General features: G+C 69.0%; 57 protein-coding genes (1 of these 57 only partly in view). 23 read left to right on the top strand and 34 right to left on the bottom strand.

The window, feature by feature from the left end:
* The 8 genes from J2Y70_RS09480 to J2Y70_RS09440 all read left to right on the top strand — a co-directional run.
* Positions 1-412, top strand: partial view of an ABC transporter ATP-binding protein gene (locus tag J2Y70_RS09480; protein ID WP_263397113.1) — the 3' portion only. It extends 311 nt beyond the left edge of the window; 412 of the gene's 723 nt are visible here — the last part of the coding sequence; its start codon lies beyond the left edge, outside the window; it ends in the stop codon at positions 410-412.
* An 81-nt stretch (positions 413-493) separates the two neighbouring features.
* Complete coding sequence (locus J2Y70_RS09475) at positions 494-1,792, top strand: ABC transporter permease (RefSeq protein WP_309916413.1); 1,299 nt, start codon at positions 494-496, stop codon at positions 1,790-1,792.
* A gap of 64 nt (positions 1,793-1,856) precedes the next feature.
* Entirely contained in the window at positions 1,857-3,086 is a 1,230-nt protein-coding gene (locus J2Y70_RS09470; protein ID WP_309916409.1) for an FtsX-like permease family protein, read from the top strand.
* Between the two features lie 49 nt (positions 3,087-3,135).
* A complete protein-coding gene (locus J2Y70_RS09465; RefSeq protein WP_309916406.1) occupies positions 3,136-4,437 on the top strand; it encodes an ABC transporter permease in 1,302 nt (433 codons plus the stop codon).
* Between the two features lie 37 nt (positions 4,438-4,474).
* Positions 4,475-5,701 (top strand): ABC transporter permease, encoded by a 1,227-nt coding sequence (locus J2Y70_RS09460; protein WP_309916403.1) that lies wholly within the window; start codon positions 4,475-4,477, stop codon positions 5,699-5,701.
* Between the two features lie 15 nt (positions 5,702-5,716).
* A complete protein-coding gene (locus J2Y70_RS09455) occupies positions 5,717-6,889 on the top strand; it encodes an ABC transporter permease (protein ID WP_309916401.1) in 1,173 nt (390 codons plus the stop codon).
* Between the two features lie 156 nt (positions 6,890-7,045).
* Positions 7,046-8,383: a sigma-54-dependent transcriptional regulator gene (locus J2Y70_RS09450; RefSeq protein ID WP_369011084.1), complete on the top strand. Its 1,338-nt coding sequence runs from the start codon at positions 7,046-7,048 to the stop codon at positions 8,381-8,383.
* Positions 8,380-9,732: a HAMP domain-containing sensor histidine kinase gene (locus tag J2Y70_RS09440; protein ID WP_309916398.1), complete on the top strand. Its 1,353-nt coding sequence runs from the start codon at positions 8,380-8,382 to the stop codon at positions 9,730-9,732. Before J2Y70_RS09450 ends, J2Y70_RS09440 begins: the two co-directional genes overlap by 4 nt.
* A gap of 363 nt (positions 9,733-10,095) precedes the next feature.
* On the opposite strand, the gene J2Y70_RS09435 is transcribed toward J2Y70_RS09440, so the two are convergent.
* Positions 10,096-11,055: a right-handed parallel beta-helix repeat-containing protein gene (locus J2Y70_RS09435; protein WP_309916396.1), complete on the bottom strand. Its 960-nt coding sequence runs from the start codon at positions 11,053-11,055 to the stop codon at positions 10,096-10,098.
* Positions 11,056-11,164: 109 nt separating this feature from the next.
* Complete coding sequence (glmU, locus tag J2Y70_RS09430; protein WP_309916393.1) at positions 11,165-12,529, bottom strand: bifunctional UDP-N-acetylglucosamine diphosphorylase/glucosamine-1-phosphate N-acetyltransferase GlmU; 1,365 nt, start codon at positions 12,527-12,529, stop codon at positions 11,165-11,167.
* A 142-nt stretch (positions 12,530-12,671) separates the two neighbouring features.
* On the opposite strand from glmU, the gene J2Y70_RS09425 reads away from it, so the two are divergent.
* Positions 12,672-13,055 (top strand): GtrA family protein, encoded by a 384-nt coding sequence (locus J2Y70_RS09425; RefSeq protein ID WP_309916390.1) that lies wholly within the window; start codon positions 12,672-12,674, stop codon positions 13,053-13,055.
* A gap of 191 nt (positions 13,056-13,246) precedes the next feature.
* Here the strand turns inward: J2Y70_RS09425 and J2Y70_RS09420 are convergent, their stop codons facing one another.
* From J2Y70_RS09420 to J2Y70_RS09370, 11 genes are all read right to left on the bottom strand, one after another.
* Positions 13,247-13,819: a chorismate mutase gene (locus J2Y70_RS09420; RefSeq protein WP_309916387.1), complete on the bottom strand. Its 573-nt coding sequence runs from the start codon at positions 13,817-13,819 to the stop codon at positions 13,247-13,249.
* A 499-nt stretch (positions 13,820-14,318) separates the two neighbouring features.
* On the bottom strand, positions 14,319-14,741 hold the full coding sequence (locus J2Y70_RS09415; RefSeq protein ID WP_179568760.1) for a F0F1 ATP synthase subunit epsilon: 423 nt from the start codon (positions 14,739-14,741) through the stop codon (positions 14,319-14,321).
* A gap of 147 nt (positions 14,742-14,888) precedes the next feature.
* Positions 14,889-16,307 carry a F0F1 ATP synthase subunit beta gene (gene atpD / locus J2Y70_RS09410; protein ID WP_263397102.1) on the bottom strand — a complete coding sequence of 473 codons (1,419 nt, stop codon included), beginning with the start codon at positions 16,305-16,307 and terminating at the stop codon, positions 14,889-14,891.
* Between the two features lie 113 nt (positions 16,308-16,420).
* Positions 16,421-16,804 (bottom strand): hypothetical protein, encoded by a 384-nt coding sequence (locus J2Y70_RS09405; RefSeq protein WP_309916382.1) that lies wholly within the window; start codon positions 16,802-16,804, stop codon positions 16,421-16,423.
* A 93-nt stretch (positions 16,805-16,897) separates the two neighbouring features.
* Positions 16,898-17,761, bottom strand: a complete 864-nt coding sequence (atpG, locus tag J2Y70_RS09400; RefSeq protein ID WP_309916379.1) for a F0F1 ATP synthase subunit gamma — start codon at positions 17,759-17,761, stop codon at positions 16,898-16,900.
* Positions 17,762-17,872: 111 nt separating this feature from the next.
* Positions 17,873-19,420: a F0F1 ATP synthase subunit alpha gene (gene atpA, locus J2Y70_RS09395; protein ID WP_309916373.1), complete on the bottom strand. Its 1,548-nt coding sequence runs from the start codon at positions 19,418-19,420 to the stop codon at positions 17,873-17,875.
* A 147-nt stretch (positions 19,421-19,567) separates the two neighbouring features.
* Entirely contained in the window at positions 19,568-20,095 is a 528-nt protein-coding gene (locus J2Y70_RS09390; RefSeq protein ID WP_179568768.1) for a F0F1 ATP synthase subunit delta, read from the bottom strand.
* A gap of 1 nt (position 20,096) precedes the next feature.
* The gene (locus J2Y70_RS09385) at positions 20,097-20,567 is read right to left on the bottom strand and encodes a F0F1 ATP synthase subunit B (protein WP_263397099.1); all 471 of its coding nucleotides are present in this window, start codon (positions 20,565-20,567) and stop codon (positions 20,097-20,099) included.
* A 115-nt stretch (positions 20,568-20,682) separates the two neighbouring features.
* Positions 20,683-20,982 carry a F0F1 ATP synthase subunit C gene (gene atpE, locus J2Y70_RS09380; protein ID WP_046978353.1) on the bottom strand — a complete coding sequence of 100 codons (300 nt, stop codon included), beginning with the start codon at positions 20,980-20,982 and terminating at the stop codon, positions 20,683-20,685.
* 76 nt (positions 20,983-21,058) lie between these two features.
* Positions 21,059-21,853, bottom strand: coding sequence for a F0F1 ATP synthase subunit A (gene atpB / locus J2Y70_RS09375; RefSeq protein WP_263397098.1), 795 nt, complete (start codon positions 21,851-21,853; stop codon positions 21,059-21,061).
* A gap of 27 nt (positions 21,854-21,880) precedes the next feature.
* Positions 21,881-22,246 (bottom strand): ATP synthase subunit I, encoded by a 366-nt coding sequence (locus J2Y70_RS09370; protein WP_179568774.1) that lies wholly within the window; start codon positions 22,244-22,246, stop codon positions 21,881-21,883.
* 444 nt (positions 22,247-22,690) lie between these two features.
* Here J2Y70_RS09370 and J2Y70_RS09365 point away from each other — a divergent pair, with 444 nt between their 5' ends.
* Positions 22,691-23,503 carry a hypothetical protein gene (locus J2Y70_RS09365; protein WP_309916366.1) on the top strand — a complete coding sequence of 271 codons (813 nt, stop codon included), beginning with the start codon at positions 22,691-22,693 and terminating at the stop codon, positions 23,501-23,503.
* A gap of 91 nt (positions 23,504-23,594) precedes the next feature.
* Here J2Y70_RS09365 and J2Y70_RS09360 read toward each other — a convergent pair whose 3' ends face one another.
* From J2Y70_RS09360 to aceF, 3 genes are all read right to left on the bottom strand, one after another.
* Positions 23,595-24,293, bottom strand: a complete 699-nt coding sequence (locus tag J2Y70_RS09360; RefSeq protein ID WP_309916362.1) for a DUF6624 domain-containing protein — start codon at positions 24,291-24,293, stop codon at positions 23,595-23,597.
* A 120-nt stretch (positions 24,294-24,413) separates the two neighbouring features.
* Positions 24,414-26,219: a dihydrolipoyl dehydrogenase gene (lpdA, locus tag J2Y70_RS09355; RefSeq protein ID WP_309916359.1), complete on the bottom strand. Its 1,806-nt coding sequence runs from the start codon at positions 26,217-26,219 to the stop codon at positions 24,414-24,416.
* A gap of 132 nt (positions 26,220-26,351) precedes the next feature.
* The gene (aceF, locus tag J2Y70_RS09350; protein WP_309916357.1) at positions 26,352-28,121 is read right to left on the bottom strand and encodes a dihydrolipoyllysine-residue acetyltransferase; all 1,770 of its coding nucleotides are present in this window, start codon (positions 28,119-28,121) and stop codon (positions 26,352-26,354) included.
* Positions 28,122-28,365: 244 nt separating this feature from the next.
* On the opposite strand from aceF, the gene J2Y70_RS09345 reads away from it, so the two are divergent.
* Positions 28,366-29,124, top strand: a complete 759-nt coding sequence (locus tag J2Y70_RS09345; RefSeq protein ID WP_309916354.1) for a hypothetical protein — start codon at positions 28,366-28,368, stop codon at positions 29,122-29,124.
* 6 nt (positions 29,125-29,130) lie between these two features.
* Here J2Y70_RS09345 and J2Y70_RS09340 read toward each other — a convergent pair whose 3' ends face one another.
* The gene (locus J2Y70_RS09340) at positions 29,131-29,661 is read right to left on the bottom strand and encodes a DNA-deoxyinosine glycosylase (protein ID WP_309916351.1); all 531 of its coding nucleotides are present in this window, start codon (positions 29,659-29,661) and stop codon (positions 29,131-29,133) included.
* Between the two features lie 182 nt (positions 29,662-29,843).
* Between J2Y70_RS09340 and J2Y70_RS09335 the strand changes: the two genes are divergently transcribed.
* Entirely contained in the window at positions 29,844-30,479 is a 636-nt protein-coding gene (locus tag J2Y70_RS09335) for an OmpW family protein (RefSeq protein WP_263397091.1), read from the top strand.
* A 92-nt stretch (positions 30,480-30,571) separates the two neighbouring features.
* Here J2Y70_RS09335 and J2Y70_RS09330 read toward each other — a convergent pair whose 3' ends face one another.
* From J2Y70_RS09330 to J2Y70_RS09310, 5 genes are all read right to left on the bottom strand, one after another.
* A complete protein-coding gene (locus J2Y70_RS09330) occupies positions 30,572-31,135 on the bottom strand; it encodes a DUF1453 domain-containing protein (RefSeq protein WP_309916346.1) in 564 nt (187 codons plus the stop codon).
* 12 nt (positions 31,136-31,147) lie between these two features.
* Positions 31,148-31,951: a MetQ/NlpA family ABC transporter substrate-binding protein gene (locus J2Y70_RS09325; RefSeq protein ID WP_309916343.1), complete on the bottom strand. Its 804-nt coding sequence runs from the start codon at positions 31,949-31,951 to the stop codon at positions 31,148-31,150.
* 197 nt (positions 31,952-32,148) lie between these two features.
* Positions 32,149-32,844, bottom strand: a complete 696-nt coding sequence (locus J2Y70_RS09320) for a methionine ABC transporter permease (RefSeq protein ID WP_263397088.1) — start codon at positions 32,842-32,844, stop codon at positions 32,149-32,151.
* Positions 32,841-33,848 carry a methionine ABC transporter ATP-binding protein gene (locus tag J2Y70_RS09315; protein ID WP_309916339.1) on the bottom strand — a complete coding sequence of 336 codons (1,008 nt, stop codon included), beginning with the start codon at positions 33,846-33,848 and terminating at the stop codon, positions 32,841-32,843. The genes J2Y70_RS09320 and J2Y70_RS09315 overlap by 4 nt, the downstream gene beginning before the upstream one ends.
* Positions 33,849-33,959: 111 nt before the next feature.
* Positions 33,960-34,856 (bottom strand): DMT family transporter, encoded by an 897-nt coding sequence (locus J2Y70_RS09310; RefSeq protein ID WP_309916336.1) that lies wholly within the window; start codon positions 34,854-34,856, stop codon positions 33,960-33,962.
* 107 nt (positions 34,857-34,963) lie between these two features.
* Between J2Y70_RS09310 and J2Y70_RS09305 the strand changes: the two genes are divergently transcribed.
* Positions 34,964-35,446 carry a YajQ family cyclic di-GMP-binding protein gene (locus J2Y70_RS09305; RefSeq protein ID WP_309916333.1) on the top strand — a complete coding sequence of 161 codons (483 nt, stop codon included), beginning with the start codon at positions 34,964-34,966 and terminating at the stop codon, positions 35,444-35,446.
* Between the two features lie 70 nt (positions 35,447-35,516).
* On the top strand, positions 35,517-36,077 hold the full coding sequence (locus J2Y70_RS09300) for a DUF1415 domain-containing protein (protein ID WP_309916330.1): 561 nt from the start codon (positions 35,517-35,519) through the stop codon (positions 36,075-36,077).
* A 72-nt stretch (positions 36,078-36,149) separates the two neighbouring features.
* On the opposite strand, the gene J2Y70_RS09295 is transcribed toward J2Y70_RS09300, so the two are convergent.
* Together J2Y70_RS09295 and J2Y70_RS09290 are read right to left on the bottom strand one after the other, a co-directional pair.
* Complete coding sequence (locus J2Y70_RS09295) at positions 36,150-36,866, bottom strand: pseudouridine synthase (protein WP_309916326.1); 717 nt, start codon at positions 36,864-36,866, stop codon at positions 36,150-36,152.
* Positions 36,863-37,936, bottom strand: coding sequence for a class I SAM-dependent methyltransferase (locus J2Y70_RS09290; RefSeq protein ID WP_309916323.1), 1,074 nt, complete (start codon positions 37,934-37,936; stop codon positions 36,863-36,865). Before J2Y70_RS09290 ends, J2Y70_RS09295 begins: the two co-directional genes overlap by 4 nt.
* Before the next feature lie 142 nt (positions 37,937-38,078).
* Here J2Y70_RS09290 and J2Y70_RS09285 point away from each other — a divergent pair, with 142 nt between their 5' ends.
* Complete coding sequence (locus J2Y70_RS09285; RefSeq protein WP_309916320.1) at positions 38,079-38,342, top strand: hypothetical protein; 264 nt, start codon at positions 38,079-38,081, stop codon at positions 38,340-38,342.
* Positions 38,343-38,934: 592 nt separating this feature from the next.
* Here J2Y70_RS09285 and J2Y70_RS09280 read toward each other — a convergent pair.
* The 5 genes from J2Y70_RS09280 to J2Y70_RS09260 form a co-directional block, all read right to left on the bottom strand.
* Complete coding sequence (locus J2Y70_RS09280; RefSeq protein WP_309917047.1) at positions 38,935-40,266, bottom strand: sorbosone dehydrogenase family protein; 1,332 nt, start codon at positions 40,264-40,266, stop codon at positions 38,935-38,937.
* A gap of 75 nt (positions 40,267-40,341) precedes the next feature.
* On the bottom strand, positions 40,342-40,665 hold the full coding sequence (locus J2Y70_RS09275) for a DUF3247 family protein (RefSeq protein WP_263397079.1): 324 nt from the start codon (positions 40,663-40,665) through the stop codon (positions 40,342-40,344).
* A gap of 69 nt (positions 40,666-40,734) precedes the next feature.
* Positions 40,735-42,735 (bottom strand): ATP-binding protein, encoded by a 2,001-nt coding sequence (locus tag J2Y70_RS09270; protein WP_309916317.1) that lies wholly within the window; start codon positions 42,733-42,735, stop codon positions 40,735-40,737.
* A gap of 162 nt (positions 42,736-42,897) precedes the next feature.
* Entirely contained in the window at positions 42,898-43,146 is a 249-nt protein-coding gene (locus J2Y70_RS09265; protein WP_263397077.1) for a hypothetical protein, read from the bottom strand.
* Between the two features lie 10 nt (positions 43,147-43,156).
* Entirely contained in the window at positions 43,157-43,627 is a 471-nt protein-coding gene (locus J2Y70_RS09260) for a hypothetical protein (RefSeq protein WP_263397076.1), read from the bottom strand.
* Positions 43,628-43,828: 201 nt separating this feature from the next.
* Here J2Y70_RS09260 and J2Y70_RS09255 point away from each other — a divergent pair, with 201 nt between their 5' ends.
* Positions 43,829-44,398: a DUF3016 domain-containing protein gene (locus J2Y70_RS09255; protein WP_263397075.1), complete on the top strand. Its 570-nt coding sequence runs from the start codon at positions 43,829-43,831 to the stop codon at positions 44,396-44,398.
* 473 nt (positions 44,399-44,871) lie between these two features.
* On the opposite strand, the gene alr is transcribed toward J2Y70_RS09255, so the two are convergent.
* Together alr and J2Y70_RS09245 are read right to left on the bottom strand one after the other, a co-directional pair.
* On the bottom strand, positions 44,872-45,945 hold the full coding sequence (alr, locus tag J2Y70_RS09250) for an alanine racemase (protein ID WP_309916311.1): 1,074 nt from the start codon (positions 45,943-45,945) through the stop codon (positions 44,872-44,874).
* Positions 45,924-47,231, bottom strand: a complete 1,308-nt coding sequence (locus J2Y70_RS09245; RefSeq protein ID WP_263397073.1) for a D-amino acid dehydrogenase — start codon at positions 47,229-47,231, stop codon at positions 45,924-45,926. Before J2Y70_RS09245 ends, alr begins: the two co-directional genes overlap by 22 nt.
* Positions 47,232-47,378: 147 nt before the next feature.
* Between J2Y70_RS09245 and J2Y70_RS09240 the strand changes: the two genes are divergently transcribed.
* The gene (locus J2Y70_RS09240; protein ID WP_263111051.1) at positions 47,379-47,858 is read left to right on the top strand and encodes an Lrp/AsnC ligand binding domain-containing protein; all 480 of its coding nucleotides are present in this window, start codon (positions 47,379-47,381) and stop codon (positions 47,856-47,858) included.
* A 467-nt stretch (positions 47,859-48,325) separates the two neighbouring features.
* Here the strand turns inward: J2Y70_RS09240 and J2Y70_RS09235 are convergent, their stop codons facing one another.
* The gene (locus J2Y70_RS09235) at positions 48,326-48,703 is read right to left on the bottom strand and encodes a host attachment family protein (RefSeq protein ID WP_263397072.1); all 378 of its coding nucleotides are present in this window, start codon (positions 48,701-48,703) and stop codon (positions 48,326-48,328) included.
* 141 nt (positions 48,704-48,844) lie between these two features.
* The gene (locus J2Y70_RS09230; protein ID WP_309916304.1) at positions 48,845-49,264 is read right to left on the bottom strand and encodes a hypothetical protein; all 420 of its coding nucleotides are present in this window, start codon (positions 49,262-49,264) and stop codon (positions 48,845-48,847) included.
* A gap of 133 nt (positions 49,265-49,397) precedes the next feature.
* On the opposite strand from J2Y70_RS09230, the gene msrB reads away from it, so the two are divergent.
* The 4 genes from msrB (at position 49,398) to motB (ending at position 52,571) form a co-directional block, all read left to right on the top strand.
* On the top strand, positions 49,398-49,862 hold the full coding sequence (gene msrB, locus J2Y70_RS09225; RefSeq protein WP_263397070.1) for a peptide-methionine (R)-S-oxide reductase MsrB: 465 nt from the start codon (positions 49,398-49,400) through the stop codon (positions 49,860-49,862).
* A 43-nt stretch (positions 49,863-49,905) separates the two neighbouring features.
* A complete protein-coding gene (locus J2Y70_RS09220) occupies positions 49,906-50,316 on the top strand; it encodes an MliC family protein (RefSeq protein WP_309916301.1) in 411 nt (136 codons plus the stop codon).
* A 160-nt stretch (positions 50,317-50,476) separates the two neighbouring features.
* Positions 50,477-51,331, top strand: coding sequence for a flagellar motor stator protein MotA (motA, locus tag J2Y70_RS09215; RefSeq protein ID WP_263397068.1), 855 nt, complete (start codon positions 50,477-50,479; stop codon positions 51,329-51,331).
* A 10-nt stretch (positions 51,332-51,341) separates the two neighbouring features.
* Positions 51,342-52,571: a flagellar motor protein MotB gene (gene motB, locus J2Y70_RS09210; protein WP_309916298.1), complete on the top strand. Its 1,230-nt coding sequence runs from the start codon at positions 51,342-51,344 to the stop codon at positions 52,569-52,571.
* Positions 52,572-52,748: 177 nt separating this feature from the next.
* Here the strand turns inward: motB and J2Y70_RS09205 are convergent, their stop codons facing one another.
* Complete coding sequence (locus J2Y70_RS09205; protein ID WP_309916295.1) at positions 52,749-53,426, bottom strand: hypothetical protein; 678 nt, start codon at positions 53,424-53,426, stop codon at positions 52,749-52,751.
* A 513-nt stretch (positions 53,427-53,939) separates the two neighbouring features.
* Between J2Y70_RS09205 and J2Y70_RS09200 the strand changes: the two genes are divergently transcribed.
* Positions 53,940-54,488, top strand: a complete 549-nt coding sequence (locus J2Y70_RS09200) for a hypothetical protein (protein ID WP_309916292.1) — start codon at positions 53,940-53,942, stop codon at positions 54,486-54,488.
* 9 nt (positions 54,489-54,497) lie between these two features.
* A complete protein-coding gene (locus tag J2Y70_RS09195; RefSeq protein WP_263397062.1) occupies positions 54,498-54,782 on the top strand; it encodes a DUF4031 domain-containing protein in 285 nt (94 codons plus the stop codon).
* The last annotated feature ends 256 nt before the right edge of the window (positions 54,783-55,038 follow it).

Genomic DNA, 55,038 nt, shown 5'->3' with positions numbered 1-55,038 from the left:
CGATGTGCCGCTGCGCTACCGCGGCATGGCCGCGGCCGAACGCAAGCAGCGCATCGAGGACGCGCTGGGCCGGGTCGGGCTCGGCTCGCGGATGAAGCACTACCCGTCCGAACTGTCCGGCGGCCAGCAGCAGCGTGCGGCGATCGCGCGTGCGCTGGCCGGCAGCCCGCGCCTGCTGCTGGCCGACGAACCGACCGGCAACCTGGACTCGCAGATGGCGCGCGGGGTGATGGAACTGCTGGAAGAGATCAACGCGCAGGGCTCGACCATCGTCATGGTCACCCACGACCCGGAACTGGCCGCGCGCGCGCAGCGCAACGTGCACATCGTCGATGGCCAGGCCACCGACCTGCAGCGCGAACCGGTGCTGGCGCATGCGGCGATCGGCACCATCCCCAACGTCGCGCGCTGAGCGAACCTACCCGGCCCGGCGCTGCGCGCCATCGCCATCCCACCCATCGTCGCCACCCGCAGCGCCCGCCCGGAGCCACCCATGTTCGGCTACTACTTCCGCCTCGCCTTGCGCAGCTTCCGCCGCAACAAGATCCTCACCGCCCTGATGGTGCTGGCCATCGCGCTGGGCATCGGCGCCAGCATGACCACGCTGACCGTGTTCTACGTGCTCTCGGGCGACCCGATCCCGCACAAGAGCGACCGGCTTTTCTACGTACAGGTAGACGCGCTGCCGAAGGCCGGCTTCCAACCCGGCGAGGAACCTGATTTCCAGAACACGCGCTACGACTCCGAAGCGCTGTTGCGCGAGAAACGGGCCAAACGGCAGGCGCTGATGACCGGCGGATCGGTGGCGGTGGAACCGCACAAGAGCGGGCTGAAACCGTTCAAGTCGGAAGTGCGCTTCACCTCGGCGGACTTCTTCCCGATGTTCGACACGCCGTTCCTGTACGGCCGCGGCTGGACCGGGGTGGAAGACGAGCGCCACGAGCGCGTGGTGGTCATTACCAAGAAGCTCAACGAAAAGCTGTACGACGGCGCCGACAGCGTCGGCCGCGAGCTGCGCATGGACCAGAACACGTTCCGCATCGTCGGCGTGCTCGACACCTGGGAGGCCAATCCGCGCTTCTACGACATCAACAATACCTACGGCTCCGACGAGCAGGCCTACCTGCCGTTCTCGGTCGCGATGGACCTGAAGATGGACCGCAACGGCAGCATGAACTGCTTCGGCGACAGCGAGGGCGACAACACTTCGCTTAACGCGCCGTGCACCTGGGTGCAGTACTGGGTGGAACTGGAGAACCCGGCGCAGGCCGCCGACTACAAGGCCTACCTGGAAAACTACTCCAGCCAGCAGCGCGCCGCCGGCCGCTTCCAGCGCCCGAACAACGTGCGCCTGCGCAGCGTGATGGAGTGGCTGGACGTGGTGAAGGTGGTGCCCAGCGACGTGCGCCTGCAGCTGTGGCTGGCGATGGGCTTCCTGCTGGTGTGCCTGCTCAACACCGTCGGCCTGCTGCTGGCCAAGTTCCTGCGCCGCAGCGGCGAGATCGGCATCCGCCGCGCGCTCGGCGCCTCGCGCCGCGCGATCTTCGCCCAATGCCTGGTGGAGGCCGGCACCATCGGCCTGGCCGGCGGCATCGCCGGCCTGGGGCTTGCCCTGCTCGGCCTGTGGGCGGTGCGCCAGCAGCCGGCCGACTACGCCAAGCTCGCCCACCTGGATCCGAAGATGCTGGCGTTGACCTTCGCCATGGCCCTGGTCGCCAGCCTGCTGGCGGGCCTGCTGCCGTCGTGGCGCGCGATCCAGGTCGCGCCGGCGCTGCAGCTCAAATCGTCCTGACCCTCACGCCCGCCGCTCGGCGGCGGGCCGACCGCCAACGAAGGTCCCTCACAAGGTTATCGCCATGGACATCCGCCCCATCCTTTCCACCTTGCGCCGGCACAAGACCGCCGCCGCGCTGATCGTGTTCGAGATCGCACTGGCCTGCGCGATCGTGTGCAATGCGCTGTTCCTGATCGGCAACCGCATCGAGACCCTGCAGCGGCCCAGCGGCATCGCCGAGTCGGAACTGGTGACGGTCGCGCTGGGCGGCATCGGCCAGCAGGTCAATGCCGCCGCGCGCACCCGCGAGGACCTGGCCGCGCTGCGCGCGGTGCCGGGCGTGCGCAGCGCGACCGTACTCAACCAGGTGCCGTTCGTGCGCTATTCCTGGAACACCAGCCTGTCGCTGACCCCGGACCAGGAGCGGCCCACGCTCAATGCGGCGCAGTACATGGCCGAGGAAAGCAGCCTGAAGACCCTGGGCCTGCGCCTGGCCGCCGGGCGCGACTTCGCCCCCGACGAGTACGTCGACCTGGAAGCCGCGCAGAGCAACCGCACCGTGCGCGACAAGGGCACCGCGATCATCCTCAACCGCGCCACCGCGGAAAAGATGTTCCCCGGGCAGAACGCGCTGGGCAAGACGATCTACACCGGGCCCACGCCGCTGCGCGTGGTCGGCATCGTCGAGACGCTGGCGCGTCCGAACGCGGCCGCCAGCGGCCTGGGCGACATCGACTACGCGATGCTGCTGCCGCTGCGCCTGAGCTACACCGACGGCCTGTACGTGCTGCGGGTCGCCGATCCGGCGCGGCGCCAGGAAGTGCTGGCCGCAGCGGTCGCGGCGCTGATGAAGGTGGACAGCAGCCGGCTGGTGCTCAAGCAGGAGACCTATGCCGAGATCCGCGACAAGTACTTCCAGGGCGACCGCGCGATGGTGTGGCTGCTCGGCGCGGTGTGCATCGCGTTGCTGATCGTGACCGCGCTGGGCATCGTCGGCCTGGCCAGTTTCTGGGTGCAGCAGCGCACCAAGCAGATCGGCATTCGTCGCGCGCTCGGCGCCACCCGCGGGCAGATCCTGCGCTACTTCCAGACCGAAAACTTCCTGCTGGCCAGCACTGGCATCGTGCTCGGCATGCTGCTGGCATATGCGATCAACCAGTGGCTGATGGGCAAGTACGAACTGCCGCGGCTGCCGCTGTACTACCTGCCGTTCGGCGCGCTGACCCTGTGGCTGCTCGGCCAGATCGCGGTGTTCGCGCCGGCGCGCCGCGCCGCGGCGGTGCCTCCGGCTGTCGCCACGCGCAGCGCTTGACGTGTCCCCTTGGCCGGCGTCATGCCGGCCCTTTTTTTTAGGACTCCCGATGTTCGGCTACTACTGCAAACTGGCGCTGCACAGCTTTCGTCGCAACCGGTTGCTGACCGCGTTGATGGTGCTCGCCATCGCGGTCGGCATCGGCGCCTCGATGACCACGCTGACCGTGTTCCACGTGCTGGCCGCCGATCCGATCCCGGGCAAGAGCGCGCAGCTGTTCTACGTGGAGATGAACGTCTATCCGGACGACAAGTACGAACCGGCTGGCGAGGAGCCGCTGCAGCTGACCCGCCGCGACGCCGAGGCGCTGTTGCGCGACAAGCGCGGCGATCGCCAGGCGATGATGTCCGCCGGCGGCGTCACCGTGGTCCCGGTCAAGGCCGAGCAGACGCCGCTCGATGTCGAGGCGCGCTTCACCTCGGCCGACTTCTTCCCGATGTTCGCCGTGCCGATGCGCTACGGCCATCCCTGGAACGCCGAAGACGACACGCGCCGCGCGCGGGTGGCGGTGCTCTCGCGCAAGCTCAACGCGCGGCTATTCGGCGAGGTGGACAGCGTCGGGCGCGACCTGCAGCTCGGCGACAACGTCCTGCGCATCGTCGGCGTGACCGACGACTGGAGCATGAACCCGCGCTTCTACGACCTGACCAACACCGAATACGGCGACAGCGAGGACATCTTCATCCCGTTCTCGACCTCGCGCGACCTGAAGATGGGCATGAGCGGCACCATGGAGTGCTGGGGCAACAGCGGCGATGGCCGCGACAGCGAGAACGCGCCCTGCGCCTGGATCCAGTACTGGGTGGAACTCGCCGACGCCGGCAAGCGCGCCGCCTACCGCGATTACCTGGACGGCTACGCGCGCCAGCAACACGATGGCGGCCGCTTCACCCACCCCGCCGACGTGCGCCTGAGCGACGTGATGGCATGGCTGGACCGCAACCATGCGGTACCGGCCGACGTGCGCCTGCAACTGTGGCTGGCGCTGGTGTTCCTGGGCATCTGCCTGCTCAACACCGTCGGCCTGATGCTGGCCAAGTTCCTGCGCCACGGCGGCGAGATCGGCGTGCGCCGGGCCCTGGGCGCATCGCGCCGCGCGATCTTCGCCCAGCATCTGGTGGAAGCCGGCATGATCGGCGCGGCGGGCGGCATGGCCGGCCTGCTGCTGGCCTGGCTCGGCCTGTGGCTGGTGCGCCGGCAACCGGCCGACTATGCCGCACTGGCGCACATGGACGGCAGCATGCTGTTCGTCGCACTGGCGTTGACGTTGGGAAGCAGCCTGCTGGCCGGCGCATTGCCTGCATGGCAGGCCATGCGCGTGCAGACCGCCATGCAACTCAAGTCGCAGTGACGCGCTACGCGTCCCCCTTCCTGCCAGGAACGCCCCCGTGCCTATCCGCCCCATCCTCTCCAGCCTGCGCAAGCACAAGATCGCCGCACTGCTCATCGTGCTGGAGATCGCCTTCAGCTGCGCCGTGGTATGCAATGCGCTGTTCCTGATCGGCACGCGCCTGCACAACATGCAGCGCCCGACCGGCGTGGCGGAAGCGCATCTGGTCTACGTCAAGGTCGGCAGCGTGCTCGGCAGCGGCGATGCCGCCGCGCTCACCCGCGAGGACCTGGATGCGCTGCGGCGCATTCCCGGCGTGCGCAACGCCAGCGTCATCAACCAGCCGTTGTTCGGCAGCTCGATCGGCGCCAGCGGCATCTCGCTCGGCCCGGACCAGCAACGCGCCACCCTGAGCGCCACCAACTACTTCGGCGACGCGCAGCTGCTGGACACGCTGGGGCTGAAGCTGGTCGCCGGCCGCGGCTTCAACGCCGACGAATTCCTCGACCACGCGCGCTTGATGGACCCCAACGACGATGCCGTCGTTCCCTCGGTGATCCTGAGCCAAGCCCTGGCCCAGCGCCTGTTCCCCGGGCAGTCGGCGATCGGCAAATCGATCTACGTGTACGGCCAGCAGCGGGTGGTGGGCGTGGTCGAGCGCCTGGTGCAGCCGCGCGACTACGGCTCGGCCACCGATTACGAAAGCACCATGCTGTTCCCGGTGAACATGCCCTACACCCGCGGCACCTACGTGCTGCGCGTGGACGATCCGGCGCAGCGCGAGGCGGTGCAACAGCAGGCGCGCAAGCTGCTGCTGGCGCACGGCCCGCGGCGCATGATCCGCGACAAGAGCAGCGTGTCGCTGGAACAGGCACGCGCGACCTACTACCGCAACGACCGCGCGATGGCCTGGCTGCTGGCCGGCGTGTGCGTGATGTTGCTGCTGATCACCGCGCTGGGCATCGTCGGCCTGGCCAGTTTCTGGGTGCAGCAGCGCACCAAGCAGATCGGCGTGCGCCGCGCGCTCGGCGCCACGCGCGGCCAGGTGCTGCGCTACTTCCAGTTGGAGAATTTCCTGCTCGCCAGCGTCGGCATCGTGCTGGGCATGTTGCTCGCCTATGCCGCCAACCTGTACCTGATGAGCGCCTACGAACTGGAACGGCTGCCGCTGTGGTATCTGCCGGTCGGCGCGCTGGCGCTGTGGCTGCTCGGCCAGCTCGCGGTGCTCGGCCCGGCGCGGCGCGCCACCCGCGTGCCGCCGGCGGTCGCCACGCGCAGTGCATGACGGACGACGCTGGCCATGGATCGCTTCCTGGTCTCGCTGCGCCGGCACACGCTGCTGGCGACGCTGATCGTGCTGCAGATGGCGATCAGCTACCCGGTGCTGCTCGCCCTGGGCACGCTGGCCAACCAGGCGCATGCGCGCATGCAGGCGACCAGCGGCATTGACGACGACGCGCATCTGCTGACGCTGCGACTCGGCGGCCGGGTATCCGCCGCGGCGGCGCAGCGCGAGGCGGCGGCCTTGCGCGCCGTACCCGGCGTGTTGTACGTCGCGGCAATCAACCAATTGCCGTTCGGGCCCGAGCGCTGGGACACCCTGATGGGACCACGCGCCGACGGTGCCGGCGGGCAGTTCCAGGCCAGCACCTACCTCGGCGATCCCGGACTGCTGGCGGCGCTGGGCCTGCGCCTGCAGCGCGGCCGCGACTTCACCAGCGACGAGTATCACGATCTCGCATCGCCCTCTGCGCTGAACCTCGCGCAGCGGGTGATCCTGACCCGGCCGCTGGCGGCGCGGCTGTTCCCGAATGGCGATGCGCTCGGACAGATGGTGCATCTGGGCGGCAAACCGCCTGCGCGGGTGATCGGCATCGTCGAGCAGCTGCGCGCGCCTGGCGAGGGCGGCGAGGACAGCGCCATCCTGCCGTTGCGCCTGCACGATCGCAGCAACGCGCTGTACGTGTTGCGGGTCGCGGCCGGCGATCCGGCACGGGTCCGCGCGCGACTGGCGGCGGACGCGGAGCGGATCGCGCCGGGGCGGCTGCACGAACTGAGCAGCGCCGGCGAGCTGCGCCTGCAGCGACTGCGCCTGCATCGCCATCGGCTGATGCTGTTGGCCGCGGGTGCGGCGCTGTGGCTGTTCGGCACGCTCGCGACGGTCTACGCCATCAGCGAAGCGATGGTGCGCCAGCGCTACCGGCAGATCGCGCTGCGGCGCGCGCTCGGCGCGCGCGCGGCACAGATCCGTAGCCATCTGCGCTGCGAGAACCTGTTGCTGTGCGGCCTGGGCATCGCCATGGGCATGGTGGTCGCCGCGCTGCTGCGGCGGATCCTGCTCGAGTATCCTGCGCTGTCGCCGCCGCCCCTGTATCCGCTGGCCATCGCGCTGCTGTTGCTCGGTGGCGGCTGGCTGGCGATGCGTGGCCCGGCCGAACGCGCCGCGCGGCTGTCGCCTGCCGCGTACCGGTGATGCGCATGATCGCTGTGACGACACCGCACTACGCGCGACCACACGTGCCGGCTGCCTGCCGCCCATGGCGTACACGACAAGCCACGCCGGGGCTGCGATGATGCCGCCTCGTCCCGCATCCGCCGGTTCCGCCCCGGCCATCCGACAAGGCTCCCGATGCCCTGCATCCTGATCATCGACGACAACCCCGCCGTCGCCACCGCGCTCGAGGTGCTGTTCTCCCTGCACGACATCGACACGGTGCACGCGGACAGCCCGGATGCCGGACTGCAGCGCCTGTCCGAAGGCGACATCGACCTGGTGCTGCAGGACATGAACTTCACTGCGGACACCACCTCGGGCGAGGAAGGCGTGGCACTGTTCGATGCGATCCGCGCGCGCCACCCGGACCTGCCGGTGATCCTGCTCACCGCCTGGACCCAGCTCAGCAGCGCGGTGGAACTGGTCAAGGCCGGCGCCGCCGACTACCTGGCCAAGCCCTGGGACGACCGCAAGCTGCTGACCACGGTCAACAACCTGCTGGAGCTGTCCGAGGCGCGGCGCGAACTGGAACGGCGCCGCGACGGCGAACGCCGCCATCGCCAGCAGCTGGCGCAGCGCTACGAACTGCGCGGCGCGGTGTTCGCCGACCCGGCCAGCGAGCGCGCCATCGCCCTGGCCTGCCAGGTCGCGCGCTCGGAACTGCCGGTGCTGATCACCGGCCCCAACGGCAGCGGCAAGGAGAAGATCGCAGAGATCATCCAGGCCAATTCGCCGATGCGGCAGGGCCCGTTCGTGGCGCTGAACTGCGGCGCGATTCCGGCCGAGCTGATCGAGGCCGAACTGTTCGGCGCCGAAGCCGGCGCCTACACCGGCGCCAACAAGGTCCGCGAAGGCAAGTTCGAAGCCGCCGATGGCGGCACCCTGTTCCTGGACGAGATCGGCAACCTGTCGCTGGCCGGGCAGATGAAACTGCTGCGCGTGCTGGAGACCGGGCGCTTCGAACGGCTGGGCTCCAACCGCGAACGCCAGGTCAAGGTGCGGGTGATCAGCGCCACCAACGCCGACCTCACCACGATGATCCGCGACGGTGCGTTCCGCGAGGATCTGTACTACCGGCTCAACGCGGTGGAGCTGTCGCTGCCGGCGCTGGCCGACCGCCCCGGCGACATCCTGCCACTGGCCGAGCACTTCCTGTCCGGCGCCAAGCCGCTGTCGGCCGGCGCGGCGCAGGCGCTGCAGCGGCATGCCTGGCCGGGCAACGTGCGCGAGCTGCGCAACGTGATCCAGCGTGCCGAGCTGCTGGCCGGCGGCCGCCAGATCGACGCCGCCGATCTCAACCTGCCCAAGCCGGCCCCGCAGCGCCCCGCCGCCGGCGCCGAACCGGACCGCGAACGCATCGTCGCGGTGCTGGGCCGCGCCAACGGCGTCATCGCCCAAGCCGCGAACGAACTGGGCATGAGCCGGCAGGCGCTGTACCGGCGCATGGACCGCTACGGAATCCCGCGCGAATGAAACTGCGCCGCTCCTTCACCGCCGCCCTGTTCCTGCGCCTGCTGCCGGTGCTGGCGCTGGCCGCGGCGACGCCGTGGCTGCTGGCGTACTGGATGGACCGTGGCTGGGAAGTGGTGACGTTCTCGGCGCTGCTGCTGCTGGCGCTGATGTGGTGGACGCTGCGCCGCGCCACCGCGCCGATGCGCTCGCTGTTCCGCGCCCTGGCCGGCACCGTCAGCAGCTACCGCGACGGCGAATACAACTTCGGCGTGCACTGGCGCGGCGACGACGAATTGGGCGAGATGGTCGCCGCGCACCGGCAGCTGGGCGAGATCCTGCGCGAACAACGCCAGGGCCTGGCGCAACGCGAACTGATGCTCGACACCATGGTGCAGAACACGCCGGTGGCGATGCTGCTGACCTCCAACGGCGGCGACGGCCTGCGCCGCGTGGTGTTCTCCAACCTGGCCGCGCGCAAGCTGCTGCACGGCGGCTGGAAACTGGAAGGCCAGCGCCTGGACGACCTGCTGCTGGGCATGCCGCCGGCGCTGCGCGAGGCCGTGGCGCGCGGCGGCGACAGCCTGTTCACCATCGATGACGACGAGGATCCGGAAGAGGAGCAGGTCTACCATCTGTCGCGGCGCCGCTTCCGCCTCAACGGCCGCCCGCACGAACTGCTGCTGATCCGCCTGCTCACCGCCGAACTGCGCCGCCAGGAAGTGCATACCTGGAAGAAGGTGATCCGGGTCATCAGCCACGAATTGAACAATTCGCTGGCACCGATCGCCTCGCTGGCGCATTCGGGCGCCGAACTGGTGCGGCGGCAGAAGGTGGAGCGGCTGGAGGAAGTCTTCGGCACCATCGAGGAACGCGCGCGGCACCTGGAAGGCTTCATCCGCGGCTACGCGCGCTTCGCCAAGCTGCCGCAACCGCAGTTGCAGACCGTGCACTGGGCGCAGTTCCTCGGCGGATTGCAGCAGCAGATTCCGTTCGCGCTGGAGCTGGAGGCGCCCGACCTGCACAGCCGGGTCGATCCGGCGCAGCTGCAGCAGGCCTTGCTCAACCTGGTCAAGAACGCGCACGAATCCAGCCCCGAAGGCCTGGCGCCGGCCGACAGCGTGCGTATCCGCGTCTCCACCCGGCCCGAGTGGCTGCGCATCGAGGTGCTGGACCGCGGCAGCGGCATGAACGAGGCGGTGCTGCAGAACGCGCTGATGCCGTTCTATTCGACCAAGCGCAACGGCACCGGCCTGGGCCTGGCGCTGACCCGCGAGATCATCGAAGCGCACGGCGGCCGCCTGTCGCTGCAGAACCGCGACGAAGGCGGACTGTGCGTAGCGGTGCAGTTGCCGCTGGCGTCTGGTAGCTAACGTCTCGCGCTCGTCTGTAGGAGCGGCTTCAGCCGCGACAGGCACTAACCGGAGTGCCTGTCGCGGCTGAAGCCGCTCCTACAGGGTGGTGCGCACTCTCTGCGGCGCGCTCACTCGTGCACGGTGCCGCTCTCGGCGATACGCGGCGTGCTGAGCGCGCCGCAGGCGTCGTCGGCGCCGGTGGTGCAGCTGCCGCTGGCATCGAGCAAGCGCATTCGATGCAGGCGACGTCACTCGATGGTGTCCCTGTGGGGGCGACTTCAGTCGCGACAGGCTTTCCGGTAGAGCCCGTCGCGACTGAAGTCGCTCCCACAGTCTGTCCGCAAGCGTCCAGCACATACACGAAGGCCCGCGCTGCTCATCTCACTCGCGAATCGTGCCGCTCTCGGCGATGCGCGGCGTGCTGAGCGCGCCGCAGGCGTCGTCGGCGCCGGTGGTGGCGGTGGCGGGAATCGCGCCGTAGTAACCGGCGCCGACCGTATTGTCGATGAAGCGTCCGCCCTGCGACGGGCATTCGCCCTGGTCCAGGTCGAACCAGTCGGAGAACGCGGCGTACTTGCCGGCGCGCACGAAGCGGTTGCCGCGCACCTCGGCGGCGTCGGACGCATCGCGGGTGCGCACCACGTCGCCGTTGACGTCGGTGAAGGTGTTGTCCTTCACCACATTGCCTGTCGAATGCCGCGCCAGGTACAGCGCATGGATGTAGCCGGAGGTTTCCTTGCTGTTCTCGATCGCGTTGAACTGGTTGCCGACGATCAGGTTGTCGCGGGAGTTCTGCAGCCGGATCGCCGCATACGAGTACGCCGGACTGCCCTGGCCGTGGATGCCGCCGATGCGGGTGAAGCGCATGCCACGGATCTCGTTGCCGCTGTTGCCGTCGGCCGCCGCGTTGCTGCTGCCCAGGTCCATCGCCATCCAGTAGTCGCTGACCTCCAGGCCGACGAACTGCAGCTGGGTGCGCTGGTTGCCGCCGCCGCGCAGGGTGAACCAGGTGCCGCCGCCAGCGCCGTCGAAGCGCGGCATCGTCGCCGCATCGGCCGCGGCGACGATGCGCAACGGCGCGCCGTTGCGGAACGTCCAGCGGACCGACTGGCCGACATAGGTGCCGGGCGCGACCACGATCTCCACTTCCGTCTGCGGCGACTTCGCCTGCAGCCGCTGCTGCGCCGTAACCAGGGTCTGCAGCGCGGTCGCCGCGCTGGTCCCGTCCGCGGTGTCGTCGCCGTCCGGCGCCAGGTACAAACGAAAGGTCTGCGCCTGCACGGCACCCGCCGTGATCAGCAACAGCGCCAGCATCCACCACCGCGCGCATCGTGCCTGCATCGAACACCTCCCAGGGTCGTCGCGACGCCGGCACCGTGTGTTGCCGGCTGCGCCACCTTAGCGCGGCGCCGCCGCTGCGATTGCGAAGCCGGTCACGCTGCGCGGCCGGCTATTTCTTCTTCGGCCGCTTCCAGTCTTCGTGCGTGCTCTGGCGTACCCGCGCCACGGTGAGTTGGCCGGGCGGCGCATCGCGGGTGATCACCGAACCGGCGCCGATGGTCGCGCCGCTGCCGATCGCCAGCGGCGCGACCAGCGCGCTGTTGGAGCCGACGAAGACGTCGTCGCCGATGGTGGTCTGCCACTTGTTCACGCCGTCGTAGTTGCAGGTGATCACGCCGGCGCCGACGTTGACCCCGCTGCCGATCGTCGCATCGCCGAGATAGCTCAGATGGTTGGCCTTGCTGCCGACGCCGAGCACCACCTTCTTGGTCTCGACGAAGTTGCCGATGTGCACGCCGTCGGCCAGCACGGTGCCGGGCCGCAGCCGCGCGAACGGGCCGATCTGCACCGCGCCCTCGGTGATCACGCCCTCCAGGTCGCAGTGCGCGCGCACTTCGGTGCCCGGCCCCAGCACCACGTCCTTCAGCCGCACGAACGGGCCGATGCTGACCCCGTCGCCCAGTTCCACCTCGCCCTCCAGCACCACGTTCACGTCGATGCACACGTCGCGGCCCACGCGCACGCGGCCGCGCTGGTCCAGGCGGTTGGGGTCGAGCACGTGCGCGCCCTGCGCGCACAGCGCGCGCGCGGCGCGCAGCTGCCAGGCGCGTTCCAGCTGCGCCAGCTGCCACGGGTCGTTGGCGCCTTCGGCCTCGGTCGGGTCGGCCACCAGCACCATCTCCGCCGGGGTGAATTCGGCGGCGGCGGCGGCGAACACGTCGGTGAGGTAGTACTCGCCCTGCGCGTTGTCGCTGCGCAGCTGTGCCAGCCAGCGCTTGAGCGCGGTGGATTCGGCGGTGACGATGCCGGTGTTGATGGCGCGGATGTGGCGCTGCTCGTCGTCGGCATCCTTGTGCTCGACGATCGCGGCGACCTTGCCTGCCGCGTCGCGCACGATGCGCCCGTAGCCGCTGGGATCCTCGGGCTCGGCCACCAGCACCGCCAGCCGCCCCGGCGAGTGCAGCAGGCGCAACAGGGTATCGGCGCGGATCAGCGGCACGTCGCCGTACAGCACCAGCACGGTGGCCGCATCGGGCACCGCGGCCATCGCCTGCTGCACCGCATGCCCGGTGCCCAGCTGCTGCGCCTGCTCGGCCCACAGCAGGTCCGGCTGGTCGGCGAAGGCGGCGCGCACCGCATCGCCGCCGTGGCCGTAGACGATGTGGATCGCCGCCGGCTGCAGGTGGCGGGCGGTCTCGATCACGTGGGCCAGCATCGGCCGGCCGGCGATCGGTTGCAGCACCTTGGCCTTGGCGGACTTCATCCGCTTGCCCGCACCGGCGGCAAGGATCACGACGTGCAGGGGCAGGCTCATGGGGAGGTTCCGTTCCGGGTAAAGGAGGATTTTAGAGGCAGCCGCGGATGCGTGCCGCAACCGCGCGCGATCGCGACGCCGCGGCATTTACATCCGCGCGGCAGACGCTAGCATGCGCGCTTGATTCCAACCCAGGGCTTCCATGAGTCTGCTGCGCCAGAGCAGTCAATTCGTGCTGATCGGATTGCTGCAACTGCTGATCGACTGGAGCGTGTTCGTCGCGGCGACCGCCGCCGGCATGCCGACGGTCCCGGCCAACGTGCTCGGTCGCGTGTGCGGCGCCGTGATCGGCTTCTGGCTCAACGGCCGCATCACCTTCGCCAGCGGCGACGGCGCGCGCCTGGGCTGGCAGCGCTTCGGCCGTTTCCTGGCGATGTGGATCGCGCTGACCCTGCTCAGCACCTGGCTGGTGTCGCTGTGCGTGGATGCGCTGGGCCTGCGCCTGGCCTGGCTGGCCAAACCGGTGGTCGAAGGCCTGCTGGCGGTGCTGTCGTTCTTCATCGGGCGGCATCTGGTGTACCGCTAGCTCCGCTGGGCGCTGGCCTCGGCCTGCCGGGATCCCTGTAGGAGCGGCTTCAGCCGCGACAGGCCCTACCGGTAAAGCCCGTCGCGGCTGAAGCCGCTCCTACAGGAGGAACCCGGCTGCGAACGGCGCAACCTGCGGGCGCTCAGCGGCGCAGACCGCAGTTGCATGCAATCGGATGCGGCTCGCCCCGCTCAGCGGCAGAAATCGCCCAGGCTGCGCACCAGCGCGGTGCGGTGGACCTGGTCCAGCTGCCAGCGCAACGCATGGGCCTCGGCCGCGCGCGCGGTCGCGGCCGGGCAATCCGGCGCCTGCCGCGCCGCGGCACTGGCCTGCAGGGCGTCCAGCATCTCGCCCTGCAGCTGGTCCAGGCGCGCGCGCAGCGCCGCCAGGTCCGGGCGCGGCTGGTCGGGCGCACGGCCGCGCAGCCGCCACCGCGCCAGCAACTGGTATTGCACCAGCTTGTTGGATTCGATCTGCATGCCGAAGAAGCGCGCCGCGTCGTCCGCGTCCACGCCGTGCGCTTGCGCCTGCGCGCGCACGCTGGCCAGCACCGCGGCCTCGCGCGCGGCGTCCAGCACCGGCTTGCCGCTGTCCCACTTGCTCAGCGCGACCTGGTCGCCGATCGCGTTGCGCTCGACGATCCGGTCGAGCAGCGGCTCGAGCGGTGTGGCGCTGCGCGCGGGCATCGCGCAGCCCATCAGGGCGGCGCCGGCCAGTAGCGCGGTCAGCGCGCGGGCGAGGACGGCGGGAACGGAAGCGGTCATCGTGGCTCTCCAGAAGGCGTCTGCGTGGGGGAGGATCCGCAGACTGGCGGCCATCTTGCCCAAGACGATGGGACAGTTTCGTTGCACGGCGCCGCGATTGTGATGCGAGCGTGCAGTCGAGTCAGCGGCGATAAAGTCGGCGCTGCACGCGTCGATGCGACGCCGCCGCGGCATTACCTTTCGGCCGGTCAATCGGCCAGGACGCCAGCTACGAATCAATCCATCGCGCCCGACTCGGTGCGGGCGATGTAGGGCTGGCTGTATGGCGTCGACCGCCATTGCACCGGCGCCAGGGGTGTTGCTCCAGCATCATGAAGATGATCAGGCCACGAACACGACGGCGCAGGCTTGGCGCATGCGGCAGATGCACAGCGCTTGCGGGCTGCGCGATGGCGATGCACGACATGAATCGGTGCGCCGCACAAACGAAAAACGCCGGCAGCAGCCGGCGTCTTCGTCGCGTTCGCGTGCGGCCGCCAGGCGGCGCGTGCGCTGTCGCTCAGTGCTTGAGGTTCTTGCGCAGGCGCTCCAGCGCCTGCAGCTGCGCGGTGACTTCCGCCAGCTTGGCCTGCGCCTCGGCCACATCGATGCCTTCGCCACGGTTGGCCAGCATGCGCTCGGCGTCTTCCTTGGCCTTGCGCACCGACGCCTCGTCGATGTCCTGCGCGCGGATCGCGGTGTCGGCCAGGATGGTCACCACCTGCGGCTGCACCTCGAGGATGCCGCCGGAAATGGCGAAATCCAGCTGCTCGCCGCTGGCGGTGGTGACCACCACCTTGCCGGGCTTGAGCCGGGTGATCAGCGGCGCGTGCTTGGGCGCGATGCCCAGCTCGCCCAACTCGCCGGTGGCGACCACCAGGGTCGCTTCACCGTGGTAGATCTCGTGCTCGGCGCTGACGATGTCGCAACGGATGGTGCTCATGGTTACCTCGCTGGCGCGAGACGGGATTGGGGATGGGGGATTCGGGATTGGTCAGGGCGGTCGCACCGCTTTCCCTCTCCATTCGAATCCACCAACCGCGATGCCCGCCTTTGCGTATCCCTAATCCCGAATGCCGAATCCCGGCTGTTACGCCTTCTCGGCCATCTTCTTGGCCTTCTCGACCGCTTCTTCGATGCTGCCGACCATGTAGAACGCCTGCTCCGGCAGGTGGTCGTACTCGCCTTCGACGATGCCCTTGAAGCCGCGGATGGTGTCCTTCAGCGACACGTACTTGCCCGGCGAGCCGGTGAACACTTCGGCCACGTGGAACGGCTGGCTGAAGAAGCGCTCGATCTTGCGCGCGCGCGACACCGACTGCTTGTCCTCTTCGGACAGCTCGTCCATGCCCAGGATCGCGATGATGTCCTTCAGTTCCTTGTACTTCTGCAGGGTCATCTGCACGCGGCGGGCGGTGTCGTAGTGCTCGTGGCCGATCACGTTCGGATCCATCATGCGCGAGGTCGAATCCAGCGGATCCACCGCCGGGTAGATACCCAGCGAGGCGATGCTGCGCGACAGCGCGACGGTCGAGTCGAGGTGGGCGAAGGTGGTCGCCGGCGACGGGTCGGTGTAATCGTCCGCGGGCACGTACACGGCCTGGATCGAGGTGATCGAGCCGGTCTTGGTCGAGGTGATGCGCTCCTGCAGCACGCCCATTTCCTCGGCCAGGGTCGGCTGGTAGCCCACCGCCGACGGCATGCGGCCCAGCAGCGCCGACACTTCGGTACCGGCCAGGGTGTAGCGGTAGATGTTATCGACGAACAGCAGCACGTCCTTGCCCTTGCCGTTCTCGTCCTTCTCGTCGCGGAAGTACTCGGCCATGGTCAGGCCGGTCAGCGCCACGCGCAGACGGTTGCCCGGCGGCTCGTTCATCTGGCCGTACACCATCGCGACCTTGTCCAGGACGTTGGAGTCCTTCATCTCGTGGTAGAAGTCGTTGCCCTCGCGGGTACGCTCGCCCACGCCGGCGAACACGGACAGACCCGCGTGCGCCTTGGCGATGTTGTTGATCAGCTCCATCATGTTGACGGTCTTGCCGACGCCGGCGCCGCCGAACAGGCCGACCTTGCCGCCCTTGGCGAACGGGCACATCAGGTCGATGACCTTGATGCCGGTTTCCAGCAGCTCGGTGGCCGAGGACTGGTCTTCGTAGCTCGGCGCGGCGCGGTGGATTTCCCAATGGTCGGTAGCCTGCACGTCGCCGGCCTCGTCGATCGGGCGGCCCAGCACGTCCATGATCCGGCCCAGCGTGCCCGGGCCGACCGGCACCGAGATCGCGCGGCCGGTGTTGGTCGCCACCAGGTTGCGCTTGAGGCCGTCGGTGGAACCGAGCGCGATGGTGCGCACGATGCCATCGCCCAGCTGCTGCTGCACTTCCAGCGTAATCGCTGTGTTTTCGACCTTCAGCGCGTCGTAGATCTTCGGCACATCGGCGCGCGCGAATTCGACGTCGACGACCGCGCCGATGATCTGAACGATCTTGCCCTGGGTGTTGATGGCGTTCATGTGACTACTCGCTTATCGAAGTTTTTCGGGTGTTCTGGAAAACCGGGTGGCTTTCCGCAACATCCGGGAGAGATTCCCGGCCAGGCTACCGGCCGGGAATCCGATTTACCGCATCACTCGCACTTGAGCATCGTAGCGGTTTGCGTGAACTGGTCGCTGGCCTGCTTGCACGCCGCCGGCAGACCGCTCTTGTCGGCCATCGAGTCCCACTGTGCCTTGGACTGGTCGATCGCCTGCTGGAACGCGGCAGCGGCGCCGTTGCCGCCGGACTTGGCGAAGCACGCCTTCGCACGGGCCAGATAGTCTTCGCATTCTTTCGGAAGACCGGCGGCGACCGGGGCGGCAGCAGCGGCATCGGTTGCCGGGGTAGCCGGAGCGGCGGTCTCGGCAGCCGGAGCCGGAGCCGGAGTCGCGGTGTCAGCGGCGGGGGCGGCCTCTTCCTTCTTACATGCAGCCAGGGTTGCACACAGCGCGAGCGAGAGCAAAACCTTGTTCATTCCATTTCCTTGGTAGTTTAGGTGGCGACCGATGCGCGAAACGTGTTGCTCCAACAACGGAAGCGCCGTGCGCAACGGCGAGTCCGACGAACCTCACACAGCGGCCGCGCCGCCCACGATCTCGGAAATTTCCTGGGTGATCGCCGCCTGCCGCGCCTTGTTGTAGATCAGCTGCAAGGTGCTGATCAGCTTGTTGGCGTTGTCGCTGGCGGCCTTCATCGCGACCATGCGCGCGGCATGCTCGGAGGCCACGTTCTCCAGCACCGCCTGGTACACCAGCGACTCGATGTAGCGCGTCATCACGTGCTCGAGCACGGTCGCGGCATCGGGTTCGTACAGGTAGTCCCAGTCATGGTGCGCGACCTGGTTCTCCGCCGCCGGCAGCGGTAGCAGCTGATCGAAGCTGGCCTTCTGCGTCATCGTGTTCACGAAGCGGTTGTAGACCAGGTAGACGCGGTCGACCTTGCCCTCGGTGAACGCATCCAGCATCACCTTGATCACGCCGATCAGCTGCTCCAGCTGCGGCACGTCGCCGAGGTGGCTGACGCTGCCGACCATCTCGACCTTGAGCCGGCGGAAGAACACCGAGGCCTTCTGGCCGACGGTGACCACGTCGATGCCCGCGCCCTTGTCCTGCCACTGGCGCACTTCGCCCAGCATCTTGCGGAACAGGTTGTTGTTGAGGCCGCCAGCCAGGCCGCGATCGGAGGAGATCACGATGTAGCCGACGCGCTTGACCGTGTCGCGCTGCACCAGGAACGGATGCGTGTAATCGGTGCTGGCCTGCGCCAGATGGCCGATCACCTGCTTCATCGCCTGCGCGTACGGGCGCGAGGTCTTCATCCGATCCTGCGCCTTGCGGATCTTGGAGGCCGAGACCATCTCGAGCGCGCGCGTCACCTTGCGGGTGTTCTGCACGCTCTTGATCTTGGTTTTGATTTCGCGTCCGCCTGCCATTACTCGCTCCGCTCGTGGGATTCGTGATTCGGGATTCGGGATTGGCCGAAGCCACCCATATCCCGCTCCTGCGAATCCCTAATGCCTAATCCCCAATCCCGGGCTGCTGACTTACCAGCTACCCGTGGTCTTGTACTCGCCGATGCCCTTCTTGAACGCCGCTTCGATCTCGCCGTTCCAGTCGCCGCTGTCGTTGACCTTGGCGATCAGCTCGCCGGCGGTGTTGGCGAAATGCGCATGCAGGCCTTCTTCGAACGCGCCGATCTTGTTGACCGGCACGTCGTCCAGGAAGCCTTCGTTGACCGCGTAGATCGACAGCGCCTGGTTGGCGATGGACATCGGCAGGTACTGCTTCTGCTTCATCAGCTCGGTGACGCGCTGGCCGCGCTCAAGCTGCTTGCGGGTGGCTTCGTCCAGGTCCGAGGCGAACTGCGCGAACGCCGCCAGCTCGCGGTACTGCGCCAGCGAGATACGGATGCCGCCGGACAGCTTCTTGATGATCTTGGTCTGCGCGGCGCCGCCGACGCGCGACACCGAGATACCGGCGTTCACCGCCGGGCGGATGCCGGCGTTGAACAGATCGGTTTCCAGGAAGATCTGGCCGTCGGTGATCGAGATCACGTTGGTCGGCACGAACGCGGACACGTCGCCGGCCTGCGTTTCGATGATCGGCAGCGCGGTCAGCGAACCGGTCTTGCCCTTCACTTCGCCGTTGGTGAACTTCTCCACGTAGTCCTCGGACACGCGCGCGGCGCGCTCCAGCAGGCGGCTGTGCAGGTAGAACACGTCGCCCGGATAGGCTTCGCGGCCCGGCGGGCGCTTGAGCAGCAGCGAGATCTGGCGGTAGGCCACCGCCTGCTTGGACAGATCGTCGTACACGATCAGCGCGTCTTCGCCGCGGTCCATGAAGTACTCGCCCATGGTGCAGCCGGCGTAGGCGCTGATGTACTGCATCGCGGCCGACTCGGAGGCGGTCGCGGCAACCACGATGGTGTGCGCCAGCGCGCCGTTCTCTTCCAGCTTGCGCACGATGTTGGCGACGGTCGAGGCCTTCTGCCCGATCGCCACGTACACGCATTTGATGCCGGTGGTCTTCTGGTTGATCACCGCATCGATCGCCAGCGCGGTCTTGCCGGTCTGGCGGTCGCCGATGACCAGCTCGCGCTGGCCGCGGCCGATCGGGATCATCGCGTCGACCGACTTGTAGCCGGTCTGCACCGGCTGGTCGACCGACTTGCGCCAGATCACGCCCGGCGCCACGCGCTCCACCGGCGCGGTCTGCGAAGTGCCCAGCGGGCCCTTGCCGTCGATCGGCTCGCCCAGCGCATTGACCACGCGGCCGAGCAGCTCCTTGCCCACCGGCACTTCCAGGATGCGGCCGGTGGTCTTGGCGACGTCGCCTTCGCGCAGGTTCTCGTAGTCGCCGAGCACCACGGCGCCGACCGAATCGCGCTCCAGGTTCAGCGCCAGGGCGTAGGTCTCGTTCGGCAGTTCGATCATCTCGCCCTGCATCACGTCGGCCAGGCCGAAGATGCGCACGATGCCGTCGGACACGCTGGTGACCGTGCCTTCGTTGCGCGACTCCGCGGTCAGCTTGACCTGCTCGATGCGGTTCTTGATCAGTTCGCTGATTTCGGAGGGGTTGAGCGTGGTTGCCATCTTGGTTTCCTTCGGATCGTCCACCGCGCGAAGGCGGATGGCGACGTTTGGTTAGCTTCTTTGAGAATCGGGAATGGGGAATCGGGAATCGCAGGTGGCGTCGCCGCCGGGCCGGGCTCTCTACTCTCTATTCGCCATTCCCGCTTCTTAGTGGGCCAGTGCGGATTGCAGGCGCGACAGCTTGCCTTTCAGCGAACCGTCGATGACCACGTCGCCGGCGTCGATCACCGCGCCGCCGATCAGCGAAGCGTCCACCGCCGTGGTGATCTCGACCTCGCGGCCGAAGCGCTGCTTCAGTGCCACCTTCAGCGAGGCCACTTCCGCGTCGCTCAGCTGGGTGGCCGAGGTGACGTTGGCCTTGACCACGCATTCGGCCTCGGCGCGCAGCTGATCGTACAGCCCGGCGATCTCCGGCAGCAGCGGCAGCCGCTGCCCTTCGGCCAGCAGGCTCAGGAAGCGCGCGTACTGCTCGTCGGCCACCTGCGGCGCCAGCAGCGCCACCGCCTGTTCGCGTTGCAGCTGCGGGTTGTGCAGCAGCGCGGCCACGCGCGGGTCGGCCGCGACCTGGGCGGAGAACGCCAAGGCCTGCGACCACGGCGCGAGCTTGCCGGCATCGCTGGCCGCGGCGAACGCGGCGCGGGCGTACGGACGCGCCAGTGTGAGGGCCTGGCTCATCTCAGATCTCCGCCGCCAGCTCGTCGAGCAGCGCCTTGTGGGCGTTGGCATCGATTTCGCGGCGCAGCAGCTTCTCGGCGCCGCTCACCGCCAGCAGCGACACCTGGCGACGCAGGTCCTCGCGCGCACGGTTGGCCGCGGCGTCGATCTCGGCCTGGGCCAGATCCTTCTGCCGGTTGGCCTCGGCGATCGCCTCGTTCTTGGCCGCTTCGACGATCTGGTTGGCGCGCGCGTGGGCCTGGTCGATGATCTCGTTGGCCTTGGTACGCGCGTCCTTCAACGCTTCGTTGACCTTTTCCTGCGCCTGCGCCAGATCCTTCTGACTGCGATCGGCGGCGGCGAGGCCTTCGGCGATCTTCTGTTGGCGCTCTTCGATGGCCTGCATCAGCGGCGGCCAGATCTTGGTCGCGACGATCCAGATCAGACCGGCAAACGCCAGCGCCTGGGCAAAGAGGGTGAGACCGATATTCATTGGGTACGCTCAGCCAAAGGTGACGGGGTGGACGCGCCGCCCTGCGGCGAACGCGTCCGAACCTTCATCCGCAGCGGCGGCCGCATTGCTGCGGCCGTCCGCCGGTGCAACTGGATCAGCCGCCCTGCGGCAGGCGCGACACGAACTCGCCGATCATCGGGTTGGCGAACGCGAACAGCAGGCCCACGGCGACCGAGATGATGAACGCGGCGTCGATCAGGCCGGCGGTGATGAACATGCGCACCTGCAGCACCGGGATCAGTTCCGGCTGGCGCGCGGCCGACTCCAGGAACTTGCCGGCCATGATGGCCAGACCGAGGCCGGCGCCCAGCGCGGCCAGGCCGATCATGATGCCGACGGCGAGGACGGTGGAGCTCTGGACTTGGGCGAGGTTGGTCAGGACGGCGAAGTACATGGTTTTCTCCAGGAACAAAGTTGCTTGAGGATGGTGAATCGAACGAAGGGTTGCAAAAACGCGTGAAGCAGGAACGTCAGTGGCTGTCTTCCGCCAGGCTCAGATACACGATGGACAGCATCATGAAGATGAAAGCCTGCAGCGGGATCACCAGCAGGTGGAACAGCATCCAGCCGAAGCCGAACGCGCCGCCGGCCAACGCGCCGACGATGCCGGCACCGCCCAGCACCCAGATCAGCAGGAACACGATCTCGCCGCCGAACATGTTGCCGAACAGTCGCATCGCCAGGGAGATCGGCTTGCTCAGCCACTCGACGATATTGAGGATCAGGTTGAACGGCAGCATCCACTTGCCGAACGGGGCGGTGAGGAATTCCTTGGTCATCCCGCCCACGCCCTTGGAGCGCAGCGAGAAGAAGATCATCAGGAAGAACACGCTGATCGACATGCCCAGGGTGGCATTGACGTCGGCGGTGGGCACCGGCTTCCAGTAGTGCACGCCGACCAGGGCCAGCGGCATGGCGATGAAGTCCGCCGGGATCATCTTGATGAGGTTCATCATCAGGATCCAGAAGAACAGGGTGATCGCGATCGGGGTCACCAGCTTGCTGGTGCCGTGGTAGGTGTCCTTGGCCTGGCGGTCGACGAACTCCAGCAGGATCTCCACGAACGCCTGCCACTTGCCCGGCACGCCGGCGGTGGCCTTGCGCGTGGCCAGCCAGAAGCCGAACACCATCAGCAGGCCGGACAGCACCGACATCACCAGCGTGTCGACGTGCACCTGCCAGAACCCGCCTTCCTGCACCTGGAAGGTGAGGTTCTGCAGGTGGTGCTGGATGTAGGAGGTAGGGGTTGCTTCCTCGCCCGCCATGAGTCCTGAGCCTTTATCTGATTTCGATCAACGTCTGGCCAGAGCCAGAACCTGGAACATCAGCCCGGTGGCGATACCCGCCAACAGGGCCAGAGGAGGCAGCCGCCACCAGGCAAAGCCCAGCGCCAGTACCGCGAACACCAACACCCACTTCAGCACCATGGCCACGATCAACCGCGCCATCGCCGCACCTGCCGCCTGCACGCCGCCGCTCAACGCGGTGCGTGCCGCCAGCCATCCCCCCGCCACTGTCGCCAGCCCGGTTGCGGCGGCGCCCATGGCGTACTTCGGCCCCAGCAGCAGGAACGCCAGGGAAACCACGGCCACCGCCACCAGCGGGTAAATCGCTGCGCGCAGCATCAGCCGCCGACCCGCATCAACGGAGTTCAGCACAGAAAATCCTGCAGTTGTGTGGTGGATTGAGGACGTCTTCGCGTCCGTCGAGCCGCGGAATTATAGCAATGGGACAATTTGCGAGACAACCGCCAAAGGTTGCGGCCGTCCCTTAAATCGCGCCAAGCCATCCACGATAGCACGTCGCGGACCCGCTCCGCGGCCTGAATTGATGCATCGCAACAAGGATCTGCGTGGGAACTTTACGCCGCGCATCCGGTCCGATCTGCAGGGACTGCGCCCCATCCTCGTCGATCTGCAGCGCAGGCCTATGGAGCCCCGGGTGACCGGGGCTCTTCTTTTTGCGCTCCGGTTCTGTGATGGAGACCGCCCCGTCTTGGTCCATACCTTCACGGATGGTGGACACGGTCTTAAGGATAGTTTGCCCACGCAGTGGCACTAGCCATTGGCGCATTCATTACCAAAAGACGGAGCCCTGCCCCCATGAAACACCTGCTTGCCCTGGCCTTGCCATGCGCGCTCGCCGCCGCATACGCCCTCCCCGCCCATGCCGAAGACACCGACGACCGGTTCACCATCCGCCTCGGCGCGATGAACATCGACAACGACAACACCCTGCGCGGCGACACCTCGATCAACGGCGAGGAGCTGTCCGGTTCGCAGGACTTCGACTTCGGCGGCAAGGAATGGGAGCCGCGCGTGGACGGCGTGTTCCGCCTCAGCACCCGCCAGCGCCTGATCTTCGACTACTTCAAGTACGACAAGGACCGCCGCGAGGAACTGGGCGAGACGGTCAGCTACGGCGACTTCACCGTGCCGGCCGGCAGCTTCGTCAAGGGCGAGCTCAAGTACCAGGTGGCGAGCCTGGTGTACGACTATTCGGTGGTCGACACCCCCGAGTTCAGCGTGGGCCTGCAGGTCGGCGCCGAGTGGGCCAGGGTCGAAGCCAACGCCTATGCCGACCTGGGCGACCTGTACACCGGCACCTTCGCCGACGAGAAGGAAGATGGCTACGCGCCGGTGGTCGGCCTGCGTTTCACCGCGCAGCCGAGCGAGCACTGGCTGTTCAACGTGCAGGGCCAGTACATGAACACCAGCTGGGGCGACTTCGGCGACTACGACGGCGACCTGACCCGCGCCAACGCGATCGCCGAGTACCGCTTCACCAAGAACTTCGGCATCTTCGCCGGCTACGACTGGTTCAAGCTGGACGTCGACCGCTCCGGCCGCGACGGCACCATCGGCCTGAAGCAGGAGTTCAAGGGCCCGGTGGCCGGCGTGACCTTCGCGTTCTGATCCTGCGTCACCCGCTGCATCCGGAAAGGCCCGCCATGTGCGGGCCTTTCCGTTTTCGGGCGCCGCGGATGGCGGACGTGCCGCTGCGCGATCACGGCGCCGGCGAGAGCCCGGCGACCATGCACAGATAATCGGACAGCGGCATGTCGCCGACGCTGGCGCGGCGCGCGTCGACCTGCTGCGGATCCTCGATCGGCTTGGGCTCCCAGCGCCCCTGTTTCGCGACCAACTGGGTGCCGTAGCGCTGCGGCTTGCCCTGCGCGACCAGCACGCGATCGGTCAGCATGGCCATGTTGCGCGCCGCGATCTCGCCACGCTCCACCTGCGGCGCCAGCTTGCTCAGCACCTCGGCCTGGAAGGCTGGGTCGCGGTCGGCATGCTGCACCAGCAGCCAGGCCGCGGCGACGCCGTCGCCGCCGACCTGCGCCGCACTGGGCAAGCCGTCGTGCTCGGCGACGATGCGCTTGATCTGCGGCAGATGCGCCGCATCGACCGCGGCCATCTTCTCCACTCCCGCCGGCGACCAGTCGCCGCCGCGGGCCTGCTGGTCCACGCGCTGCATGTCCAGCAGGCGCTGGCGCAGCGCAGGATCGGTCGGCGCGGCCGCGGCCGGTGCGGCGGCCGCGGCACGTGCGGCGTCATCGTGGTGGCTGCGCATGAACTGCGCCGCGCCCGGACAGCGTGCCAGCGCGGCGCTCAACGCCGGATCCTCCGCCTCCTCGGCGGCGCCTGTCGCGCACAGCGGCAGCGAGCAACACAGCAGCAGCAGGCCCAGCAGCGTGTCGCGCATCGTGCGTCTCCGAGATCGGCTGGAGCGACCGTAGCAAAGGCGAGACGCCGCGCCAACGCCGCCCGCAAACGACGACGCCCCGCGCGGGGCGGGGCGTCGTCGGCATCGCGAAGCAGCGGTTTACTTCTTCTTCGGGATGTACAGGTCGGTGATGGTGCCGTCGTAGACCTCGGCGGCCATGCCGACCGATTCGCTCAGGGTCGGATGCGCGTGAATGGTGTGGCCGATGTCCTCCGCCTCCGCGCCCATCTCGATCGCCAGGCCGATCTCGGCCAGCAGGTCGCCGGCATGCACGCCGACGATGGCGCCGCCGATGATGCGGTGGGTTTCCTCATCGAAGATCAGCTTGGTGAAGCCCTCGGTGCGGCCGATGCCGATGGCGCGGCCGCTGGCCGCCCACGGGAACTTGGCCACGCCGACCTTCAGGCCCTTGGCCTTGGCCTCGGTCTCGGTGACGCCGACCCAGGCGATTTCCGGGTTGGTGTAGGCCACCGACGGGATCACCCGCGCCACCCATTCCTTCTTCTCGCCCGCCGCCACTTCCGCGGCCAGCTTGCCCTCGTGCGTGGCCTTGTGCGCCAGCATCGGGTTGCCGACGATATCGCCGATGGCGAAGATGTGCGGCACGTTGCTGCGCATCTGCCGGTCGACCGGAATGAAGCCGCGCTCGGTGACGTTGACCCCGGCCTTCTCCGCGCCGATCTTCTTGCCGTTCGGGGTGCGGCCCACTGCGACCAGCACGCGATCGTAGGTGGTCGCGCCCAGCCCCGGCTGCTCGCCCTCGGCCGCGGCTTCGAACGACACGGTGATGCCCTTCTTGTCGGCCTTGACCTCGGTGGCCTTGGTCTTCAGGTGGACTTCGACGCCCTGCTTCTTCAGGCGGTCGGCCAGCGGCTTGACCAGGTCCTTGTCGGCGCCCGGCATCAGCTGGTCCATAAACTCGACCACGGTGACCTTGCTGCCCAGCGCGCTGTACACGGTGGCCATTTCCAGGCCGATGATGCCGCCACCGACCACCAGCAGGGTCTTGGGGATCTCCTGCAGCTCCAGCGCGTCGGTGGAGTCCATCACCCGCTTGTCGTCCCACGGGAAGTTCGGCAGCTTCACCGCCTGCGAGCCGGCGGCGATGATGCAGTGTTCGAAGCGCAGCAGCTGGGTCTTGCCGTCGGCGCCGACGATCTCCAGCTCGTTGGGCGACACGAACGAGGCCACGCCGGTGACGGTGCGCACCTTGCGCTGCTTGGCCATGCTCGCCAGGCCGCCGGTCAGCTTGCCGACCACGTTGTCCTTGTACGCGCGCAGCTTGTCCAGGGCGATCTTGGGCGCGCTGAAGGTCACGCCGAAGTCGCCGGCATGGGCCACCTCGTCGATCACCGCGGCCGCGTGCAGCAGCGCCTTGGACGGGATGCAGCCGACGTTGAGGCAGACGCCGCCGAGGCTGGCGTAGCGCTCGATCAGCACCGTGTCCAGGCCCAGGTCGGCGGCGCGGAACGCGGCGGTGTAGCCGCCGGGGCCGGCGCCGAGCACCACAATCTTGCATTCGATGTCAGCCGGCTTGCCGCTGGCCAGCGCCGGCTTCGGCGCCGGCGGCTCGGCCGGGGCGCGATGCGACGGCGCCACCGGCGGCTTGCTGGCCGGCACGTCGGCCTTGGCCGCGGCGGGCGCGGCCGCCGGCGCGGCACCGGCATCCTCGGTTTCCAGCAGCGCGATCACCGCGCCCTCGGACAGGGTATCGCCCAGCTTGACCTTCAGTTCCTTGATCACGCCGGCGCCGGGCGACGGCACTTCCAGCGTGGCCTTGTCCGACTCCAGCGTCAGCAGGCCCTGGTCCTTCTTGACCGTGTCGCCGACCGCGACCAGCACTTCGATGACCGGAACCTCGCTGTAGTCGCCGATATCCGGGACCTTGACCTCAATGACCGCCATGCAGCTTCTCCTGTGGCCCGGCCGGCGCGCCGGCGGGCGATTGCAGTTCTACGGCGCCGCCGCGATGGACGCGGCGCGCGCAGGTGGGGGAAAACACGGGCCACGCCGGGCGCGGCGCCGTTGCGGCAGGACTTACAGCAGCACCCGGCGCATGTCCGCCAGCACCTGGCTCAGGTAGGTGGTGAAGCGCGCCGCCGCGGCGCCGTCGATGACCCGGTGGTCGTAGCTCAGCGACAGCGGCAACATCAGCTTGGGCGCGAATTCCTTGCCGTTCCACACCGGCTGGATCGCCGACTTGGACACGCCCAGGATCGCCACTTCCGGCGCATTGACGATCGGCGTGAACGCGGTGCCGCCGATGCCGCCGAGCGAGCTGATCGAGAAGCAGCCGCCGCTCATCTCGGCCGGGCCGAGCTTGCCGTCGCGCGCCTTCTTGGCCAGTTCGCCGCTCTCGCGCGCCAGTTCGACCACGCCCTTCTTGTCCACGTCGCGGATCACCGGCACCACCAGCCCGTTCGGGGTGTCGGCGGCGAACCCGATGTGGAAGTACTTCTTCAGGGTCAGGTTCTCGCCGGCCGCATCCAGCGAGGCGTTGAAGTCGGGGAACTGCTTCAGCGCCGCGGCGCTGGCCTTGAGCAGGAAGGCGAGCATGGTCAGCTTGATGCCGGCCTTCTCGTTCTCCTTGTTCAGCGCCACGCGCAACGCTTCCAGGTCGGTGATGTCGGCCTGCTCGAACTGGGTGACGTGCGGGATCATCGCCCAGTTGCGCGCCAGGTTGGCGCCGGAGATCTTCTTGATCCGCGACAGCGGCTTGACCTCGACCTCGCCGAACTTGGCGAAGTCCACCTTCGGCCACGGCAGCAGGTTCAGGCCGTTGCCGCCGCCCGCCGCCGGCGCGCCGCCAGCCGAAGTGGCCGGCACGCCGCCGGACAGCGCCGCCTTGACGTAGCGCTGCACGTCGTCCTTGGTGATGCGCCCGCCGTGCTCGGTGCCGCTGACCTGGAACAGGTCCACGCCCAGCTCGCGCGCGAACACGCGCACCGCCGGGCTGGCGTAGGGCACCTTCTGCGGCAGCACGCTGTCGGCGTTGAACTCCACCGGCGGGCTGCTCGGGGTGCCGGCGGACGCGCCCGCCGCGGCGGCCTTGGCCGGGGCCGAGCTCTGCACCTGCGCGATCTCGCGCTGGGCCAGCTTGTCCGGCGCGGACGAGGCCGGCACCGGCTCCACCCCGCCGCCGGTCTCGGCGCTGGGCTGGACCGCGCCCGACGACGGCGCATCGGCGTTGGCGCCGGCCACTTCGATCAGCGCCACGACCTTGCCCTCGGACAGGCTGTCGCCGACCTTGACCTTCAGTTCCTTGACCACGCCGGCCACCGACGAGGGCACTTCCATCGTCGCCTTGTCCGACTCCAGGGTCACCAGGCTCTGGTCCTTGGCGACGGTGTCGCCGACCGCGACCAGCACCTCGATCACCGGCACGTCGCTGTAGTCGCCGATGTCCGGCACGCGCGCCTCGACGATACCGGCCGCGCCCGCCGGCGCAGGCGCGGGCTTGACCGCTTCCTGCCGGGCCGGCTGCGACGGCGCCGCTTCCTGCTTGGCCGGCGCCGCGGTCGCCTTGGCCGCTGCCGGGGCCGGCGCGGCGGCGCTGGCGCCGTCCTCGGCCACTTCGATCAAGGCCACCAGCTTGCCTTCGGACAGGCTGTCGCCGATCTTGACCTTCAGCTCCTTGACCACGCCGGCGAACGGCGACGGCACTTCCATCGTCGCCTTGTCCGACTCCAGGGTGACCAGGCTCTGGTCCTTCTTCACCGTGTCGCCGACCGCCACCAGCACTTCGATTACCGGGACGTCGCTGTAGTCACCGATATCGGGGACAAGTGCTTCCTTGATTTCGGCCATGCGGGCAACTCCGGCAACTAATGAGGGGGAAACCCCTATTGTGGCGGCCCGCAGCCGCAGCGCCAACCTTTGCCGGGCAAAAAAACCCGCGGCGGCCGCGCGGCGGCACCGAGAAGCGCCTGCGTCCGGGCGTTCGCGGCGACTGTACGCCGGCGCATTGTCCCGGCGTCATCGCGGCCTCCGGCGGCGCACAGCCTTCACGGACGGGCGCCTAGCATGCGCCGCACCCGATCGGAGTGCCGCCATGCGTGTGTTCGTGCTGTTGATGTCGTTGGCGATGCCGCTGGTCGCCTGGTTCGCGCAGCGCGGCGCGTTCGGCCCGACCAATGGCGCGATCTCCGACCGCTACCCGACCCTGATCGTCGCCGCCGGCTACGCCTTCGCGATCTGGGGCCTCATCTTTCTGCTCGACCTGGGCTTCGGCCTGTGGCAGCTGTCGCCGCGGCGCCGGCGCGACAGTGCGCTGGCGCGGGTGCGGCTGCCGGCGGCGCTGGGCTTCGGCCTGACCGCACTGTGGATGCCGGTGTTCTCGCAGCAGCACTTCCTGCTGGCGCTGGCGGTGATCTGGGCGGCGCTGGCGTGCCTGGCGCTGGCCGCGCTGCGCCTGTCGCGCGATCCGCACGCCGAGCCATGGCAGGCGCTGTGGGCGTGGCTGCCGTTGTCGCTGCACGCCGGCTGGCTGTCGCTGGCCGCCTTCCTGAACACCGCGCAGGTGATCGTCGCCTACCGCTGGCTATCCATCGAACACATGCTGCCGTGGAGCCTGGTGCTGTTCGCGCTGGCCGCGGCGCTGCTGCTCGGCCTGAACCGGGCGATGCGCGGCAACCTGGCCTATGTCGCCGCAGCGCTGTGGGCGCTGGCCGCGGTCTACGTCAAGCAGGCCGGCAGCGGCCTGGACGGGGCGCGCAGCGCGGCCTGGGTGGCGTTGGCGCTGGCCGCCGTGCTGCTGGTGCAGACGCTGTGGCTGCGGCTGCGCGCGCGTTCGCTGCGCACGCAGCACTGATCCGGGCTACGACGAGGGCGTAAGCCAGGCCTGCAGCGGCGCCCAGGCCTGCTGCAGCCGCGGCAGCGAGAACGCGGCGTTGGCCGGGCTGGTCGAGGGCAGCGCCAGCACCGCCAGCGCCGGATCGCGCGGCGCCAGCTGCGGCTGCACGAACCGCGCGAACGCGTTTGCCGCGGCGGCGCCGTTGCAGGCGATCGCGCGCAATTGCGGCAACTGCGCGATGCGCGCGGGCAAGGGATTGGGCACTTCGCTGCCGCGCACGATCGCCGCGTCCAGGCTGCCGCTGCGCCGGCACTGGCCGATCACGTCCCACAGGCCCACGCCGCGCGCGTGCATGGCCTGCAAGCGCGCGTGATAGTCCAGGTGCGGATCGAAGCCGCACAACGCGCCCAGCAGCGGCCATAGACGGTTGCGCGGATGCGCGTAGTAGCGCGCGTGCTGCAGCGACGCCGCGCCGGGCATGGAGCCGAGAATCAACACCCGGCAATCGTCGCGGATCTGCGCGGGCAAGCCCTGCAACAGCGTTTGCGTCGTCACGTCGAGGGCACCACGATGAATGTCGCCAAGCCTTAAAACCTCGTTATTTCAGGCATCGAACGCGTGTGTCTGAACGATGGCTGGACTCGCCCGGACGAGGTCGGCGTCGATTCATCTTCTCATCGATACGGTGTGCGCGCCCACTCCCGTGGCCCCACAAGAAAAAGATGAGGAGATTCCCAATGCGGTCCATTCAAATGCTGAGCCTGGCTGTCGTTTCCGCTCTCGCGTTCGCGCCTGCCGCGTTTGCGCAGGACGGCGCCGATACTGCATCCGGCAAGCGCTTTTCCGTCGTCGGCAGCGCGACCCTGCTCGACCCCCATTCCAAGCCGGCCAATGGCCTGGACATCGATGGCGGCCCGGCGCCGACCATCAGCGCCAGCTGGCTGATCAACGACAACTGGGCGGTGGAACTGTGGGGCGCGGCCGACAAGTTCAACCACCGCGTCAACGCCAGCGGCGTGGGCAAGGTCGGCACGGTCGAGCAGCAGCCGCTGGCGCTGAGCGGCCAGTACCACTTCGGCCAGGCGGACAACGTGTTCCGTCCGTTCGTCGGCGTCGGTTACTACGAGTCCAACTTCAGCAACGAGAAGATCGACGGCCTGTCGGCCAGCGGCCAGCACGTCGGCCTGGACACCGCCAAGGGTGCGATCGGCACCGTCGGCGTGGACATGAACATCAACTCGACCTGGTTCGCCCGTGCCGATGCGCGCTACATGCATTCGCGCCCGGAAGTGCAGGTCGCCGGCAGCGGCACCGGCCAGGACCTGAAGCTGGATCCGTGGCTGGTCAGCTTCGGCGTCGGCGCGCGCTTCTAAGCACGCCTGCATCGCGTCACATGCAAACGGGCCCGATGGGCCCGTTTGTTTTTGCGCTGGCCGCACCGCGGCACTGCACGCCGAGCCGCCGCTCAGCGCGGCGAACGGTCGTAGCCGCGATAGCGGTCGTAATGGCGCGCCTTGCGCCGCAGCAGCCACGCATACGCGCAGGCGTAGCCGAGCAACAAGGCCGCGGCGCCAAGGAGGCTGGCGTGGCTCATCCAGCCCTGCGCCGGCCACGCCGCGTGCTCGCTCATGCTGCGCCAGCCCTGCACCAGGCCGGCGCCGATGCGTGCCACCACCAGCAGCGTCATCGCCAGCACCAGCCACAGGTTCGGCGTGTAGTACAGGCCCTGCGGCAACGGTTCGAAACGGCTCAACCAGATCCCCAGCGCGCCCACGGCCAGGCCCGCCAGCCAGCCCAGACAGGCATAGGCCGCCGCGTTGGGCCACCAGTGTGCGGCGATCAGCGCGAAGCCCAGCAACAGCGCGCTGGACACCAGCGCCGACCAGAACTGCACGCCAGCCAGCCACGCCCGCGCCTGGCGCCGCGAGGTGCCGTAGCGGAAGCGCTGCAGCAGCGACAGCGGCAACAACACCGCGGTGACCGCCAGCGCGATCACGATCGCCAGCGGAATGGCCAGCAGCAACGGCATGCGCGGGTCTCCTCAGAACGCCGGCAGCACCGCGCCCTGGTACTTGCGCTCGATGAAGGCCTTGACCTCGGGACTGGTCAGCGCCTTGGCCAGCTTCTGCACGCGCGGGTCGTCCTTGTTGTCGGCGCGCGCGACCAGGAAGTTCACGTACGGCGAGTCCTTGCTCTCGATCGCCAGCGCGTCGCGGGTGGGATTGAGCCCGGCATCGAGCGCGTAGTTGGTGTTGATCAGCGCCAGGTCGACCTGGTCCAGCACCCGCGGCAGCATCGCCGAATCCAGTTCGCGGAACTTCAGCTGCTTGGGATTGGCGACGATGTCGCGCTGGGTGGACAGCGCGTTGGACGGATCCTTGAGCTTGATGACCCCGGCCTTGTCCAGCAGGATCAGCGCGCGGCTGTTGTTGCTGGGATCGTTGGGGATCACCACGTCGGCGCCCTGCGGCAGCTCGGCCAGCGACTTGACCCGGCGAGAGTAGGCGCCGAACGGCTCGATGTGCACGCCGACCACGGTGACCAGGTCGCTCTTGCGATCGCGGTTGTAGGCGTCCAGGTACGGCTCGGTCTGGAAGTAGTTCACGTCGATCTGCTTCTGCACCACCTGGTCGTTGGGCTGCACGTAGTCGTTGAACACGCGCACCTCCAGGGTCACGCCCTGCTTGGCCAGCAGCGGCTTGACCACCTCAAGGATCTCCGCATGCGGCACCGCGGTGGCGGCGACGCTGAGGCGCGTGGTGTCGGCACCGGGCGTGGACTTGCCGCAGGCGGCCAGGGCGAGCACGGCGGTGGCGAGCAGCAGGCGAAGCGGGAGCTTGGTCATGGCGGGAATCCGAAAACGTGGGGAAGAAGAGCGGCCAGGCCGCCATGCAAGCAAGCTAGCAGACCTGGCCGCTGCATGCGGCGAAGGGCGTAGTGGCGCTTGTGTAGGAGCGGCTTCAGCCGCGACCGGATCTATCGGCAAAGCGGTCGCGGCTGAAGCCGCTCCTACAAAAAGCGCGGTACGGTAGCGACACGCGCTCAGCGCCGGCTGTAATGCGCGACCAGCCGATCGCCGAGCATCTGCAGGCCCTGCACCAGCAACAGCAACACCACCACGGTGATCAGCGCCACGTCGGCGTGCGAGCGCTGGTAGCCGTCGCGGTAGGCCAGGTCGCCGAGGCCGCCGGAGCCGATCGCGCCGCCCATCGCGGTGAAGCCGATCAGCGCGATGGTGGTCACCGTGGCGCCGGCGATCAGCCCGGGCCGCGCCTCGGGCAGCAACACCCGCGTCACCAGCTGCCAGGTGGTCGCGCCCATCGCCAAGCTGGCCTCGACCACGCCGCGGTCCACTTCGCGCAGCGCCGTCTCCACCAGCCGCGCGTAGAACGGCGCCGCACCCACCACCAGCGGCAGGATCGCGCCGCGCACGCCCAGCGAGGTGCCCATCGCCCACAGCGTCAGCGGGATCATCGCGATCATCAGGATGATGAAGGGCACCGAGCGCAGCACGTTGATCGCCAGCGCCAGCACGCCGTACAGCAGCGGTCGCTGGTGGGTCTGGCGCGGTCCGGTCAGGAACAGCAGCACGCCCAGCGGCAGGCCGATCAGCAGGGTCAGCGGCAGCGAGCCGCCGAGCATCAGCAGCGTGTCCAGCGTGGCGTTGCCGATCTCGGCCCATTTGCCGGGGTCGAGATTGCGGAAGAAACCGCTGGCGGCGGTGGCGAACGGAATCATCGGCGCAGCTCCTCGACATGCACGCCGGCGGCGACGAACCCGGCCTGCGCCGCGTCCAGATCGCCGCCGACCAGGGCCACGGTCAGCTGGCCGTACGGAGTGTCCTTGATCCGGTCGATGCGCCCGGACAGGATGTTGTAGTCCACCGCGGTCTCGCGCGCGATGCGCCCGAGCAGAGGCGCATAGGTATCGCCGCCGACGAAGGTCAGGCGCAGGATGCGCCCGGCCACCGCGCCGAAGTCGCGATGCAGTTCGCCTTCGTCGACATGTTCGGCCTCGGACACGAAGCGGCGCGTGGTCGGGTGCCGCGGGTGCAGGAACACCTGGGTGACCGGCCCGCTCTCGACCAGATGCCCGGCGTCGAGCACCGCCACGCGGTCGCAGACGCGGCGGATCACGTCCATCTCGTGGGTGATCAGCACGATGGTCAGGCCCAGCTCGCGGTTGATCTGCGCCAGCAGGCTCAGCACCGAGGCGGTGGTCTGCGGATCCAGCGCGCTGGTGGCCTCGTCGCACAGCAGGATCTGCGGCCCGGTGGCCAGCGCGCGGGCGATGCCGACGCGCTGCTTCTGCCCGCCCGACAGCTGCGCCGGATACTTGTTGGCGTGCTCGGCCAGGCCGACCCGGGCCAGCAGCTCGGCCACCCGCGCATCGATCTGCGCGCGCGGCGTGCCGGCCAGTTCCAGCGGGAAGGCGACATTGCCGGCGACGCTGCGCGAAGACAGCAGGTTGAAGTGCTGGAAGATCATGCCGATGCGCCGGCGCAGCGTGCGCAGGCCGGCGCGGTCGAGCGCGGTGACGTCTTCGCCGCCGATCAGCAGGCGCCCGCCGCTGGGCTCCTCGAGCCGGTTGATCAGCCGGATCAGGGTCGACTTGCCGGCGCCGGAGTGGCCGATGATGCCGAACACCTCACCGGCCCGGATTTCCAGGTCGAGCGGGTGCAGCGCCACGACCGATTGGCCGGCGACGGAGTAGGACTTGTGCAGGTGCTCGAACTGGATCAACGCGCGGGGACCGGCAGCGGAAGGGGGCGCAAAGCCTATCAGGCCAAGGTTGTGCGCGTTATTCCATTCGATTCTAACGCTTGCGCGTGCGGCCGCAGGCAGCGGCGCCGGCTACGGATGCGCCTGCGGCGGCGGACGCACGGTGGCGCGGACCCGCTCGCGGTGCAGCAGGTACAGGCCGCTGGCGACGATGATCGCCGCGCCCAGCCAGGTCCAGGCGTCGGGCAGCTTGCGCCACAGCAGCCAGTCCCACGGGATCACCCAGATCAGCCCGCTGTATTCCAGCGGCGCGATCAGCGAGGCGTCGCCGCGGCGGAACGCCTGGGTCAAGGCCACCTGCCCCAGCGCGCCGGCCAGGCCGAGCGTGGCGATCCAGCCGCTGTCGGCCAGGCGCAGCGGGATCCAGCCCGGCAGCGCCAGCGCCCCGGCGCCCAGCGCCATGATCAGCAGGAACCAGACCACCAGCGATTGTGGCGTCTCGGTGCGCGCCAGCAGGCTGACCAGCACCGCCGCGACCGCGTAGGCGGCCGCCGCCAGCAGCACCATCAGCCCCGGCAGCGACACGAAGCCGTCCACGCCCGGGCGCAGCACCACCAGCACCCCGACCAGGCCGATGCCGATCGCGGCCCAGCGCCGCGGACCGACGTGCTCGCCCAGCAGCGGCACCGACAGCGCGGCCACCAGCAGCGGGGCGACGAAGTAGATGGTGTAGGCGGTGGACAGCGGCAGGCTGCGCAGCGCCCAGGCGAAGCAGCCGATCATGGCGATGCCGAGCACGCCGCGCAGCAGGTGCAGGCCCCAGCGCACCGGCAGGATCGAGCGTGGGCCGGCGGTGGCCAGCACCCACACCAGCACGAACGGCAGCGAGGCGCCGCCGCGCAGCGTGGCGACCTGCAGCGCCGGATAGTGCGCGGTCAGCATCTTCATCGCCGCATCCATCAGCGCGAAGCAAGCGACCGCCGCGACCATCCAGGCGGCGGCCGCGGCGTTGGAACGTGAGGTGGGCATGCGCGGATTATCGCCGCGATCGTTCGCGCCGCCCAGCCGCGCGAACGCGTCGGCAGCGGCGCTGCGGCGAGATCGGTAGGATATGGGGTCTTTCCCGAGGATCTGCCATGCCTTCCTTCGACGTCGTCTCCGAAATCGACAAGCACGAACTGACCAATGCCATCGACCAGGCGAACCGCGAGCTGTCGACCCGCTTCGATTTCAAGGGCGTGGAGGCCAGCTTCGAGCTCGACGACCAGGTCATCAACCAGGCGGCGCCGAGCGACTTCCAGGTCAAGCAGATGACCGACATCCTGCGCGCGCGGCTGATCGCGCGCGGCATCGACGCGCGCTGCCTGGAGTTCGGCGACGTGGAGACCAACCTGGCCGGCGCGCGGCAGAAGGTCACGGTCAAACAGGGTATCGAGCAGAAGCTGGCCAAGAAGATCGTCGCCGCGATCAAGGACGCCAAGCTCAAGGTGGAAGCGCAGATCAACGGCGACAAGCTGCGCATCAGCGGCAAGAAGCGCGACGACCTGCAGGACGTGATGGCGCTGCTGAAGAAGAGCGATTTCGAGTTGCCGCTGCAGTTCGAGAATTTCCGCGACTGAACCGTGCACGGCGGCATGCCCGCCGCACGCTTGGCCCGATCGCCGTCCGCCCTCGCCCGCTGGAACCGCCTTGAACGCTCTCGACCCCAACGCCGACCCGATCGCCGCGACCCGCCTGTGGCTGGAACGCGCGGTCATCGGCCTGAACCTGTGTCCGTTCGCCAAGGCGGTGCACGTCAAGCAGCAGATCCGCTACGTGCTCAGCGACGCGACCACGCCGGAGGCGCTGCTGGAAGAGCTGAGCGAGGAACTGCTGTTGCTGCGCGACACCCCCGCCGAGCAGATCGACACCACCTTGATCGTGCATCCGCAGGTGCTGGGCGATTTCCTGGACTACAACGATTTCCTCGACAACGCCGACGCCGCGGTGGACGCGCTGGACCTGCACGGCATCCTGCAGGTGGCCAGCTTCCATCCGCAGTACCAGTTCGCCGGCACCGCGCCGGAGGACATCGGCAACTACACCAACCGCGCGCCTTTCCCCACCCTGCACCTGCTGCGCGAGGACAGCGTCGAACGCGCGGTGGCCGCGTTCCCGGACGCGGACGTGATCGTGGAGCGCAATCTGCAGACGTTGGAGACGCTGGGATTGGACGGCTGGAAGAAGCTGTTCGAGAACCGGGATTCGTGATTGGGGATTCGTGATTGGTAACGGCAAGGATCGCCAACACGCGCTGACCGCGCTTTTGCCAATCCCCAATCCCTACTGCCGAATCTCGGCCCCAAACACCTGCCCCAGATCCGCCGCCTCCAGCACGCGCCACTGTCCGGCCGGCAGCGTCTGTTCCAGCGCGAAGCCGCCGATGCGGCTGCGGTGCAGCGTCGCCACGTGGTTGCCGACCGCGGCGAACATGCGCCGCGCCTGGTGGTAGCGGCCTTCGTACAGGGTGATGCGCGCCTGGCGTGGGCCCAGCACTTCCAGCTCCACCGGCAGCAGCGGCGTGGTCTCGCCGTCCAGCAGCAGCGTGCCGCTGGCGAACTGCGCCGCCTCGTCGCCGCGCAGGTCCTCGGCCAGGGTCGCTTCGTAGACCTTGGCCAGCTGCGATTTCGGCGAGACGATGCGATGCAGCAGCGCGCCGTCGTCGGTCATCAGCAGCAGGCCGCTGGTGTCGCGGTCCAGCCGCCCGACCGTGGACAGCAGCGGCGAGCGCAGGCGGAAGCGCGGCGGCAGCAGGTCGTAGACGATGCGGCCCGGATCCTTGGTCGAGCAGGTGTAGCCGACCGGCTTGTGCAGCGCCAGGATCAGCCCCGGCGGCGGGTCCAGCGCCTCGCCGTCGATGCGGATCGTCGCGTGCTCGACCTGGTCGTCGGCGTACAGCACCTCGCCGTCGGCGTCGGTGACGCGGCCTTCGCGGAACATCAGCGCAACCTGCTTGCGGCTGCCGTAGCCCAGGTTGGCCAGGTGCTTGACCAGCTTCATCGGCGGACCGTGGCGCGGGCGCGTACCGCCAGGATCAGCTTGAAGCCGTCGCGAGTGGCGACCACCTTGGTGTCGCCGAAGCTGGTATCGAGCACCGCCTCGTAGGGCAGGTGCCGGTTCGCCACCAGATACAGCTTGCCGCCGGGCTTGAGCGCCTGCGCGGCCACGGCGATGAAGCGGCGACCGATGTCCGGGCGCTCCATGCGTCCGGGCGCATGGAACGGCGGGTTGCTGACGATGAAGTCGTACTGCGCCGGCAGCCCCGCGGTCACGTCGTGCCAGTGGTAGCCCATCTCCACCGCGGCTGGCGCCTGCGCCAGATTCGAGCGCGCCAGCGCCAGCGCACGCGCGTCGGCCTCGAACAGGTCCAGCGCGGCGATCTTCGGGCAGCGCGCCAGCAACTCCGCGGACAGATAGCCGTAGCCGGCGCCGAGATCGGCGCCGCGGCCGGCCAGGTCGGCCGGCAGGTGTTCGGCCAGCAGCGCCGAGGCCGGATCGATGCGGTCCCAGGCGAACACGCCGGGACGGCTGCGGAAGCGCCCGTCCAGGATCGGCCGCGGCGCGTCCAGCTTGGCCCAGCGCTGCTGCAGCGCGGCGTCGTGGCCGCCGTGCAGCGGCGCGGTCCAGTACGCGCGGCAGTGGTTCTTGGTCAGCTTGCCGCCCAGCCCGGCCAGCTGCTGCAGGTCGTCCTCGCCGGAGCGCGCGCCTTCGTTGTTGGACTGGCAGGCCAGCACCACCCCGCCCGGCGCGGCCAGCGCCACTGCGCGCGCCAGCAACGCGCGCGCCTCGTCGCGCTGCCGCGGCGGCAGCACCAGCACCAGCGCATAGCCGCCGGCGTCGTCGTGCTCGCCGGCGTCCACGGCGCGGACCTGCCAGCCGCCCTGCTCCAGGGCGGTGGCGAACGGGCGGTAGCCCTGTTCGCACACCAGTTGCGCCGGCTGCGCATGCTGGCGCAGCGCCCAGCCGTCGCGCGCGCGCAGGAACAGCACCTTGCCGGCGGGCCAGCGCAGCGCGCCCTGGGCGAACGGCAGGAACAGGGTGTCGAGGGGAGCGTCTTGCAGAGCCGGCATGGGATCGGGATCGGACAGGGAATGCGCATTCTACCGGCAGTGCGCCGCCGGCCCGGTTTTGCGCTTAGCGAACGCATCATTGATGCGATGGCAACATTCTCGCGCCTAGGCTGCAGGTCACCCCGAACGGATGGAGAGGCAAATGCGCGCAGTGTTCATCGGTGGCGTCGTCGACAACAGCGAAGTGGACCTGGACGGCAGCCAGCCACCGCTGCACTACCCGGAAAACACCGGCACCGGGCGCCCGCGCTACCGCCTGCACCAGCGCGGCGAGCGCGACGACGGCAGCGTGGTCTATGCGGTCTATGCCGCGCCGGAACTGGGCGATGCCGAGGTGGAGCGCGTGTTCAACGAGCGCGGCTATGCGCGCCGCTTCGGCGTGGAGCCGGCGCCGGTGGAGCACTAGGCCGCCGAGCGCCATCTGCGATGCCGGGTGCGCGTTGGCGTGCCTGGCGTTGCCGTGTCTGGTTTGAGCGTGCGGGGTCGGCTTTCCCTGGGGTGGCGGGATTTTGCCGTTGGAATGGGGCGTCTGAGCTGGGGGCGTTGCGGCCCGCGTGGCACGTGGCGTGCGGCTCGAGAGCTTTTCGCCGTTTTTCTACAGCGCTTGGGTTGTGATGTCTGTCGCGGCTGAAGCCGCTCCTACAGGGGTGTGCGTGTGCTGGCCGGGCTGTCGTGACTGGAGAAGGCGTGCAGCGCAGGCCTAGTTCGGTGCGGGGTCTTGGCTTCGCGCGTCGCGACTGAAGTCGCTCCCACACTGGGCATTTGGGCATTCCGACAAATCAGTGACGGTGCAGCGTTTCCTTGTGGGAGCGACTTCAGTCGCGACGCGCTGAGCGTCAGCACTCGCAGCACACAGGATCGCGCCACTCCGATCCAAAGAGCGCGGCAGGGCAAAGCGCGGCATGGCGCTAATCGACCGGCCCGCAGCTCTCCAACAAACCCTTGCGTCCGCCTGCCGCCGTCCCCGGCCGGCAGGCCGGGGCACGGCAGCATGGCGACTACTTGCCGGTCTTGGGCGCGACCCGCCAGATCACGTTGCCAACGTCGTCGGCCACCAGCAGCGCGCCGGGCTTGTCCACCGCCACGCCGACCGGGCGGCCCTGGGCCTTGCCTTCGGCGTCGAGGAAGCCGGTCAGCACGTCCTGCGCCTTGCCGCTGGGCTTGCCGGCGACGAACGGCACGTAGACCACCTTGTAGCCGGACGGCGGATCGCGGTTCCAGGAGCCGTGCTGGCCGATGAAGGCACCGCCCTGGTACGCCTGCGGCAGCAACGCGCCTTCGTAGAAGGTCAGCCCCAGCGACGCGGTATGCGCACCCAGCGCATAGTCCGGCTTGATCGCGCTGGCCACCATCTCCGCGTTCTGCGGCTGCACGCGCTCGTCCACGTGCTGGCCGTAGTAGCTGTACGGCCAGCCGTAGAAGCCGCCCTCGCGCACCGAGGTCAAGTAGTCGGGCACCAGGTCGCTGCCGATCTCGTCGCGCTCGTTGACCACCACCCACAGCGTGTCCGCGCCCGGCTGCCAGGCCAGCCCGACCGGATTGCGCAGGCCGCTGGCGAATACCCGGGTGGCGCCGCTCTGCGCGTCCACTTCCAGGATCGCGGCGCGGTTGAGTTCGGCGTCCATGCCGTTTTCGGCGACGTTGCTGTTGGAGCCGACGCCGACGTAGAGCTTCTTGCCGTCGCGGCTGGCCAGCAGGCTCTTGGTCCAGTGATGGTTGATGCCGCCGGGCAAGTTGGCGACGAAACTGGGCGCGGCGCTGATCTGGGTATCGCCATCTTTGTACGGGAAGCTGACCAGCGCATCGGCATTGGCCACATACAGGCGGTCGCCGACCACGGCCATGCCGAACGGCGAATACAGGCCCTTGAGGAACTGCGTGCGCACCTCCGCCACGCCATCGCCGTCGGCATCGCGCAGCAAGGTGATGCGATTGGCGCTGGGCACCGTAGAGCCGGCCTTGGCCATCATCGCGCCCTGGATCTTGTCGCGCAGGCCGCTGCTTTCCTTCTCCGGCGCCGGCGGCGCGGCGGTCTCGGCCACCAGCACGTCGCCGTTGGGCAGCACGTACAGCCAGCGCGGGTGGTCCAGGTCGCGGGCGAAGGCCTGCACCGCCAGGCCGGCGGCCGGCACCGGCGCGGCGCCATCGGCCCAGCGCTTGACCTCGGCGACCTTCACCGTGGGGATCATGCGCTTCACCGGGTCGGGCAACACCGGATCCGGGCCCATCCCCTCCTCGATGGAGTGCTTGGCGGTATCGCCGCAGGCGGCGAGCAGGGCAGCGCTGAGCACGCAGAAGGCCCAGCGGGCACGAATTGGCGAGGGCGTGATCATTCTTCGTGGGCATCCAGGCTCGGGGGGGTTCCGATGATGCACAGCCACGCCGCGGCAAAAGTGAAAGACGCGTCAAGACGTCTCGTCGCCGCGCGGGTCGTTGTCCCAGGGCCGGGCCGGGAGCTGGCGCACGCTGCGGATCTCGTCCAGCCAGATGTAGTGGTGTTCGGCAGGATCGTCGAGGCCGTCGATCCGCACCTGCGCGTTGCTGCCTTCGCGCTCGTTCTCGTCGCGGAACTGCTGGATGCTCGGGCGGATCGTGACGGTGCCCAGGAACGCGCTGCCGTCGGTGAGTTCGATGCGCACGTTGGACTGCTCCGGCAACTGCAGGATCAGTTCCTCCAGCGCCTGGATCTGCGCCTGGTCGGTGTGGACGCGCTTGGCATACTTGGTCATCGGCGTGCTCTGTGCAGGGGACGCCCTACCCTAGCGCCGCAGGCGTGAGCCGGCGGACAAGGCCACCGCTCAGCGTTGCCGGGCGAAGCGCACCGCGGACACCAGCTGCGCCACGCTGTATGGCTTGGCCAGGTGTTCCTGGAAGCCGGACTGCAGCGCGCGCTTGCGATCGTCGGCGCGCGCCAGCGCGGTCACCGCCACGGCCGGCAGTTCGGCCGCCTCCAGGCCCATGTTGTCGCGGATCGTGCGGATCAGGCCGTAGCCGTCCATGCCGGGCATGCCGATGTCGGTGACCATCACGTCGATGCGGTCGTGGCCGCCGTCGTCCAGCACCGCCAGCGCCTCGCTGGCGGACCCGGCGGTGACCACCTCCGCGCCCTGCTCCTCGAGCAGGCGCCGCAGGTAGTCGAGCATGTCCGGCTGGTCCTCCACCGCCAGCAGGCGCATGCCCTTCAGCGCGTAGGCCTCCACCACCTGCTCGGCCATCGCGAAGGCGCGCACCTCGCGCAGCGGCCGCTTGCCCGGCGCGTTGCGGTGCAGCGGCAGGCGCACGGTGAACACCGAGCCGCAGCCGCGGCCTTCGCTGGCGGCGCTGACCTGGCCGCCGTGCATCTCCACCAGCTGCTGCACGATCGCCAGGCCCAGGCCCAGGCCGCCATGCAGGCGCGTGGTGGTGCCGTCGGCCTGGCGGAAGCGGCCGAACAGGTGCGGCAGGAATTCCGGCGGAATGCCGTCGCCGGAATCGCGCACCGCCACGGTCACATGCTCGCCGTCGGCGTCGATGTCGATCGCCAGTTCGATGTGGCCATGCGCCGGGGTGAACTTGACCGCGTTGGACAGCAGGTTCCAGAACACCTGCTGCAGGCGCGTGGCGTCGCCCAGCACCAGGCACGGCTGCGCCGGCTCGCGCAGGGTCAGGGCCTGGTCCTTGCCCTCGGCCACCGGTTCCTGCGCACGCAGCGCCTCGCGCACCTGTTCGACCAGGTCCAGCGCTTCCACTTCCAGCTGCACCTTGCCCAGCAGCATGCTGCTCAGGTCGAGCATGTCCGAGATCAGCCGCTGCTGCGCGCGCGCGCTGCTGGCGATCACCGACAGGCCCTTGTTGCTCGGATCGCCCGGCGGCAGCCGCTGCAGCAGCAGGTCGCTCCAGCCCAGGATGGTGGTCAGCGGCGTGCGCAGCTCGTGCGACAGCGTGGCCAGGAATTCGTCCTTCAGCCGCGCCATGCTCTCGGCGGCGTTGCGCGCGCTGCGCTCCGATTCCAGCAACTGCTCGCGAGCCAGTTCGATGTCGCGGCGCTCGGTGACGTCCGGGCTGCTGCCGGCCAGGCCGATGAACTCGCCCTCGGACGAATAGCGCGGCATCGCGGTCATCTCGACCCAGCGCCAGGCGCCGTCGTGGCGGCGCGCACGTACCAGCGCGCGCAGGTTGCGCTGTTCCTCGAGCGCGCTGCGCAGCTCGAAGGCGAACACGCCGGCGTCTTCCGGGTGCAGCACGTCGCCCCAGCCGGGACGCGCGTCGTCCGACTCCGGGTTGATGCCGAAGAACTCGGCGTAGGCGGTATTGGTGAAGCGCAGTTGGCCGGTGGCGTCCAGCACCCAGACCGGCATCGGCAGGCCCTCGGCGAGCGCGCTGAAGCGCGCCTCGCTTTCGGCCAGGTCGCGCTCCACGCGCTTGCGTTCGGTGATGTCGAGGAACTGAATGGCCACCTGGTGGCGCTCCGGCGCGCCGACCCGGAACGCGTCGACCGTCCACCAACGGGCCAGGGCCGAGGCATAGTTCTCGAACTTGGCCGAACAACCGGTGCGCGCCACCTCGCCGTACAGCCGGAACCAGTGTTCCTCGTGGGTCGGCGACAGCTCGCGCATGCGCCGGCCGATCACGTCGCGCATGCCGGTCTCGCGCTCGAATGCCGCGTTGACCTCCAGGAACACGTAGTCCACCGCCAGATCGCCCTCGAACAGCACCTGCACCACGCAGAACCCCGAATCGATCTTGTCGAAGATCTCGCGATAGTGCAGGTCCGACACCTGCGCGAGCGACGAGAGGGACGATTCGGTGCTGACTTGCATGGGCGTGGTGTGCTCTGGAAACGGCGGCGACGGAAGAAGCGAAGCGGCGCTCGCGTCCACGGCGTGAAGACCCTCAGGGCCGGAGCGGGCGCGCGCAGCCCGCATCTTGTTAAGCCGTTCCGCTGCCGTCAAGCCGGAACCCCGCCGGCACGACCCCGCGGCTCACCACAGGAATGCGACGACCAGCACGATCCCGAGCAGGGACAGCGCGATGCCGGCGATGACGCCCCATTGCGTCATCCGTGCGCTGCGCAAGGCCTGCTCTTCCAGCCAGCGCTCGGCCTCCTCGCGCCAGGACGGCGGCGGCGACTGGTCCAGGATCTGCTGGACCCGGGCCACGCCCAGTTGCCGGCATTGCTGGCGGCACTGCTCCGGCGCGGCCATATCTTCCGGTGCGATTGCGTAAGACATGCGGCCTCCTCTAGCCCAGCGTGAAGCGGGGGCTGTCGCTGCTCAGCTCGTGCTCCACCGCCATCCGCGCCAGACGCGTGTAATTGGCGCGCGGACCGGCACCGCGGCCGACGATCAGGCCCAGGTACTCCAGGCCGGTCCAGACCCGCGCCTTCCATTCGACTCCGCTCTCGGCCAGCACCAGGGTCAGCGAATAGCGGAAGTTCTGCCCCTGCGGGCTGCGGAAGGCATAGATCGGCGGGAACTGCACCGCCACGTCCTGCTGCTCGCCGAGCGAGGCCAGATAACGGCGCAGTTCCTGGCGCACGTCCTCGCCCGGCGCCAGCCGCAGCTGCCGCGCCGCCTCGTCCAGGTTCGCCTGCTGCTCGACGAAGCTGGCCGCGCCGCTGGCCGGGCTGTGCCCGTTGCGCTTGGCCCAGTCGATGAACTGCAGGCGCACATCGCCCGCGGCGTGCGCATGGTGGAACAGCGGCATCTTCATGCGATCCCCGGATCAACGTGTCTGTGGCCGTCATCGTCGCGCGCGCGCCGTGAAGTACGCGGCGACGCAGCGTGAACCGCACGTCACATGGCCCGGCGAGCATGAATCGGGTGCCAACGCCGCCGCCTGCAGGCGCCGACCCGATTGCGGCGGCGCACGCGCAGGCACACACTTGACCTGCACCCCTCGTGGAGATCCGTCATGAAGATCCGATACGCCTGGACGGCGCTGGCCCTGGCCTGCCTGTTGGCGGGCGGAGCCTCCGCCGAGACCCGCAACGTCACCGATCCGCAGGCCCCGCGCGCCATCGAGGGCGATGGCCCGGTGCAGGTGCGCTGGGCCGACCCGACCACGTTCACCGAACTGCGCCACAGCCGCAACCGCTGGGAAGCGCAGCGCGGCGACTGGGTACGCGATCTGGCCGAATACCTGCAGGAGCGCGCGGGCAAGCAGTTGGCGCCCGGCCAGCGCCTGGACGTCGAACTGACCGACATCAAGCGCGCCGGCGACTACGAGCCCTGGCATGGCGTGCAGTGGAACGACGTGCGGGTGATGCGCGACATCTACCCGCCGCGCATCAGCCTGACGTTCACCCTGCGCGGCGCCGATGGCCAGGTGCTGGAGCAGGGCGAGCGCAAGCTGCTCGACACCAGCTATCTGTTCAACAGCTCGATCGGCATGAGCACCGACCCGCTGCGCTACGAGAAGCGGATGCTCGACGACTGGCTGCGCCGCGAGTTCCGCGACGACGCGGCGATGGCTGAGCGCTGAGCGCTGAGCGCTGAGCGGCGCATGGTGGCTTCGCGCGCTGGTGTTTGTCGCGGCTGAAGCCGATCCTGCAGGAACGTGCGTCGAGTGGGCTGGGTGTCTGCAAGAGGGCTCCAGCCCCCATGGTTTCCGAAGCCGGAAATTCTGCCGCTGCGTTCGTCGTGGCTGACGCCGCTCCTGCAACAGAGCAGAGCACTAGGCTGGAGGCGCCCCTGTGGGAGGGACTTCAGTCCCGACGCGGCGCGGACGCAGCACATCCACCGCTGCGCTCGTCGCGACCGAAGTCGCTCCCACGGTCGGTTGCGGCCAGCATGCTGCGGCTCTGCAGGAGCTTCAGGCCCGACGGTATCCGAATCCGCAAGGTGTATCGCTCCGTTTGTCGCGGCTGACGCCGCTCCTGCAAAAGCGCGGCGCGGATCAGGCATTGCGCTGCGCCAAGCGGGAGCGCGTGCGAAGCGCCCGGCCGGCCGCAGCCTTCAGCCGCCCAGATACTGCCGCGGCGCGCGCTTGAGCCCGCACAGCAGGCGGTAGGCGCTGGAGCCGCAGCGCGCGGCCAGGGTGTCGATCCGCGGCTGCGCGCCCCATAGCTGCACGTCGCTGCCGAGGCCGGCCTGCGGGTGCTCGGTCAGGTCCACGGTCAGCATGTCCATCGACACCCGCCCGATCAGTTCGCCGGGCACCCCGTCGATCAGCACCGGGGTGCCGTTCGGCGCGAACTGCGGATAGCCGTCGGCATAGCCGATCGCGACCACGCCGACCCGGGTCGGCCGCGGCGCGACGAAGCGCGCGCCGTAGCCGACCGGCTCGCCGGCGGCCAGCTCGCGCACCGCGATCACCTTGGAGCGCAAGGTCATCACCGGGCGCAGCTCGCCCGGCAGCTCGGCGTTGGCGGCGAACGGGTCGGCGCCGTACAGCATCAACCCCGGGCGCGCCCAGTCGTTGCGCAGCTGCGGCCAGCCCAGCAGCGCCGGCGAATTGCACAGGCTGGTCTCGCCGGCCAGGCCGGCGGTGGCCTGGCGGAACACCTCGGCCTGCTCCAGGGTACGTGCGCTGTCCAGCTCGTCGGCACGCGCGAAATGGCTCATCAGCACCAGCCGCTCGACCTGGGGCAGCGCGCTCAGCCGTGCGTGCGCGGCGCGGAACGCGTCCGGCGCCAGGCCCAGCCGGTGCATGCCGCTGTCCAGCTTCAGCCACAGGCACAGCGGCTGCGGCGCGGCATAGGCGGCGATCGCCTCCACCTGCCACGGCGAGGCCACCGCGCACCACAAGCGGTGCTCGGCGATCAACGGCAACTCGTCGGCGTCGAAGAAGCCTTCCAGCAGCAGGATCGGCGCGGCGATGCCGGCCTGGCGCAGCTCCAGCGCCTCCTCGATGCAGGCCACCGCGAAGCCGTCCGCTTCGGCTTCCAGCGCGCGCGCGCACGCCACCGCGCCGTGCCCGTAGGCATCGGCCTTGACCACCGCCAGCGCCTTGCCGCCGCCCAGGTGCCGGGCCAGGCGGTAGTTGTGGCGCAACGCGTGGAGATCGATCAACGCACGGGCTGGGCGCACGAACTTGCCTCTGCGACGGGCGCCGAGGCGCCGCGCGAATAACGGAAGATGTCCAGGCCCTCGCCGCTGATCTGCGGCTGGCGCGAGGCGATCAGGTCGGCCAGGTAGCGGCCGGAACCGCAGGCCATGGTCCAGCCCAGCGTGCCGTGGCCGGTGTTGAGGAACAGGTTGCGGTAGCCGGTGGCGCCGACCACCGGGGTGCCGTCGGGGGTGGCCGGGCGCAGCCCGGTCCAGAATTCGGCGCGGGCCAGGTCGCCGCCGCGCGGGTACAGGTCGTTCACTACGTTTTCCAGGGTGGCGCGGCGCCGCGCCGGCAGCGACAGGTCGAAGCCGGCCAGTTCGGCCATGCCACCGACGCGGATGCGCTGGTCGAAGCGGGTGATCGCCACTTTGTAGGTTTCGTCGAGGATGGTGGACATCGGGGCCAGCGCCGCGTCGCGGATCGGCAACGTCAGCGAATAGCCCTTCAACGGATACACCGGCAGGCGGATGCCCAGCGGTGCGAGCAGCTGCGGAGAATAGCTGCCCAGCGCGACCACGTAGCGATCGGCGCGCTCCAGGCGGCCGCCGATGCGCACGCCGTCGAGGCGATCGCCATCGGCGAGCAGGCCGTCGATCGTTTCGCCGTAGCGGAACTGCACGCCGGCCGCGGCGGCCAGCGCGGCCAGGCGCTGGGTGAACAGGCGGCAGTCGCCGGTCTGGTCGTTGGGCAGGCGCAGCGCGCCGACCAGGGTGGCCGGGGCGCTGGCCAGCGCCGGTTCGATGCGGGCGATGCCGGCGCGGTCGAGCAGTTCGTAGGGCACGCCGTACTCGCGCAGCACCTCGATGTCCTTGGCCGCGCCGTCCAGCTGCGCCTGGGTGCGGAACAGCTGGGTGGTGCCGAGCTGGCGGCCTTCGTATTCGATGCCGGTGTCGGCGCGCAGCTGGTCCAGGCAGTCGCGGCTGTATTCGGACAGCCGCACCATGCGCGCCTTGTTGATCGCATAGCGCTCGGCGGTGCAGTTGCGCAGCATCTGCGCCAGCCACAGGTACTGGCGGATGTCGGCGGTGGGCGTGATGGCCAGCGGCGCGTGGCGCTGGAACAGCCACTTCAGCGCCTTCAGCGGCACCCCCGGCGCCGCCCACGGCGAGGCGTAGCCCGGCGACACCTGGCCGGCATTGGCATAGCTGGTCTCCAGCCCGGCCGCGGGCTGGCGATCGACCACCGTCACCTCGCAGCCGGTACGGGCCAGGTACCACGCCGTGGCCGTGCCGATCACACCGCTGCCCAGAACCAGAACCCGCATGCACTTACCTCGTCGGATCAAATCCCTGGCTGGATGGCGCCATGGATGGGGTTAGGCGCAGTATAGGAAGCTCAACCCAGGATTTTCCCCTGATTTTCGATCGGCCGCCAGGCCAATTCCCTGCCCCAGCCCATCGAGACCCGCGCCATGGCCGCACGCGCCCGCGAACTGGACAAGATCGACCGCAAGATCCTGCGCATCCTGCAGCAGGAAGGCCGCATCTCCTTCACCGAGCTCGGCGAACGGGTCGGCCTGTCGACCACACCGTGCACCGAGCGGGTACGCCGCCTGGAACGCGATGGCGCCATCACCGGCTACTACGCACGACTGGATCCGCACTACCTCAAGGCCAGCCTGCTGGTGTTCGTGGAGATCAGCCTGGCCTACAAGTCCGGCGACATCTTCGAGGAATTCCGCCGCGCGGCGCTGAAGCTGCCCAACGTGCTGGAGTGCCACCTGGTCTCCGGCGATTTCGACTACCTGCTCAAGGCGCGGATCAGCGAGATGGCCTCCTACCGCAAGCTGCTGGGCAGCACCCTGCTGACCCTGCCGCACGTGCGCGAGTCCAAGAGCTACATCGTGATGGAAGAGGTCAAGGAGACGCTGAGCCTGCCGATCGCCGACTGAGTGCGATGATTCCCCTCTCCCTGCGGGAGAGGGGTTGGGGTGAGGGTACGGCAGCGATGGGAAGCCGATAGCCGGGAAAGCACGCCGTTGCCGTCCCGAACCATGCGCGACGTTGGGTGGCGCGCCGGTGTGTCCGTACCCTCATCCGCCCTGCGGGCACCTTCTCCCGAGGGGAGAAGGGAGGCACCGCGACGTGTGGCCGCGCGCTGCAATGGCTCAATCGTGCGGTACGGCAGCGACGCCATGATTCCCCTCTCCCTGCGGGAGAGGGGTTGGGGTGAGGGTACGGCGGCACGGGAAGTCGATAGCCGAGGCAGCACGCCGTTGTCGTCCCGAACCATGCGCGACGTTGGGTGGCGCGCCGGTGTGTCCGTACCCTCATCCGCCCTGCGGGCACCTTCTCCCGAGGGGAGAAGGAGGGGCGCAATGCATAGCGCCTGTCGTATCGGCCTGCGCGATGGACGCGCTTAGGCGAGCAGCTTTTCCAGCTCGTCGCGCGAGGTGTGCGCGTGGTTCTTGGCCAATTCCGACACCACCCGCTTCTGGACCTCCTTGTGCAGCAGCGGCCGCAGCTGGCCCAGCGTCTGCGGGTCGGCGACCAGCACCAGGTGCTCGAAGTCGTTGCGCAGCGCGTTCTGGTACAGGCGCTCGGCGAGCTGGCGGACGAAGCCGGCCTCGTCCATCGTCATCGGCCGGTCGCCGTCCTCGACGCCTTCGATCGGCGTGGGGCTCAGCACCTCGGTCTGCTCCAGCAACGACGTCTCGCCGGCCAGCGTGGTGCGGAACAGGCGTGCGCTGACGCGATCGGCGACGACCACCAGGGTGTTGTCGGGAAGCTTGCTCATCGGTTCTCCTAGCGAAGGTACGGCGCAGGCACCGACGGCACCTGCGTCGCGGCAGTCTAGGAAGCGGTTCGTGAGGATTGCGATCACGGAGCGTTGGCGATGCGTTCACGCCATGGCCATGCGCGGAGCGTCGACCGGCGTCTAGTCGTCGATGCGCTGGCCGTCGCCGCTGGGCACGGTGCTGTAGTAACGGCCGCTGCGGGTGTCCAGTACGCGGTTGGGGCCTGCCTGCACGGCGCCCGGAATCAATCGTCCGCTGCGATCGTAGACCTTGGCCGGCGCCGGCGTGGTGCCAGGGGCGGTAGACGCCGGTGCGGCCGGACGCGACGGCCCCTGCTGCGGAATCGGCGCCGGCTGCGCGCGCTGGCCCAGGCCGCTGGGCATCGGCGCGGTCGGCGGCGGCGTCACTGGTCGCGTGGACACGGGCGCAGGCGCCGGCTGCACGGTGGTGGCCTGGCGCGTGGCGGTCGGCGATTTCGGCGCGGGCTGGAGGCTTTGCGCGGCGGCCATCGCCGGGCTCAAGACGCACAGCGAGAGCAGCCACAGATGGGGCATCGACATGGCACTCCTCCCTCCGGTTCGGGAATGCAGCCTAGCGCGCGGCGCCTGCGCACGGAGTGAACGCGGCGGCTTGATCGTCGCCGGTCCGCCCACATTGTGCATGGACTCTCTCCGACGCGAAGGCACGCCCGCCATGAGCCGATTCGACCTCACGCCCCCCACTTCCGCCGAACGCGATCGCCTGGTCGCCGGGCTGAACGACGAGGAACGGCGGGTGCTGCTGCAGCACGGCACCGAGGCGCCGTTCTGCGGCGTGTTCCTGGACAACAAGCTGGAAGGCGTCTACACCTGCCGGCTGTGCGGGCTGCCGCTGTTCCGCTCCAGCGCCAAGTTCGACTCGGGCACCGGCTGGCCGAGCTTCTTCGCGCCCTACCACCCGGCGCACGTGCGCGAGATCCGCGACACCAGCCACGGCATGATTCGCACCGAGATCGTCTGCGCGCGCTGCGACAGCCATCTCGGCCACGTGTTCCCGGACGGTCCGCCGCCCAGCGGCGAGCGGCATTGCCTGAATTCGGTGTCGCTGCAGTTCACCGAGCAGGGCCAGGCGCTGCCCAACCCGCTGCAGCGCGGCGGCGGCGACACCGAACCGGCCTGACCGGCGGCGCCGCGGCGCCGCGAAGATCGAGAGGAGACCCGGCATGCGTCCCATCCTGGTGTTTTCGCTGCTTCTACCGCTGTCGCTGGCTGCGTGCGGACGCGCCCCCGCGCCGGCGACCACCGCCGCGCCGGCAGCGACGCAACCCGCAGGCGCGGCCACCGGTGCGCCGGCCACCGACCCGGAGGTGCAGGCCGATGCGCTGCGCGTGCACTGGCAGTGCGGCGACAGCGCGGTGCAGGCCGACGTCGATGCGGCGCGCGAGCGGGTGGCGCTGCTGGTGAACGGCCGCACCCTGCACATGCACCGGGTCGATGCCGACAGCGGCGCGCGCTACGCCGATGCCCAGGGCAACGCGTTCTGGGAGCAGCCGCAGGACGCCGCCACGCTCACCCTGTCCGGGCAGCGCGAAGTGCTCAAGTGCGTGCGCCAGGGCAGCGGCGTCATCGGCTGAGGCGGGCACCAAACGCCGGCGTACGCAGCCACGGCGGGGACGCCGCTAGCGGCGTCTTCACACGCGCTTTCACGCGCGGCGCGGCGGCGCCGCCTTCAGAAAGCCGCCGCCGGGCCGAAATGGAGGTATCCCCGTTCTCGGCTCGCAGGCTGCTTCCGCCATGCTCATCATTGTTGGGTTCCTCGTCGTCATCATCAGCGTGGTCGGCGGCTACGTGCTGTCGCACGGCCATCTCGGCGCGCTGTGGCAGCCCTACGAATTGCTGATCATCGGCGGCGCGGCGCTGGGTGCGTTTCTGGTCAGCACCCCGGCCAAGATCGTCAAGGCGACCTTCGTCGACATCGCCGGCGTGTTCAAGGGCCCGAAGTACAAGTCCGACGACTACAAGGCCACCCTGACCCTGATCTACGAGCTGCTGAACAAGGCGCGGCGCGATGGCTTCATGGCCCTGGAAGACCACGTGGAGAAGCCGGCCGAGAGCGCGATCTTCGGCACCTATCCGAAGGTGCTGGCCGACCACCACCTGCTCGACTTCATCACCGACTGCCTGCGCCTGATGATCGGCAGCAACATCGAGCCGCACGAACTGGAGCCGCTGCTGGAGCTGGAGCTGGAAAAGCACCACCACGAGGCGATGGCGCCGGCGCATGCGCTGAGCAAGGTCTCCGACGGCCTGCCCGGTTTCGGCATCGTCGCCGCGGTGCTGGGCATCGTCATCACCATGGGTTCCATCGGCGGCCCGATCGAGGAGATCGGCCACCACGTCGGCGCCGCGCTGGTCGGCACCTTCCTCGGCATCCTGCTGGCCTACGGTTTCGTCGCGCCGCTGGCAGCGGCGATGGAAGCGCGCGCCGAACAGGACAGCCGCATCTTCGAGTCGGTGAAGACCGCACTGCTGGCCTGCCTGCGCGGCTACAACCCGAAGATCGCGCTGGAGTTCGCGCGCAAGACCCTGCCGAGCAACGTGCGGCCGAGCTTCTCGGACTTCGAGACGCACCTGAAGACGATCAAGTAGCGCCGCCGCCATGCCCGAAACCAAAGCCACCGTCGTCATCCGGCGGGTCAAGAAAGTCCAGGGCGGCGGCCATCATGGCGGCGCCTGGAAAGTCGCCTTCGCCGACTTCGTGACCGCGATGATGGCGTTCTTCCTGGTGCTGTGGCTGGTCGCGGCCACCACCAAGGAACAGCGCATGGCGATCTCCGAATACTTCCGCAACCCCAGTCCGCTGGAGGGCAAGAGCCCGGCGCCGAGTCCCGGCATGGCCGGTCCCGGCGGCGCCAGCACTTCGATGATCAAGCTCGGCGGCTCGGCGGACATGCAGCGCGGCGACAACAAGGATCCGTTCGGCAGCAAGAGCCTGAAAGGCGATACGGAAAGCAAGACGGCGCAACGCGAGAAGGAAAAGCAGCGCCTGGAAACGCTGATGCAGGACCTGAAGGAAGCGATCGACAAGAGCCAGGCGCTGGAGCCGTTCAAGGACCAGTTGCTGCTGGACCTGACCCCGGACGGCCTGCGCATCCAGATCGTGGACAAGGAGAACCGGCCGATGTTCGACATCGGCAGCGCGGCGCTCAAGCCCTACACCCGCGACATCCTGCATGAGCTGTCGGGCTTCATCAACGAAGTGCCCAACCACATCAGCATCACCGGCCACACCGACGTCACCCAGTACAGCAGCAAGAGCGGCTACAGCAACTGGGAACTGAGCGCGGACCGCGCCAACGCGGCGCGGCGCGAATTGGTGTCCGGTGGCATGGGCGAGGACAAGGTCTCGCGCGTGGTCGGCCTGTCCTCGTCGGTCCTGTTCGACAAGCAGACCCCGGACAACCCGATCAACCGCCGCATCAGCATCGTGGTGATGACCAAGGACGCCGAGGACGCGGCGCTGGCCGGCAGCGATCATGCGGTGGCGCTGGGCAAGCCGCAGAGCGATGCCGACACCAAGGTGCCGGACCTGGGCGCGGCCGCGGCCGCCGCGCCTTCGCCGGCCACGGCCACGATTCCGGCTAGTGTTTCGACTCCGACTGCGACTCCGGCCACGGCGGCGAATGCCGCTGCGCCGGCGGCGACTGCGGCCAAGCCGGCGACGGTGGCGATCCTGCCGCCGCGCACCACCTCCCCGGAGGCCGCCGCCGACGCCGCCCGCGAAGCGATCCGCGCGGTCAACCGCGTCACCGGCGGCAAGCCGGGAGGCGGGGCGGCGCCGTCTCCGGCAACGGCGACGGCCACCGCCGAAGGTCCGGCGCAGCGCTGACACTGTCGGCGCCCGACCCCGCCCTGTAGGAGCGGCTTCAGCCGCGACCGGGCGTTGCCTGGAAAGCTCCGGTCGCGGCTGAAGCCGCTCCTACAGGTCCACCGGCTGCGAAAAGGCGCTCCAGCGGCGGCACACTTGGCTGTCTGTCCATTGCACTCCGCATTCGCGCCGCAGCGCTCACTGCGCCAGCGGTTGCGCCACGCCTTGCGCGATCGCCTGCTCGACGATGCGTTCGATGTCGCGCTGCAACGCCGCGTTGGCGACCTGCTGGCGCTGCGCCAGCATCCCCTGCCGCTTGGCGAAACCCGCCTGCTGCTCGGCCAGCGCTGACTGGCGCTCGGCCAATGCCTGCATCTGCCGCGCGTAGTCGGCCTGCGCCGCATCGGTGCGTGGCGCCGACCCGGACGCGCCCTGGCCACCGTTGGCGGCGCGCCGCGCCTGTGCGCTGGCGGCCTTGGCGTCCTCCTCGGCCAGGCCCGCCTGGCGCTGTGCGATGGCGCCCTGCTGCTCGCCGAGCTCACCCTGGCGCTGGCCCAGCCGCCCCTGTTGCTCGCCGAGTTCGCCCTGCTGCCGTCCCAGCGCCGCGACCGGCGCGTAGGCCGCCTTCAGTTTCTGGATCGTGGCCGCGTCGCGCACCACGTAGTGCTTGCCGTCCCTGCGGATCCACCACAGCGTCTCGTCGCCACGACGCGCACGCAGCGCCTTGCGCAGGTCGTCGCTGCTGCCATACATGTTGGTGCCGTCGCCGTCGAACAGCACCGACGCGTTGCGGCGATCGTCGGACGTGATGGTGAGGTTCGAAGCGGTCGCGACACGCTGCGCGCCGGCGATGTGCCTGGGCGGTGCGGGGACCATGGGTGGCGCCGGTGGTGCGGGTGGTACCGGTGCGGCGGGCGGTGCCGGCACGCTTGGGTCCGGGAATGCCGGGACCGGCGGCGCTACGGGCGGCACCGGCACGATCGGCAAAGGCGGTTCAGGTGGTTCGGCCGGTTCGACGATGTGCCTGGCCGTCTCCTGGGCGCTCGCACGCACCGACGGAATCGCAGCGACAGCGGCGCTGACCAGGACCAGCAATGCGGCGTGGTGGCGCCAGGATGGGATGTTCGACTGCATGACGCGTCTCCTTGTGGGCTTGGCGGATGGACGGTGTAGCCGCAGTCGGCTAAGCCGGCGGCAGTGCGCGCCGGCGGGAGCGGCGAAGCAGGTCTCGCACCGCCCAACGGCGACACCGGCAGAGCGCTTTACTGCCAGAACTGGATGGCTACAACTGTAGTCAACGTATCCATGGCTACACCTGTAGTCAAGCCTGCCGAAGGTCATGCCCGGCCGTCCGCTTACAATGACCGTCAATCCGCGAACGAGACGAACGTGTCCAAGCAATCCAAAGCCAAGCGCGACAAGCGCAAGAAGCAGCAGCCCAAGCGTGCCTTCGCCCGATTGGGCCGCGATCAGCCCATCGCCAACCACGCCGTGCTGCAGGACGACAGCGGCCGGGTGCTGGCCGCGATCGGCCTGCAGGGCAGCGAATGGCTGCTGTCGGTCGGCGGCCAGACCATGGGCAATGCCGACAATCCGGTGCCGATGCTGGCGATGCTCAAGCACCTGGCCAACGTGCAGGAGCAGGAAGGCAACACCATCACCCTGGACTACTCGACCCAGCTGCAGCAGATGATCGACGACCTTGCCGCCGACGAAGGCAAGACCGCGGCCGAGTACCTGGACGCGCTGGTCGCCGAGTTCGCCGAGGGCGATGGCGATGGTGAAGACGAGGCTGAAGCTGACGGCGAGGACGGTGCGACCGCCGATGCCGGCGACGCCGCCGATGCGGAACCGACCGCGACCGCAAGCGACGTGGCGACACCAGCTGCGGCGGACGCCGACGACGCAGATGCCCACGGCAAGCACAAGCCGGCCTGATCGGACGCGATGGCGGTCTACATCGACGATGCGGTGCATCCCTGGCGCGGCCAGCGCTGGGGGCACCTGCTCGCCGACACGCTGGACGAGCTGCATGCGATGGCGGCGCGGCTGGGCATTCCCCGCCGCGCCTTCCAGAACAAACTCAGCGGCGCGCACTACGACGTGCCCGCGGCCTTGCGCGACGAGGCGATCCGGCTGGGCGCGGTCCCGGTGTCCCGACACACCGATCGCGAACTGATGAAGGCGCTGATCCGCCAGGCGCGCGCGCAGGCGCGCGGCGAGGCCGAGTGACGGGTTCGAGTGCCGGCAAGCGTGCACGGATGCTGCCGTTGGATGGCTTGCCGTGGTTCTAGGGCCCTGTCAGCTTCGATCCTTCACCGAAACCGTTGCGGTTTTTGACTCCGTTCGTCGCGGCTGAAGCCGCTCTTACAGGAAACCTTTCGGCAAGCTGTCGGGTGCACTGTGGGAGGGACTTCAGTCCCGACAGCATTTGCAGCCTGGAAATCCACTTCTTCGCTCGTCGCGACTGAAGTCGCTCCCACAGGGA

Source organism: Xanthomonas sp. 1678 (assembly GCF_031455575.1).
In the GTDB taxonomy this organism is placed as follows: Bacteria; Pseudomonadota; Gammaproteobacteria; order Xanthomonadales; family Xanthomonadaceae; genus Xanthomonas_A.
This window is presented reverse-complemented; position numbering and strand designations above follow the sequence as displayed.

Excerpts from the sequence above, each read along its gene's own strand:
- J2Y70_RS09475 (WP_309916413.1), top strand. The coding sequence starts at position 494 with ATGTTCGGCTACTACTTCCGCCTCGCCTTGCGCAGCTTCCGCCGCAAC.
- J2Y70_RS09470 (WP_309916409.1), top strand. The coding sequence starts at position 1,857 with ATGGACATCCGCCCCATCCTTTCCACCTTGCGCCGGCACAAGACCGCC.
- J2Y70_RS09465 (WP_309916406.1), top strand. The coding sequence starts at position 3,136 with ATGTTCGGCTACTACTGCAAACTGGCGCTGCACAGCTTTCGTCGCAAC.
- J2Y70_RS09455 (WP_309916401.1), top strand. The coding sequence starts at position 5,717 with ATGGATCGCTTCCTGGTCTCGCTGCGCCGGCACACGCTGCTGGCGACG.
- J2Y70_RS09450 (WP_369011084.1), top strand. The coding sequence starts at position 7,046 with ATGCCCTGCATCCTGATCATCGACGACAACCCCGCCGTCGCCACCGCG.
- J2Y70_RS09440 (WP_309916398.1), top strand. The coding sequence starts at position 8,380 with ATGAAACTGCGCCGCTCCTTCACCGCCGCCCTGTTCCTGCGCCTGCTG.
- J2Y70_RS09435 (WP_309916396.1), bottom strand. The coding sequence starts at position 11,055 with ATGCAGGCACGATGCGCGCGGTGGTGGATGCTGGCGCTGTTGCTGATC.
- glmU (WP_309916393.1), bottom strand. The coding sequence starts at position 12,529 with ATGAGCCTGCCCCTGCACGTCGTGATCCTTGCCGCCGGTGCGGGCAAG.
- J2Y70_RS09425 (WP_309916390.1), top strand. The coding sequence starts at position 12,672 with ATGAGTCTGCTGCGCCAGAGCAGTCAATTCGTGCTGATCGGATTGCTG.
- J2Y70_RS09420 (WP_309916387.1), bottom strand. The coding sequence starts at position 13,819 with ATGACCGCTTCCGTTCCCGCCGTCCTCGCCCGCGCGCTGACCGCGCTA.
- J2Y70_RS09415 (WP_179568760.1), bottom strand. The coding sequence starts at position 14,741 with ATGAGCACCATCCGTTGCGACATCGTCAGCGCCGAGCACGAGATCTAC.
- atpD (WP_263397102.1), bottom strand. The coding sequence starts at position 16,307 with ATGAACGCCATCAACACCCAGGGCAAGATCGTTCAGATCATCGGCGCG.
- J2Y70_RS09405 (WP_309916382.1), bottom strand. The coding sequence starts at position 16,804 with ATGAACAAGGTTTTGCTCTCGCTCGCGCTGTGTGCAACCCTGGCTGCA.
- atpG (WP_309916379.1), bottom strand. The coding sequence starts at position 17,761 with ATGGCAGGCGGACGCGAAATCAAAACCAAGATCAAGAGCGTGCAGAAC.
- atpA (WP_309916373.1), bottom strand. The coding sequence starts at position 19,420 with ATGGCAACCACGCTCAACCCCTCCGAAATCAGCGAACTGATCAAGAAC.
- J2Y70_RS09390 (WP_179568768.1), bottom strand. The coding sequence starts at position 20,095 with ATGAGCCAGGCCCTCACACTGGCGCGTCCGTACGCCCGCGCCGCGTTC.
- J2Y70_RS09385 (WP_263397099.1), bottom strand. The coding sequence starts at position 20,567 with ATGAATATCGGTCTCACCCTCTTTGCCCAGGCGCTGGCGTTTGCCGGT.
- atpE (WP_046978353.1), bottom strand. The coding sequence starts at position 20,982 with ATGTACTTCGCCGTCCTGACCAACCTCGCCCAAGTCCAGAGCTCCACC.
- atpB (WP_263397098.1), bottom strand. The coding sequence starts at position 21,853 with ATGGCGGGCGAGGAAGCAACCCCTACCTCCTACATCCAGCACCACCTG.
- J2Y70_RS09365 (WP_309916366.1), top strand. The coding sequence starts at position 22,691 with ATGAAACACCTGCTTGCCCTGGCCTTGCCATGCGCGCTCGCCGCCGCA.
- J2Y70_RS09360 (WP_309916362.1), bottom strand. The coding sequence starts at position 24,293 with ATGCGCGACACGCTGCTGGGCCTGCTGCTGCTGTGTTGCTCGCTGCCG.
- lpdA (WP_309916359.1), bottom strand. The coding sequence starts at position 26,219 with ATGGCGGTCATTGAGGTCAAGGTCCCGGATATCGGCGACTACAGCGAG.
- aceF (WP_309916357.1), bottom strand. The coding sequence starts at position 28,121 with ATGGCCGAAATCAAGGAAGCACTTGTCCCCGATATCGGTGACTACAGC.
- J2Y70_RS09345 (WP_309916354.1), top strand. The coding sequence starts at position 28,366 with ATGCGTGTGTTCGTGCTGTTGATGTCGTTGGCGATGCCGCTGGTCGCC.
- J2Y70_RS09335 (WP_263397091.1), top strand. The coding sequence starts at position 29,844 with ATGCGGTCCATTCAAATGCTGAGCCTGGCTGTCGTTTCCGCTCTCGCG.
- J2Y70_RS09330 (WP_309916346.1), bottom strand. The coding sequence starts at position 31,135 with ATGCCGTTGCTGCTGGCCATTCCGCTGGCGATCGTGATCGCGCTGGCG.
- J2Y70_RS09325 (WP_309916343.1), bottom strand. The coding sequence starts at position 31,951 with ATGACCAAGCTCCCGCTTCGCCTGCTGCTCGCCACCGCCGTGCTCGCC.
- J2Y70_RS09320 (WP_263397088.1), bottom strand. The coding sequence starts at position 32,844 with ATGATTCCGTTCGCCACCGCCGCCAGCGGTTTCTTCCGCAATCTCGAC.
- J2Y70_RS09310 (WP_309916336.1), bottom strand. The coding sequence starts at position 34,856 with ATGCCCACCTCACGTTCCAACGCCGCGGCCGCCGCCTGGATGGTCGCG.
- J2Y70_RS09305 (WP_309916333.1), top strand. The coding sequence starts at position 34,964 with ATGCCTTCCTTCGACGTCGTCTCCGAAATCGACAAGCACGAACTGACC.
- J2Y70_RS09295 (WP_309916326.1), bottom strand. The coding sequence starts at position 36,866 with ATGAAGCTGGTCAAGCACCTGGCCAACCTGGGCTACGGCAGCCGCAAG.
- J2Y70_RS09290 (WP_309916323.1), bottom strand. The coding sequence starts at position 37,936 with ATGCCGGCTCTGCAAGACGCTCCCCTCGACACCCTGTTCCTGCCGTTC.
- J2Y70_RS09285 (WP_309916320.1), top strand. The coding sequence starts at position 38,079 with ATGCGCGCAGTGTTCATCGGTGGCGTCGTCGACAACAGCGAAGTGGAC.
- J2Y70_RS09275 (WP_263397079.1), bottom strand. The coding sequence starts at position 40,665 with ATGACCAAGTATGCCAAGCGCGTCCACACCGACCAGGCGCAGATCCAG.
- J2Y70_RS09270 (WP_309916317.1), bottom strand. The coding sequence starts at position 42,735 with ATGCAAGTCAGCACCGAATCGTCCCTCTCGTCGCTCGCGCAGGTGTCG.
- J2Y70_RS09265 (WP_263397077.1), bottom strand. The coding sequence starts at position 43,146 with ATGTCTTACGCAATCGCACCGGAAGATATGGCCGCGCCGGAGCAGTGC.
- J2Y70_RS09260 (WP_263397076.1), bottom strand. The coding sequence starts at position 43,627 with ATGAAGATGCCGCTGTTCCACCATGCGCACGCCGCGGGCGATGTGCGC.
- J2Y70_RS09255 (WP_263397075.1), top strand. The coding sequence starts at position 43,829 with ATGAAGATCCGATACGCCTGGACGGCGCTGGCCCTGGCCTGCCTGTTG.
- J2Y70_RS09245 (WP_263397073.1), bottom strand. The coding sequence starts at position 47,231 with ATGCGGGTTCTGGTTCTGGGCAGCGGTGTGATCGGCACGGCCACGGCG.
- J2Y70_RS09240 (WP_263111051.1), top strand. The coding sequence starts at position 47,379 with ATGGCCGCACGCGCCCGCGAACTGGACAAGATCGACCGCAAGATCCTG.
- J2Y70_RS09235 (WP_263397072.1), bottom strand. The coding sequence starts at position 48,703 with ATGAGCAAGCTTCCCGACAACACCCTGGTGGTCGTCGCCGATCGCGTC.
- J2Y70_RS09230 (WP_309916304.1), bottom strand. The coding sequence starts at position 49,264 with ATGTCGATGCCCCATCTGTGGCTGCTCTCGCTGTGCGTCTTGAGCCCG.
- msrB (WP_263397070.1), top strand. The coding sequence starts at position 49,398 with ATGAGCCGATTCGACCTCACGCCCCCCACTTCCGCCGAACGCGATCGC.
- J2Y70_RS09220 (WP_309916301.1), top strand. The coding sequence starts at position 49,906 with ATGCGTCCCATCCTGGTGTTTTCGCTGCTTCTACCGCTGTCGCTGGCT.
- motA (WP_263397068.1), top strand. The coding sequence starts at position 50,477 with ATGCTCATCATTGTTGGGTTCCTCGTCGTCATCATCAGCGTGGTCGGC.
- motB (WP_309916298.1), top strand. The coding sequence starts at position 51,342 with ATGCCCGAAACCAAAGCCACCGTCGTCATCCGGCGGGTCAAGAAAGTC.
- J2Y70_RS09205 (WP_309916295.1), bottom strand. The coding sequence starts at position 53,426 with ATGGTCCCCGCACCGCCCAGGCACATCGCCGGCGCGCAGCGTGTCGCG.
- J2Y70_RS09195 (WP_263397062.1), top strand. The coding sequence starts at position 54,498 with ATGGCGGTCTACATCGACGATGCGGTGCATCCCTGGCGCGGCCAGCGC.